We start from the raw sequence: 57,394 nt of genomic DNA, 5'->3' as shown, positions 1-57,394 counted from the left end.
TTGTGCCTCTTCTGCTATCTCAACGGAATCGCGTGGGCATGCATCGTCCGCAACTGGTGGACTCTACGCGCTTCGTCGCGCCTCCCAACCCAAGGAGCGCATGGTCGATCGAGACCGGGTGATCGAACGGTATGAAGACCTTGCTTTCGCGACGCACTCCCAATTCTTTACGGCGGTTCCCATGACCCTTGCTGCGGAAGTCCCCTGCGCCCACACCGGGTTGCATTCCCTGGCTGCCGTCGCGCGCCAGCGTGGCCTCGATGTCTCGGCCGAGCGGCTTCAGCACAGCAACGTCATCGGGAACGAGGAGTTGGACACCGCTCGCCTCCTGCGCGTCGCCAAGTCGATCGGCCTGAAGGCCGAGGCGACGACGCTGGACTGGGAGGATCTGGGCAAGCTCCAGGATGCCTTCCCCGCCATCCTGCGCCTGCGCAACGGCAACTCGATGGTGGTCGTCGGCTTCGGCAAGCAGGGCGATACCGACGTTGCCATCCTGCAGGATCCGCTTGCCGGCCAGGAGCTGATCCTGCCGGTCGACCGCATCCGCCTGAGCCAGGCCTGGGCCGGCGAGGTGGTGCTGCTGAAGCGCGACTACGGCATCTCCGACACCGAGCAGCCCTTCGGCCTGAAGTGGTTCCTGGTGGAGATCCTGCGCCACAAGCGCATCTTCCGCGACATCGGCATCGCGGCGATCCTGATGAGCCTGTTCGCGCTCGCCGTGCCGATCTTCTTCCAGCTGGTGATCGACCGCGTGCTGGTCCACCGCAGCATGGGCACGCTCAGCGTCCTGATGATCGGCATGGTCGGCGTCATCCTGTTCGAGGCGGCCTTCTCCTACCTGCGCCAGTACCTGATGCTGTATGCCACGAAGAAGATCGACGCGAAGATGAACGTCCAGGTCTTCAACAAGCTCGTCGGCCTGCCGATGCATTATTTCGAGCGGGTGTCGTCGGGCGAGATCGTCAAGAACGCCCAGCAGGCCGAGCGCATCCGCAACTTTCTGACCGGTCAGCTCTTCATGACGCTGCTGGACCTGGTCTCGCTGGTGATCTTCCTGCCGATCATGTTCATGTACAGCGTGCCGCTGACCGTCCTGGTCCTGGCATTCTCCGTGCTGATGGCGATCAACATCGGCATCATGATCCCGCTGATCAAAGGGCGGCTGAAGGATCTCTACCAGGCCGAGGTGCGCCAGCAGTCCTTCCTGATTGAGAACATCCACGGCATGCGCACGGTGAAGTCGCTGGCGCTCGATGCCCGCCAGAAGCAGGAGTGGGACCACCGCGTCGCCCGCGCCGCCGAACAGCGCTTCGATGTCGGCCGCATCATGATCATCGGCCAGACGGTGGCCATGCCGCTGAACCAGCTGATGATGGCCTCCCTGCTGGGCCTCGGCACCTATCTGGCGCTGAACGGCGAGCTGATGATGGGGGCGCTCATCGCCTTCTACATCCTGGCCGGCCGCGTCACCCAGCCGCTCTTGCAGATGGCCCAGCTGGTCCAGCAGTACCAGGAGGTGTCGATCTCGGTCCAGATGCTAGGCACGATCATGAACCACCCGCCGGAAGAGGGCCGCACCGGCCGCGGCCTGCGCACGCCGCTGCGCGGCACGGTCGAGTTCCAGGACGTCCGCTTCCGCTACGCCCCCTCCTCGCCGCCGGCGCTGGACGGCGTGTCCTTCACCGCCGCCGAAGGCATCATCCTCGGCGTGATGGGCCGCTCGGGCTCGGGCAAGACGACGCTGACCCGGCTTCTGCAGGGATTGCACCGGGCGCAGGAGGGGCTGATCCGCATCGACGGCCGGGACTTGCGCGAATACGACCTCGACCATCTGCGCGCCTCGATCGGCGTGGTGCTGCAGGACAACTTCCTGTTCACCGGCACCATCCGCGAGAACGTCTCCGCCGCCAAGCCGGGGGCGACGACCGAGGAGATCCTGAAGGTCATCCATCTGGCCGGCGCCGACGAGTTCGTCGAGCGGCTGCCCAAGGGGCTGGACACCATGCTGGAGGAAGGCTCGTCCAACCTGTCCGGCGGTCAGCGCCAGCGTCTGGCCATCGCCCGCGCGCTCCTGACCAACCCGAAGATCCTGATCATGGACGAGGCGACCTCGGCGCTCGATGCCGAGAGCGAGGCGATCGTCCAAGCCAACCTGATGAACATCGCCCGCGGCCGCACCGTGATCATCATCTCGCACCGCCTGTCGTCGCTGGTGCCGTCCGACACCATCCTGGTGATGGACCGCGGCAAGGTGGTGGACAGCGGTCGCCACGACGAGCTGCTGGAACGCTGCGCCATCTACCAGCATCTCTGGCACCAGCAGAACCGGCACATCTAGGAGCGCGCGCCCGTGTCCGCACAGAAGCCGACCGCACAGAAGCTTGCGAAAATTGAGACGGCGCGTGTTCCTGCCAACGATGCGGTGCCGCGCCCGTCGGCCAGCCCGCTCGACAAGCAGGCCAAGGCACGCGGAAAGGCGGCGATCGGGGCCTTCCAGAAGGACACGGAGGCGATCCAGAACGCCCCCGATCCGTTCCTGGCCCGCGTCACGCTGCATCTGCTGGCCTTGTTCGTCATCGGCCTGATCGCCTGGGCGTCGCTGTCCTACCTGGACAAGATCGTCGCCTCGCAGGGCAAGATCATCTCGACCGAGCCCAACGTGATGGTCCAGCCGCTGGAGATGGCGGCGATCAAGCAGGTTCTCGTCCGTGCCGGCGACGTCGTGCATCGGGGCCAAGTGCTGGCGACGCTGGACCCGACCTTCACCCAGGCCGATGTCCAGCAGCTGGAATCCCGTCTCGCCAACGCCGACGCGATGGTCGCCCGGCTGGAGGCCGAGCATGACGGCAAGCCCTTCGTCGGCGGCAGCGACCGCTACGGCTACGGCACGCTGCAGCAGGCGCTGTGGCGTGAGCGCCAGGCCCAGTACCAGTCGCAGATGCAGAATTACGAGGAGAAGCTGGCGAGGCTGCAGTCCAACGTCTCCAAATACGAGATGGACCGCGTCCATCTGAACGAGCGGCTGAAGGTGGTGCGCGAGATCGAGAACATGCGCTCGTCCTTGCTGGCCACCCAGGTCGGCAGCAAGCTGAACCTCTTGCAGGCCACCAGCGACCGCATCGACATCGAGCGCAACCTGGTCCTGAACCAGAACGAGCTGCAGGGCAACCGTCACGACCTCCAGGCCCTGTTGGCCGAGCGCGACGTCTTCATCCAGCAGTGGAATGGCAAGATCATCGAGGAGCTGACCACCCAGAGCAACGAGCGCGAGGCGTTGCGCGAGCAGCTGACCAAGGCGCGCAAGCGCCAGTCGCTGGTCCAGCTCGACTCACCCGTCGATGCCATCGTGCTGGAGGTCTCGCCCAAGGCCACTCCCGGCTCCATCGCCAAGGAGGCGGAGCCGCTCTTCACCCTGGTTCCGGTCGGCTCCCCCCTGGAGGTCGAGGCCAACATCGACGCCCGCGAGCTTTCCTTCGTCCAGATCGGCGATAAGGTGCGGGTCAAGCTGGACGCCTATCCCTACATGCAGCACGGCTCGCTCGACGGCGAAGTGACGACGATCAGCGAGGACTCCTTCTCGAACAAGGATGACGCTGGCGGGGCGCTTTACTATCGGGCGCGGATCAAGCTGCTGACGACCACGCTGGACAATGTTCCGTCCAACTTCCGCCTGATCCCCGGCATGCCGCTGACGGCCGACATCAAGGTCGGCGAACGCCGGATCATCACCTATTTCCTGCGCCCCATCCTGCGCGGGGTCGACGAAAGCCTGCGGGAGCCCTGATTGTGTTCGGCAAACTGCTGAAGCGAAGCAAATCCACCACTTCCCGCAAGCCGGACTTCCAGCAAGGTCTTGCCGCCTTCGAGGCGGAGGACTATGCCGGTGCCGTGGCCAACTGGATGCCGCTGGCCGAGCAGGGCCACGCCGAGGCGCAGTTCCGCATGGGCCAGCTCTATGCCCGCGGCCAGGGGGTGGTGCGCGATTTCGGCGACGCCGCCCATTGGTTCCGCAAGGCGGCCGAGCAGGGCCACCGGGAGGCACAGTTCTCGCTCGCCCTGTGCTACGCCAACGGCGAAGGGGCGGCGCAGGAGAATGCCTTGCCGGTGCGCTGGTACAAGACCGTCTCCAAAGCCAGCCCGCCGACGGCCGAGGCGAACCTGGCCCTGCTCTATCCCAACGGGCTCGGCATCACGCCGGACATCGCCCAGGCCCTGCATTGGTACCGGCTGGCCGCCGAAGCCAGCCATGCCGAGGCGCAGCACCATATGGGCCTGCTCCATGCTTTCGGGCAGGGGGTGCCGCAGGACCATGCCGCCGCCGCCGACTGGTACCGGCGGTCGGCCGAGCAGGACTATGCCGTCGCCCAGCATGCGCTCGCCTCCCTCTACGCCAACGGGCAGGGGGTGGAGCGCGACATCGATCAGGCGATCGCCTGGTATGGGCGCGCCGCCGCGCAGGGCTTCGTCAATTCCCAGCTCGCGCTCGCCATCATCTACGAGCACGGCAGCGGGGTGGAGGCCGACCCGGCCCGCGCGGCGGAGTTCTACCGCCAAGCGGCCGAGCAGGGCCATCCGGTGGCCCAGGTCAATCTCGGCCTGCTCTATGCCCGCGGGCACGGGGTGCCCAAGGATTACCGCGAAACCCTGAAATGGTGCCGCCTGTCGGCCGAGCAGGGCAACGTCAACGCTCAGTTCAATCTGGGGCTGATATTCTCCAACGGCCTGGCTGGACCGCCCGACCATGCCGAGGCGGCGGTCTGGTACCGCAAGGCGGCGATGCAGGGCAATGTCGGCGCCCAGGTCAATCTGGGGCTGATGCTGGTCCATGGCTGGGGCGGCCGGCCCGAGATGGTGGAGGGCGTGGACTGGCTGCGCAAGGCTGCGGCACAGGGTCACACCGGCGCCATGACCAACCTGGGTGCGCTTTACGCCAACCCTGACGGCAAGGCGTACAATCCCATCCAGGCCTATGTCTGGTATATCATGGCCGCCGCCGCCCAGCCCGGACCTGAGCGCGAGACGTTGGAGGCCAAGGCGCATGAGCTTGGCACCCAGCTGACCAGCGAGGACCGCCATAAGGCCCAGCTCATCATGGAAGAGTGGAAGAAGAACCCGAAGCTGGTGGCGACGGCCTGATCCGGGAATCGAGGCCGTCATGGCAGTCCAGGGCAAATTCGAGGGGACCGAGCGGCTTCCCGGGATCGGCTGGGTCGCCAGGGGTTGGGCTGTCGATGCGGAGGCGCCGGACGAGCCGGTGCGCCTCGTCCTCACCTTTGAGGGGGGCGTGCTGGGCGAGTTCCAGGCCGATCTGTTCCGTCCCGAGTTGGCTGCTGCGGGGGTGGGCTCCGGCCGGCATGGCTTTGCGGTGAAGCTGCCCGGCGACGTGCTGGATGGGCGTCCGCACCTGATCCGCATCCTCGTGAGAAAGGACGGAGCGGCCCTGGCGCGGGAGGTCGAGGAGATCTTCTTTCCGCCGCACCTGCACGGCCAACTCGAGAGCGTCGAGCACGCAATCTTGCGCGGCTGGGCGTTCGACGAGCAGGCGCCCGAACGGTCGTCCCTGCTCGAGATCGAAATCGATGGCACGCATGCGGCCACGGTGCGCTGCGACCAGCCGAGGCCGGAACTGGCCCAGTTTGTCGGGAGCAGCGGCCGCCATGGCTTCTCGTTTCCCCTGCCGGCCTCGCTGTTCGACAACCAGCCCCATCGGGTTGTGGTCCGCTTTGCCAACACCGACCGCCACCTCGTCGGCAGCCCGCTGGAGGTCCGACTTCCGGCGGAACTGCTGACCGCGCGGCGCCGCCGGCTCGACCGGCTGGCGACCGAGCGCGGCGTGGCGCTGGAGGAGGGGCTGGCGGCGCTGGCGGTTGAGCCGCTGAACCGGCTGAACGATCCGGCGGCCTATCGGGCTTGGCTGGAGAACCATGAGAAAGCGATCGCGGCGGCACTGGCCGCGGCCAGTGGACAGGCGCAACCGCCGACCGTCGAGGTGATCCCGCTGCCTAGCCCGGAGGTTGGCGTGGCCGACTTCGCGGCGATGGTGGCCGGCAGTGCGGCTGACGCCGTGGTGTTGCTGGAGCCCGGCGCCCGGCTGCACCCGGCTTTCCTGCCGCTGGTCCGGGCCGCCCTGTCTGAGGGTGGGGTCAGCCTGGTCTACAGCGATGAGGACAGCCAAGGCGCCGATGGCGGCCGGGCTCAGCCGCAATTCAAGCCCGGCTGGGATCCCGACCGCTATCAGGCGTTCCCGTATGTCGGCTTTGCCTGCGCGATTGTCCGTGACTGCCTGAGCCAAGCGATCGCCTTGGTGGCTGGGTCGGAGATGCCGATCGATGCCTGGGCAGAAGCCGTGGTGGATACCGCTCTGCTGTCGGCGGCGCCGGAACGGGTCAGGCAGCTGCCCTTTGTGCTGTATCACCGTGACCGCAAGTCTGCGGCGCGCCTGCCGAGGGGCGGGACGGAGCGAGCAAGACGGGTCCAGGCCCATCTCGATCGGACCGGCGCCCCGGCCGATGCCCGCATGGATGGGACGGAGCGTGTGCGGGTGCAATGGCGGCTGCCGCCCGCCCCGCCTCCGGTGACTCTCATCATCCCGACGCGCGACCGGGTCGAACTGCTCGAGGCCTGCCTGGAGAGCGTGCTCTCCAAGACGACCTACCCGCGTTACGACATCGTCGTCATCGACAATGACAGCCGGGAGCCGGCGACGCTGGCCTATCTGGAGGGCTTGGCCCGGCGACCGGGCCTCTGGGTCCGGCGCTGGCCGCAGCCGTTCAACTATGCGGCCATGCACAACGCGGTGATTGCGGAGATCGCGAGCCCCTATGTGGCGCTGCTCAACAACGACATCGAGGTGATCGCGCCGGAGTGGCTGGCGGAGATGATGGGCCATGCCGTCCGACCGGAGGTCGGGGCTGTCGGTGCCAAGCTGCTCTACCCGGACGGCATGATCCAGCATGGCGGCGTGCTCGTCGGCCAGCATGGCGCGGCCGATGCTGCCCAGCGGGCGTTTTCCCGCGACGAAGAGGGCTATTTCCACTCGGCTATGGTGGTCCAGAACGTCTCGGCGGTGACCGCCGCCTGCATGGTGTGCCGGCGCGCCGATTATCTGGAGGTCGGCGGCATGGATGCGGAGCGTTTCTCCGTTGCCTTCAACGATGTGGATCTGTCCCTGAAGCTGCGAGCACGTGGCCGGCGCATCCTCTGGACGCCGCATGCGCTGCTTTACCATCACGAATCGGCAACTCGCCAGACCAGCCGCTCGCCGGAAGCGCAGGCGCATGAGCAGCGCGAGGTGGCCCAGCTTCGCGTCAAATGGCGGACGGAAACCTTCCTCGATCCCTTCTACAGCCCTAACCTGACGCGCGGCTTGCAGACGCATGTTGACTTCAATTGGCCGCCACCCCCTGACCCTGCACTGGAGCGGGCATGATCAAAGACTCACTGATGACGGCGGAAGGGCTTGATCTTCTTGCTTCGGGGCCGTTGCGCGATGTTCGCGTTGACCTGACGACACGCTGCAACCTGCGCTGTGTCTACTGCGCGGTCTCCCAGCCCTTCTACAAGGGCGAGGATATGGAGCCAGCGATTCTGAACCGGCTCGTGACGGAGCTGCCCGGGTTTGTGGGCAACGCCGTCGTCGCCGTCAATGGCCATGGCGAGACAACGGCCATGGCGGGCTGGGTCGACTTCTGCCGGGGGCTGCTTGAGGCCGGACTGAAGCTCACCATCATCACCAACCTGGCACGGCATTACACGGCGGAGGAGATGGAGACGCTTGCCCGTTTCCACACGGTTCAGGTCAGCATCGACACCTTCAAGCCGGACCTGCTGAAGGCGCTGCGGCGCAAGGCGAGCGTGGCGATGATCAAGGAGAACATCGCCGGCATCCGCCAGGCGGCCGGGCAGATGGGCCTGCCTGAACCGGTGCTGGCGCTCAGCTGCGGCTTGTATGATCTCAACACCCCGGACATCGGGCATTTTGCCGAAGAAGCCATCGGCCTTGGCGTCAAAGGGATCACTTTCTGGAATCTCGTGAAATATCCTGATCTTCCCGATGTGAATAATGTCTCTCCTCTCGATGCCTTGAGCGTCGAGGCTTTGGCTCCGCGCCTGGAGTCCATCCGGAGCGCGCTCGACCTGCTGACGCGCGCTGGGATTGGCGTGCTCGTTGCAGGTGATTTCCTCACTCCCCTGATGCAGAGGGCCGGCCAGCATGACTGAGATTGACACCATCCGTGATCTGCCGGAGGGCATGACCCGCCTCTGCCTTGATCCTTGGCAGTATGTGGAGTTCCAGACCAATGGCGCTGTGACGCCATGCTGCAACCGGCCGGCGATTGGCACGCTCGAGATGCAGTCGCTGGAGGACATCCTCAATGGCGAGGCGGCGCGCCGCCTGCGTGCTGATCTTCTGACGGGGCACCCTGATCTGCATTGCCGGCGCTGTCACATCCGTGCACCGGCGCAGCCGAATGAGCTACGCAGTTCTGTTTCCGACCTTTTGGCTGAGGTGGTCCCCGCTTCTCGGCCAGTCGGATAAGCTTGGTTCGCCCAGGATGAAGGACGAACCCGATGACGGGGAAGCGGTATTTGGTGGAGTTCAAGGTGTGTTTCAGCGAGCAAAGTTGGGCTCTTCCAAGTTTTGTGTGGATGACCGGAGCGTGTTTCACCATTTGATGTTCGCGTCAGGCGTGACCGAGGACCCGAGCGCGCAGCAGATCGAAGCCCGCCCGGCCATACATGGTGCGCTTGATCGCCTTCAGCCGGTTGACTTGGCCCTCGACCTGCCCGCTACTCCACGGCTCGCTCAGGGCGGCGCGCACCGCGTCCTCGTCGCGGCGGATCCCGGCGGCGAATGGTGACAGCGCGCTGACCTCTGCCTCGCGCAACCAGCCATCGAACGGCTCGGGCACCTTGTCCTTCACCATCTCGCAGAAGCGGATGATGAGATTGGCGGCCGTCGCGATCGACGGCGAGCGCTCCCGCAACGCCTGGACAAAGCGGCGGTCCTCGTCGGTCAACCTGTCAGGATCGCCGGCCAGGAGCCGAACCGCGCGCCGGGGCGTCGGAGGCTCGGACTGCTTCGCCGACACCGGCTTGTTGGAGATCCCCCTCGGTTCGGCGGGTGGATCCTGTCGCCGGCGCCGGGTTCCCCAATCCCGCACGACACTGTACTGTCCGGGAAACCCGCGCTCCTGGAGTTCCCGCCACAGCGCCGCGGCGTTCCGGCAACCTGCCTGCCAGCGATCCTCCAGATAACCATGGTACGGATTGAGGATGCTGGTGCCGCGGTCGGCATGCTGCCATGTCGGGGCATGGCCGGCGCGTAGCCAACGGCGCACCGTTTTGCGCTCGACACCGAGCGACCGGGCAACCGCCCGGGTGGACAGGCCCTGATCGCGCAAGCGAACCGCTTCCGCATAGCGGGCGTCGCGGCGCTCCTGAGCCGCTTGCGCCCGCCATTCTGTGCTGCGCAGCCGCCGCTCCGGTTCGGCGGCGACCGGCTGGGGAGCTTCGCTCATCTCCCCCGGTGGCTCCGATGGCGCGCTCGCCATCCGAGCGGCGGCGCGGAGGTCACGATGATGGTGTTCCAGAACAGAGCGAAGGGCATCGCTGGCATTGCGCAGCAGATGCCACCGGTCCGCGATCTGGAGGGCGTCCGGCGCCCCACGCGCCGTCCCCTCGGCATAGGCGCCGGCGCGGTCGCGGACGACGACGGTGACGCTTGGGTGGGCTGCCAACCACGTCGCCAATGTGTCGGCGCTGCGGTCGGGCAGCAGGTCGATGACGCGCCGGCGCTCGAGGTCGCACAGGATCGTTCCGTAGCGGTGGCCCTTGCGCCAGGCCCAATCATCCACCCCCCGGAACCGTCACCGGAGCGGCCGCCATGTCGATGCCGACGCGCACCCTGTGCCCCAGCGTCGTCCGGCTGATCGGCACGCCCATGGCCCCGGCATGACGGGACCCTGGGTTGCCGCCGAGCGCCAGACCAATGGTCCGGTGCACGGCCCGCAGCCGGTCGGTGTGGCGCGCCCGAGGGCGGGCGACACCGGGCAAGGGTTCGGCAAAGGTGCGGCGCGGACACGTCGCATTGGAACAGCGGAAGCGCCGGACGCGGATCAGCAGCACGGTGGGGCGTCCGAAGCACGCCACATCACCAAGCCTGCGCCAGTAGGCGCCGTGAACGCGGCGTGAGGGTGTGCCGCAGCCAGTGCAGGATACTGACGCAGAAACTGGCTGTGCACGCACGGTGATCCGATGGAAGCTTTGATCGATGTGATCCAGGACCTGAAGATTGGGCAGAAAGCCAATCGATGACAGAAAGATGTTCAAGGGCGCGACAATGATGAAGGAGGTTTCCTTCCATATGGCGGTCCTGCCCCGCGAAAGAGATTGCGCATACCATCGGCTGTTCAGCTCCGCCCGCTCAACCTCTGCAAGGTCACACAAAACTTGGAAGAGCCCAGCGTTCGATTCCGTTGACACTCGGCGGTATCAGTCGCTTTGACGCCGGGCTGGAACGCTTCTTCCACCAGCCCAGCTTCTCATCGTTATTGAGCTGCCGCCGCTTCTCCAGACCCGTAATCACCTCGACGCGTTGGACACCTCCAGGATCAGCACGTATGCCCGATCCCATCGCCGAGCCCCATCCGTCGCCGCCTGCATCTGGCGGCAAACTTGTCAGTGGCGCTTCATCGACTCCTCCCCGATCTGCGTTCAGATCGGGAACGGTGCTCACTCACGCAACGGTCTCAAGCATTGCTCAGAGGCGTCTTCTACAATGTCAACCGCCTTGTTCTGTTTGGCATTTCCGCACGAGTCTTTCGACAGAGTAACGGCATCTAACGCAATTGTTCAATTGCATCAAAATTTTCAAAGAGGCATGGCCTCAATCCAGCTGATTTTGCTAATTCGAGATCAGATATATTACTGCTGAGAAAAAGACTTTGTTCTTTGTTGACTGGCCATTGCGATAGAATATCTTGCAATGTACCTGGTTGAGGCATTCGGCCGTGGTAAGCGACAGCATAGCCATCAACGACATTTTTGAGATGCTGGGGGCGATAGCGGAAGGCGTCGATATGCCCCCCTGTTTGTCGCAGATCTGATTCCATCCATTCATACAGGGGAATTACTTTCTGCATATCATAGTATCCTTGATCAGTCTCCGGCTGGTTAGCCATAACAAATATCAAGCAGCCATTATCATTGCATTGTTTTATTGCCTCTTTTGCGCTATTTCTCCAGCGGAAGCCGGTAGTCTGATGGGCGCAGTAATCGTCACCATGCTCGAGAATGCAACGGCTATCGAAGAACACCGCTGGCTGACGGCGCTCAGGTAGCTCCCGACGAGTGTGCACTAAATCCTCTGGAATTCCGATATCCACAAAGTATCCGTTAAAAGTGAGCCCCGCCAGTAATCCCTCAAGAGCTAACCTAGGAAATACATCACGTTCAATTGAACACGGAAAATTATTAATCAGTTTAAGAATATCTTTTTTAATATAGTAAACTCCACCATTGACGATACCTGGACCTGGAAATTTAGGTCGTTCATGGAAGTTAATAATACGAGATCCGGAGATTTTAACTAGGCCGAACCGTGTTGCGTCAGGAACTGAGCGCAGTGCCAAGCGGCCTATACATGGCTGGGGCAGTGAGCGGGTGGCGAGATCAAGTAGGTTGAAGTCGAACATCGAATCCCCATTCATCATTAGGAACTCGTCTGCCAACAGTTCGCGGGCATGATGCAGGGCTCCACCGGTGCCTAATGGTGCCTGCTCAACAACTACCCGTATGCGCGCTCCAGTCTGTGCGCCAATATTGCCCTGATTCACGAATGCATGCACGATTTCCGCTTGATAGCCGGCGAGAAGAACAATATCGTCGAACCCAAAACGTACCGCTTGGCGAATCAGATAATCGACAAACGGAATGCCGCCTACATCAAGAAGCGGCTTTGGCCGATCCTTTACTAAGCTGCCAAGACGGGTTCCTAACCCGCCGACTAAAATAACGCACTGACGAGAGACTTTCATCTCAATGAACCTCTACCAATTCGCAGAGTGTGTATTCCATCATGACTTATGTTTCCTGTAGAGGCAATATCGTGTTGGATGGGATTAAGGCACGCGACGCGTCTCCCGCCATCACCATGAGCTTGATCTTTGCCAACCCAGGCCCTTTGTCATCTAGGGTCCGGACCCATAAAGGGCCTTTTCTGGAAGGAACCGTTGTGCTTCAACGCCTTGGAAAGGGGTTCTGTGATGAGCGACGGTCAGTTTTGGTTGACGGTGGAGCAGTTTGGGCGACTTGAGCCGCACCTTCTGCGCGAGACCCATGGCAAGCCGCGGGTGGATGATCGCCATGTGATCAGTGGGATCAGCCATGTGCTGAATCGGGCGGGCGCTGGGCGGATGCTCCGCCGGTCTTGGCCCTCGCAAGACGCTCTACAACCGCTTCGTCCGCTGGGCGACCAAGGGCTGTCAGTGCTGATTGTATACTGGTCCATCCGCATTCCCGATAATACTGGCGAATTCAGGAGGTGCGCGCAAACTCAACGAGTTGGCCGAGGTGCGAGCGCCGGGTTGGCGCGATTGGAACGCCAGCCATCCAGTTGCCGATCCTGACCAAATTCATGGAAGCGGCGATGGCGACGTGCTGGAGACGGCTTTTCGCGAGGCCAACGTACCGAGCCCGGCGCAGACCGAAGCCGCGCACCCTTGGAACAGTATCGCCTCCACCCCGGCCCGCAGCGCGTGCACCGCTCGGGACCCTGGAGTCCGTTCGCGTTTGCGCGCGGCCTGAAGCGCTTCGAATTCCTGTCGGTCGCGTAGCGCCATCGCCAGACGCGACGCCGTCTGTCAGTGCCGGCTGGATACTGGTTCTCCCGCACTTTGCGTGATACGGGTGGTACCAAACGGCAAGGATGAGCACATGAGATGAACATCGGAGCAGATTCAGTTCACCGTGACCAAGCGCCTCCTTCCCGTGCTTCCCGATGGTCTCTGCATCGAGCATGTTCTGCCGGAGTCGAGCCGCATCACCATCTTCGTCCGTCCTCGGCACTCGTCAGTTCTGTGCCCGCGTTGCCACGTGCCTTCGTCACGCGTGCACAGCCGTTATGAGCGTCGGTTGGCCGATCTGCCATGGCAAGGCCGGCCGGTGATTCTTCGCCTCCAAGCGCGCCGGTTCCCGTGCCGAGAGGCCAATTGCCCGAAGCGCACCTTCACCGAGCGGCTGCCAGCGAGCGCGCAACCCTCCGCCCGCCGTTCTGAGCGCCTCATCGAAATTCAGCGCCACATTGCGCCCTCGGCGGCGAAGCCGGTGGGAGGCTCGTCCAGCGCCTCGCTATGCCGGCTTCTGCCGATACCCTCCTGAGGTTTGCCACCAACTTCATGGCAGAGATCCACATCGCCACAACCGTCGCCTAATGGTTTTGAGGCCGGCCCCTAAATTCGCCAAGCGATGGATCCTTCGGTAGTAAAATGGCAAGGGACGACATAGCCGCCGGCCCGGGAGAGCGCGCGAAGCACACTAGGACGGTGAGTGGCATCGCTGATAAACATCATGAAGCCACCACCACCTGCGCCCGAGACTTTTCCCGCATATGCACCGGCACTTACAGCAAGGTCGTAGACACTTTCGATTTCTGAATTTGAGATCACGTTGGATGTTTGCTTTTTAGCTTGCCAGCTTTCGCCTAGAACCTTACCAACACCACGAATGTTGCCATTCAGTAGATGTTCCTTAATGCGCACTGCGTCGTGTTTGAGTTTGTGCATCGCTTCCAGCGAACCTACCTTACCATCACGAATCACATTCGACTGGTCCTCAATAATTCTGGCGGAATCACGGGAAGCCCCCGTGAAATAAAGAATTAGAGAAGCTTCTAGTTCGGCCATGATAGCTGAACGAATGCGCAAAGGGTTAACGATGACTCGTTCCTCAGGAAAAAATTCCATAAAATTTATACCGCCGAAAGTTGCGGCGTACTGGTCCTGCTTGCCGCCTTTGAGCCCAATATCGTGACGCTCTATCCAATAGGCTAGCCGTGCCACCTCGTACTCGCCGAGTGGTAACATTAGACGTTCCTTCAACGCTTCAACCATGGCCACGACCATGGTTGACGATGAGCCCAGACCTGAACCAGCAGGAACGTCCGAAGCAGTGATTATGCTTAGGCTAAGTGCTTCGCCGCCGTTGAACTCGTGCATGATACGCCGGTACACGCCCCGGTGTAGCTGCAGTTTTCCTTCTAACGGTATATCTACTGAGGCGTCGAGTTCCTCTTCAATGCCGAGATCAACAGCTCGAAAGATTACCTTGCCTTCCGGTGCTGGCCCAACAGTCGCATAGGCGTACATTGAGATGGTAGCGTTGAGGACGCTACCACCGAACGTATCGCAGTAGGGGGAGACATCAGTGCCACCGCCGCCTAACCCGAGTCGTAGCGGCGCGCGTGCGCGGATCAATCCCTCCAGGGGACGACTTTGCCATGTCGGGCTCATAACTCGGTCTCGTCGGTGAAGGGGGGGGTTATCTTGCTCCAAGCGCGGGTTGCGCGGTAGTCCTGTTCGTATTGATTGTAATGTACGCGATCCCGAGGTTCTGGCTGCTGTTTTGTTGACTGTCGCATACCTGCTTCAGCCTCATCTAGCGTTGTCTTCCTGATAATAAACTCGATAGCGCTTTCCGCTACAGGGGTCTTAGTTTGGTCGTAGCGCGGAAGCAGAAATCGATTAGTTGCGTCTAACAGTTCTATTTTCTCTACCGACGCTTGGCTAGGTAGCTCCGACAGAATTTTTGTCAAGTTAATTGATCGATTGCTCCAAGATTTCCTTTTGAATATCGTAAACGTATGTTTATGATCTGCATTAAATGTGCTAGGGAAAATTCCTTGTTCATAAAGATCTTCATCTGGAACCGTGATGATTAAATAGCCACCAGGCCGAACGATGCGAAACCAGTTCTGTAGTGCTTCGGTTGGATTGACCATATGCTCTAGGCAGTGGCTAGAATGCACGAAGTCAAACACATTACTCTCTACTCCGTGCATAAACTGGGCGTCGCCATCCTCTAGATCCCAAATTCGCACACTTTCCATCAGGGGAAAGAATTCCTGATAAAGGGATAGCGGGTCAGGCTTCCCACCAATATCAACGCCATTTCCAACGAAGTAACGCCTCAAAAAACGTGAGTCATGTAGGCGGCGTTGGATAGATTTGCTGAGTTCTTTCATAACAAGCCCGCTAATTATTGATTGGAAGGCTGCTGCTTAATTGCATCTATATCCTCGTCATCATTATTTCCTATTTCTAAAAAATGCGTTCGAAGCGTCCCAAATAGATCTAGCATCTTATTGCAAACGGCCACTGGATTATGGCCCTTTGCACGTACTTTGCCCACGTCTCCGAGTAGAGATCTATCGCCACGAAATTCAACTGGCCTCCATTCATCTTCAAGCAGCAGGCTCCGAATATCATCTGCAATGCAGTCTTCAACAGAGAATGTCATCTTATCTGGATGCCTTTGCGTCACATCCCAAATTATGTTCTCAATTTTCTCTGAAGGCCACTCCTTCAAAAAGGTATTGATTATCTGTAGAAAAAGATAATCCAAAGATTCATTGGCATGATAAGTTGTCCTAATCTCAATTCCAAGCGCAGTCTTAAAAAATGTCGGCAGAATATTTTCCTTTATTTGGTCATAATGAATGAATAATCCATCAAGCGTAAAAAATTCCCTCCATATTTCTATGGCGGCTTTAGGGGAAAATCCAATGATTTCGCGAGAGAACGCGGTCTCAGACAAAGTTGGAGCGTATCTCAAATGATGCTTATAAGACGAAAGAAGAAATTCTTTCGCATTTCTCTCAACAAAAACAAATTTCCAGCTATCAAAGTACTTCTCGACGAGGTTGGTCAACATTTTCACGGAATCGGGAGAGGACTTGCAAAGTTCTTCTCCGGACATAAATACTGTGCTAGCGCCTTGCATATTTGCATAACGCACCACCTCAAAGAACACATCTTCCAAATACGAGGAGTTTCCTTCAGCTAAGTAAGAAGCCAATGCAGAATGCTGCATAGGATACCCTGAAAACAAATTTGCAGGATAATGAACTCCTTTTGAGAGGAGTTCATCCTGATTAAGGGCGCAGTATTCTTGGATTGCGGTGGATCCACATTTATGACCTCCAATATGGACAACGAATCGTTCACATCTAGAACTCATAAAGCCGGCCTTCCTAGCTTTCTCATCATCCTGAGCCATATATTACATGCTTACGTTAGAATCTTCAAGTTTCAACGCGTTGTACATTGTCGGGGGTTGAGAGGAAGGGCATGGCTTTGAGTGATTATCTGTAGCCAAAGCTGTTACTCTCTCCTCATACAGCCGCCCAATTGGAAAGTACCCAAATTTAGCGAGCAGTTCCTGCCGAGCGCGTGCTCCTATTTGTCGGCCGAGTTGCGGATCATCAAGTAGACGGGCCATGTACCTTGTGGCAGCTTCTATATCGGGATCAGCCCAATGCTGGCTTTCCCAATGGGGGTAATCGTTGAATCCGACTTCTATGAGGCTATATGGCACCAGAAAAGCGTTCTGTTCGTTGCAGAAGTCCATGTTGCCAGAGTAAGCCGTGGCGATAACCGGTTTGCCAAGCGCCATAGCCTCTGAGATTCCTCTTCCGAATCCTTCCGAGCGATGCAACGAGACGAAGCAGTCACTGAGCCACATTAGAGATTTCATTTCAAGATCTGGCAATGTACGATCAATTACTACCACTCGGTTGCGCAATGGTGCAATAGCAGCTTCAAATCTCTGTTTCATTTCAGGGCAGCGGTTGCTGTTGTTCGTCTTTATGATCAAGGCAACATCATCATAGGGGCGTGCGTCGGTTAGCGCGTGAAAGGCTTCAATAACCGCGAAAGGATTTTTGCGCTCCAGATAAGAGAGGAAATCGAAGGAAAACAGAAAAGTGTAGGCTGTCTCGCGGATGCCGAAGTATCGACGACCGAGCAGTGCTCGTCGACCGACTTCACAGGCTAGTGGCATGTGTAGCACCGGGATGTCCACCTCTTTGGCAATGGCTCCACGGATGAACTCGGATGGTGCCCAAACTTCGTCGAAACGCTCCAGCTGCCGCGCCCATTCTGAGGGATAGCGCTCCAACTCCCAGGCCGGATAGATAACATTCCGACTTCCTGACGCCATTAGGTTGCGTGTCGCCAAAACCTGCAATGCCTGAGCAATTTCATCACCATTGATGCAAAAAATATTCACACCATTACCAAGATTAGCTGTAATGGATGAACTAAACTGTACTTTGAATTCGAGGTCGAGTGTTCCTTGCGGACCATAGATGTCGACGATCATGGGGTCGCTGCCTGCTTCACGCAGGGCGCGCCATGCTGAGCGAACGTGCTCGCCCATTCCAATGGGAGCAAATGGATGGCCAACCACCCTCACGCGGTTATCGCGCTTCGAGGTCATTTTAGTCATGAACTTCGACAAAGCTATGCCCTCCAGACTCAACATTATCCAACGCGTTTCGGACTGCTTGCAAATAAGCACGACCAAATCGTTGGTCGGGTTCGAGATAGCTGCCCTCACACCATTCGTTCCAAGCGTTTATAAAGACAATCCTTTCATCTCCTATATTCTGTTCAATCGTCCTCCGATAAGTCCATTCTAGCCAAGCCTGAAAGCCGCCTGGTGTCGCATTTTCTAGGATCAAGCTCTTATCGCGATGCCGTGGCGTGTTGTCCCACCCAACGAGTACCGACCGCAACCGTTTGAATCCAGGCTCAATACGACGCATGAATGCGCCTGCAAGTTCGCGGTAGTCGTGAACGGAGCCCGTCCAAGCACTGTTGAGCTTGACTACTTGGCGTGGTGCGTCGTGTACCATACCATGGGCTGGGAACTCTACCGTTAGGTCGCAGCCATACCTTATTGGATCCTGCGGACTGGCTGACAGTTCGAAAGACTCCACCATGGCAACGCAGATTTCGCCGATACCTGCCCTGCGGCAAACATTCCGCCAAATTGCAATGAAACGCTTAGGATTTGGCAGCTCCTTGATTCGGTAAATTAATATTAGGGGACGACCATTGACCCGGATGTAGTTGGATGATCTAAAAAATCGTACGAAGTCCTCGGCGATTGCTTCGGCATGTTGCGGCTCGTAGTCCTGAGCCATCAGTACTTGGTCGTCGCGACCATCCCAACGTCGGGTCCAGTTCTCGTTCGCCCAGCACAGGCAGAATGGCAGGTCAGGTTTTCCTGTGATTAGCATTCGCTCAAGCGGATGGTCAAGCAGGCGTCGTCCGTTGAACCAATAGTAATAGTAGCAAAACCCGCTTACGCCATACTCTCGGGCGAGCGCTGCTTGCTGCTCCATTACTTCCGGAACACGAAGGTCATAATAGCCCAGTTCGCCAGGAAGCCTCGGCTGATACTGACCTTCAAAGTTAGGCGTCGCCTTACCGATGTTAGTCCATTCAGTAAAGCCTTTTCCCCACCAAGTATTATTTTCTGGTATCGGGTGATACTGAGGCAGGTAAAAAGCAATAGTGCGTATATCCGTAGTGTAGAGATTTTGGCTCCACCGCTCCAGGAAATAACGACGGTTGCGAGCTATAAGCCGATGCTTAGCATTTTGAGAGGATGAGCTGTTAGTTGTTTTACTAAGATGATGGGCAACTATTGAGCTCGGCTCGTATACGATATGCAGTCCGCGTTTCCGAAGCTTCATGCTAAGGTCGGCATCTTCGCAGTAAGCAGGTGCATAAATAGGATCGAAACCGCCAACTTCTTCGAAAATTTGCTTTCGGATCAAGACAGCGGCACCGGAGACATGCTCGACGGCACGGCGGTAGTTGTAGCGAGGGGTTTCATGGTCACGCCCGAAACCGATCAGCGTGCCTGTTCCATCTCGGTTGAGCAGGCATCCAGCTTCCTGAAGTGTTCCATCAAAAGACAAAATCTTGGGCCCAACGGCGCCAATCTTAGTTCCATTTTCAATATCCTCCATAACATTTACTAGAACTTCCAAGCAACCGGGAGAAATTTGAGCATCATTATTAAGAAAAAATAGGTACTTACCTCGAGCAATCTCAGCGGCACGGTTGCAAGCTGGACCAAAGCCAATATTTTCTCCAAATCTAATGATTCTGATTTCAGAGTTGTTGGAAATTACTTCGTACAGCGGATCAGAAGACGCGTTATCAGCGATAATGACCTCAATATCAAAGTTAGATGGCAGTGATCGGTCGATTGAAGCCAAGCATTCAGCAGTGTAGACCTGCTGATTGAGGCACGGAATAATAATGGAAACCAGAGGTTCTACTGGTCCTGTGAAATCAGGGCGGAGAAAACTCAGTCTCCCAATGATTTTTGTAAAATCTGCACCTTGCAGTGCAATGCAAAAATCCAGGGCATCGACTCGTGCCTTGGTCACTTCCAAGGACGCATCAGCAAGATGGCAAACGTATTCGTAATCCTTCCACTCTAGGCGACCATCTGCGGGTTTACTTCCATTAATACCGTCCCCCCATCTCCGTCCTTCTGCTCGGCCGGTTCGAAGGAAATGCAGTAATGGATTAATTCCAGAACTGGCAACATCGGGATTACGCTGAAGGTATCCGCTGGTCGAAAAATGGCGTGAGGGATCAATGCCAGCAATCCAACCGACAGTCAAATAGTGAGCAGCCGGGCTCATGTGACTGAAGTCTACATGAGGAAGATGTGATATATAGTAGTCATTATCAATAAATGCATCAACTACAGATAGATCATCTGCGCTAAGTCCTAAGTGATCGGTTAATTCATGAAATGTTGAGTGATCGAGCATCCCAGATGGCATGGTTGTGGCTTGATATTCCGGAAGTTCTCTCCCTTCATCTTGTCCGTATTGGAAGTAATGCAAAAAAGGGTTCATCCCAGATTCGCTAACGTCTGGATACTTCTGGAGATAAGCTTTTGTTGAAAACCAAGGAGCTGGATCAACTCCAAATGTCCACCCTATGTTCATGTAGTGTTCAAAAGGGGATTGATTTTTAATATCAGTATGCAAAAGTTGGCTTAAATAAAAATCTTCGTCAAATTCTGTAGAACACTTGTTTATAGCATTGATAATTTCATCTGAAAAATTATTCGCAGATGCGTTAAGCTTCTCTGACTTTCGTGCGGGCGTTTCCGTTGTTACCGACGGGTATGAGGCTGCCGACGTATGGTTCAGATCTGCCTTCTCTACTTCTTTGGAAACCATGGGTCCTCTCTGTTCTTTCCCTCAGCTGTGCTGATGGGTAGAATGTTAATATTTCATGACTCGAGGCTGAAGATTGCTAAAGAGATAATCGAATTTGTCTCTTATCTCCAGTATCTATATTGTGTATATTCCTCACTATAATACCATTTTATTTAGTAGTTATTTTAGCAGAAATGCTGATCATAATTGGTATATTGTGGCTATATCATTGACCTTCCTGAATTATTAGGTGCTTTTAAATTGATACTACAGGGTTTGTGAGATTTTAATAGGCGCATCGCCGCGAAATCCAGAGAAGTTTAGCCACATTTTGCGCGATATTCTTATAATGCTATCTTCCAGAAAGGTATGCCTTTACGAGAGAAAACTGAGTTATACAAAGGGTCACGGAGCTGCCCTTCCCATTCAACCCGCAACCTGCGTAGATCGCTCTCATACACATCCTGGCCAGATTGGCCAAGCAGGTAGCCGCGTGTCTTCGATTCATGGTGATAGAGGCAGGTTTTGGGATCATAGACCGCCCGCCACCCGGCCTTGCGCACCGCCATGCAGTAGGTGATGTCGTTCCAGTTGACCGGCCAACTGGCATCGAAGCCGCCAACCGCCTGGAACACCGCCCTGGGCGTGATCAGGCAGGCGCCGGTGACGGCGGCGGCAGAACGCAGCACTTGGACGCGCCCGAGATAGCCGCCCTCATGGCCGGGCATACCGATCCCTTCGTGCACCGCCCCCTGCTCAAAGCTGGTGACCACGCCGGCATGCTGGATGCTGCCGTCGCCATAGAGCAGGCGGGCGCCCACCACGCCGACATCGGGCAGGCCAAGCGTCGCCACCGCACGGGTGAGCCAACCGGGATCGGTGGCCAAGGTGTCATCGTTGAGGAAGACCAACACCTCGCCGCTGGCCTGTTCGGCGGCCAAATTGTTCATCATCGCCCAGTTGAAGGGCCCTTTGTACGGCATGACGTCGACGCCGCGCTGGGCCTGCATGGCGGCGATCAGGGCGACGCTGTCGGGGTCCTCGTTCTGGTGGTCGATCACCAGGATCTGCAGCGGCCCCGGATAGGCTTGGCGGGTGCGCAAGAGCGCGTCCAGGCAGTTGCGCAACAGGACCGGCGAATTGCGGGTCGGCACGATGACGCTGACAGCCGGATGGCTCGCTGGACGGAGCTCGATCTCACACGGCGCGACCAGCGTCTGGCCGTCCTCCTCCTCGCTGACCACCAGCCCCCGCCGCACCTCGGCCACCATCCCCCGCCGCCCGGCCCAGGCCTCCACCGCCTTGGGCTCGCCGACCAGCAGCCGCGGGAGACCGTCGGGGCTGCGCAGGTCGACCGGCTGCTCCAGGCTGTAGAGCACGGACGGGATGTGGCGGATTGCATCCGCCGGCACACAGTCACCCACGCGCAGCATCAGGTCATGCAGGCTTGACGGCGGCCTCCCATCGGCAAGCGCGCAGGCCTTCAGCAGGGCCTCCGGCCTCACCAGGACCATCGGGCCGGCATAGTCGTAGGCCAGCAGCATCACCGGGTCGAAGCCCGGCTTGAAGACCGGCAGCAACCGTGCCGGCCTGCCGCCGTGGGCGGCGAGCAAAACGTCATGGTCGCTGTAGGCGACAGAGGCCGGTTCGCGCGATTCCGGTTCCAGGGCCGCCAGGAAGGCGGCCAGTGCGTCGGGGCGCAAGCTGCCGGGGCGCCCGACCACCAGATGGGCGGTGGCGGCGCTGATGATGGGATGGCTGGCCAGCAGGCGCGGCAGGGCTGCCGGCGGTGCGACCACCGCCCGGCCTTCAGCCGTCAGCGGGCGGATCAGCGCCCGGGTCTCGTCGCCAAGCGCCTCGGCCTCCGCCAGCACGGTCAGCGTCCAGCGCTCGTGCGTTTGGCTGTCCAGCGAGGTGAGCAGCCGGCACAGCGCCATCGGCTCGAGTGCCGTTTCCAGCAGGATCACGTTGACGGTGAGGCCGGCCTCCGCGGCGGAGGCCTGTTCGTCCAGCGGGCGGTGGCAGGCGAGCAGCCCTTGCGCTTTCAAGCTGCCATAGGCCGACAGCGGCGGGCTGATGTGCCGGAGCGTGTGCGGGAGCTGTTGCTCGATGCTGGCGAGCATCTCCTTCATCGACCGGATGGCCGTCAGAATTTGGCTGAGTTCGTCGAGGGACGCCGCCAGGTTGGCCTTGAGGTAGAGGTCCGAGCCGAAGGGCGCCTTGGACTGGGCGTCGCGGATGCGCAGCATCGCCCCCCGGGCGACCAGATCGGCATGGGCGGCGGGAATGTCGAAGGCAAAACCGTGCTCGCCGCCGCTGCCGATGCGCTCGCCCAAGCCGGGAACGAAGCGCTCGCAGCGCACCGCCCCGATGAAGCGCTCGCCGAGATACAGCTCCAGCACCACGCGCTCGGAAAGATCGCTGGCATTGGCGCACCAGCCGATGATGGTGCCGGCCCCGCGGTGCGAGGCTTCGCCGATCAGGCGGCGGGTGGGGGCGAGCTCAAGCGCGGCCAGCCGGCCTTGCAGGCCGGAGTTCGCCAGCCACTCGGCCACCGCGGCCGGCAAGCCGGCGCGGAAGGCCTCGTCGCGCAGGATGGTCAGCAGCCAGAAGCGCCAGGAGCGGCTGGTGACAAGGCACTCGCGCGCGGCGGCCGACAGGGGCAGGCGCTCCAGCGCCCAGCGCCTCAAGCCCTCGTCCGGAGCCGGAGCCAGGGCGACGTGCGGCAGCACGGCGGTGCCGGTGAGGTTGGCGACGACGCCGTTGAGGAACTCGCCGCGCATCAGGTAGTGGCCGAGGAATTCGCCAAGCGTGCAGCCGGTGGCGGCCGTGATCTCCTCGACACTGGCCGGGTGGCGGCCGAGGAAGAGACGGTAGCCGTTGAACGCATCCTCAAGGCTGGTGGGCGCCACGGCGTCCCGGCCTTGCGCCGGCACCGCTGAGTTTCCAACCAGGGTCAGACCGCCATCCATCCTCGTGTTCCCCACCCCAACGGTCAGGCGCGATCCCAGAGGATGCCATACCGGAGGCTGCGGCATCCGGCTCCCCTACCTCTGTTTGAGGGTCAAGAGCCGCTTTGCCGATCCTGTTGCGAATCCTCCACCCCAGGCGGAGGTCTTAACCGAAATGTCAGGGCAATCCCCAATCGGTCTATACCCAATGCACGCAAACAAAATCAACTTTATTGTGTGGTTGTGAAAGTAATGTCACAATGCACGTGCTGATAATATAAATCTCTCAATCTTAGGTAAAGACTGCATCGCCTGCGGCTCAGGAGGGTGATGAAAGATCCGCTGTGAATGGGGGCAAGGCGCGGAGAGACGGGTTGGAGGAATGCTCTCAGCTTTTATCTCGAATTGGACAATATAGCGGGATTGGGTGTGCTGCCGCGCGGCATGCGGTCGCGGCGTTTTTTGACGGATCACACCTCGGCCATGGCTGAGACGCCGCTTTTCAACACGGCCTGAAGTCGGGCGGCATAGAGCTCCTGCAGCACCGGGCGGGCGAAGCGGCTGCGGACAGCGCCCATGCCAGCCTCTGCCCGCCGTGTGGCCTCGCCGCGGTCCTCCCACACCCGCCGCATCGCCTCGGCGGCCAAGCCGACATCGGGCTCGAACCAGCGGGCGCCGGGGGTGACGGCGAGATACTCGTCGCTGTCCAAATAGCGCTCCTGGCCACCGACCAGGAAGGCGGTCTCGTCGTTCATATAGTCGAGGTTGGCCGAGTAGCGCGACGCGATGACCGGCTTGCCCATCATCATCGCCTCCACCATGGTGTAGCCGAAGCCTTCCGCCCGGTGCAGCGAGACATAGGCGTCGCACGAGCGCATCTCGGCGAGCGAGTCGGCGTAGGACAGCTCGCGGTCGCGCACGATGATGCGGGGGTCGCCCTCGACCAGATGATCGAGCTCCAGCTTATGGGCAAGATCGGCGACGCTCCGGCTGGTCTGGCGGTAGCGGATGCGCAGGACGAGCCGTACCCCGCTCTCACGGGGGAAGGCCCTTTGGAAGGCGCGGGCCACCGCCAGCGGATTCTTGCGCGTGTACCAGCTGCGGGCATCGAAGCAGAAATAGAAGGTGAAGGGCTCAGCCTTCGGCCGCTCGCCGGCAGCGGCGTTCAACACGCGCTCGTCGACGCAGTTGGGCACGATGCGGATGGGGCCGGTGAAATGCTGGGCCAGCGCGTCGGCGCAGAAGCTCGACATCGTCCACAGCTCGTCCATCATCTCCAGCGCCAGATGGGCCGAGCGGGGCAGGGCACTGGTCTCCCACAGGAAAAAGCCGATGTTGTAGGCCCCGCTGAAGCGCTCCAGCCCATGGTTGATCATCTCTCCCGGCGCGCCCAGCAGGCCGAAATGGATCAGGTTGACCGGGTAGAGCTCCTCGCCGGCATGGCGGCCGGGCAGCGTCATCATCGGCATCGTCACGCCGAAACCGGCATCCTTGAGGATGTCGCGGGAGAACAGGGCGTTGCGGCTAATGCCGGTGCCGCCGTCGAAATAACCGAACAGGTTGACGCCCTTGGCTTGGATGGTGCGGGCCAAGTGGCGCACCACCGGTGCGCGCTGGCGCTGGCACAGGGCTGAGAGGCTCAAACTCTGGGCGCCCGGGACGCCCAGGCGGCTGTAGAAATAGCCAAGCCCGGTCATGACCTGCCCCTCGTGCCGGACCGGGGTGTCCAAGAGCGCGCGCACCTGCGGAGGCAGGAAGAGATCGTCGAGGTTCCAGCGCACCAGCCACAGCGAAACCGCCAGCAGGGCCGGCAACAGCGCCCGCTCGTCGCGCAGGTCAAAGGCCGCCGCCAGATCGGGGTCACGGGCGTGCATGCCGGCATAAAAGCGCGAGATCAGCCCATTGGGGTCGATCCCAGCCGGTGCATTCAGCTCCTCCACATGCCGGGCTGCCAGGGCCTCCTTGGGCAGGCGGGCCTTGCCGAACATCCAGTGGGTCAGCAGGCACAGCGCATCCACCCCGCTGTCGACCGTCTCGCCTGTCTGGGCCTGATAGGCCGACAACAGGCGCGAGCGGAAACGGCCGGCGGCGTCCTCTTCGCCTGAGGTGAGATAGGCAATCACATCGGCGGGCAGCGGACACCAGGCATGGTCGGCAAGATTGAAGCGGTCGGCGCAGCGCACCAGGAAGCGCGCCAGGTCGCCGGCGCTGCGCAGATGGAAATTGTGTGCTTCGCCCAGCCGGTGGAGCTGGTGGGCCAGGAAGCTGCCAACCGTCAGCTCGGCCCCCTCAAAGCCATCGGCAGGACGGAGAAGCCGGGCATCCGCCATCCGCTCACGGCTGCGCTTGGTCTGGTTTGCCGTCTCCGAAAGCGCCCCCACGCACAAGGCCTGGCGCTCCGGCGTCATGCCGGAAAGCGCGGTGTCGATCACCGCCCGGTGGAGGCTGGTGACAACGGGGGCACCCGGGATCGACATCCTGGTGCCGTGGATTTTGACATCCACGCAGCAGTCGTCGATCGAGAGAAGACCGGCGGGCAAAGGGATGTTGAAGGCAACAAAGCCGTTGCGTCCTGGCAGTCCGCTCAGCGCCTTGTGATGCTCGTTGCAGGCATGGGTGCCGAGAAAGCGGCCGTCGACATAGAGGTCGACCAGACATTCCGCGGCAGGGTTGCTCTGGTTGTGCAGCCAGCCATAGAGTTTGCCGGTGGTCACGAACTCCAGACGGCCCTGGTAGGTGGCGCCGGCCTCGGCCGTCGTCTTGAGCGGGCTGATCGCGTTCATCGCTCCCCTCCCGGAACGGCGGCCATGCCGCAGCAGGGACGGCGCAGGAGTGGATCAGACAAAGAATGGCTTGCCGTGGGAAGAGCCGCGGACAGGGGAATGGCAAAAAAAAGATTAGGCTTCGAAGTATTGCCGGGCATTTGATCAGCCATACCAACAAAGGAATATTCCTGCGAGGTATGCTAGCAAGAGCGCCGATGATCGGGTTAGCACTTTTGCCTTATGTTACATCTGTGAAATTTGCCGGAGGGGTCAATGCATACTTGGATATGCATCGCCCCGTAAGAAAGCGTGAGGGAAAGAGCGCCTCTCTTCCCAGCGCTCCGTCAGCCGGCTGGCAGAATGAAGCCCTGTGGCGAGCGGCCGGCGCTGTGCAGCGACCACATGACCTGATAGGCACGCTCCAGGTTGCGGGTGAAGCGGCGGCTGTCGAACAGCGGCGCCGTCATCCTGCCATCCTCCAGCCGCTTGCGGAAGCCGGCCCGGCGGTCGGGATCGCCGGCGAGCGCCACCGCCACATCCTCGTATTCGCCCAGCGAGCGGGTGACGGTGTCCGGCAGGCCCGCCGCGTTCAGCAGGCTCGCCGCCACCCGGGAGGCGAAGGTGCCGCCCAGGCAGGTCACCACCGGGCAGCCCGCCCACAGCGCGTCGCTGGTGGTGGTGTGGCCGGTGTAGGGCAGGGTGTCGAGCGCCAGATCGGCGACACGGTAGCGGGCGATGTGGTCGGCCAGCGGACGGGGCGGGGCGAAGACCAGCCGGGCCGGATCGACGCCCTGCGCCTGCGCCTGGGCCTTCAGGTTGCCGGCCGCCAGCGGGTTGGCCTCGAACAGCCACAGCACCGATCCCGGCACACGCTTCAGGATGCGCATCCACAGGGCGAACATGGTGGGGCTGATCTTGTAGGCGGTGTTGAAGGCGGCGAAGACGACGCCGTCCTTCGGCAGGCCGCAGTCGCCGCGCGACGGCACCTGTTCCGGCAGCGGGCGGCGGCGGTCGTTGATCTGGTAGGCGTCGGGCAGGATCGCCAGCCGCTCGGCATAGAAGGGCTGGTGCTCCGGCGGGGTGACGAAGCGGTCGCCGATCACGTAATCCATGTGCGGGCAGCCGATGGTGCCGGGATAGCCCAGGTAACTGACCTCGACCGGCGCGAGCCGGCGCGACAGCAGGTCGAGCCGGGTCTGCTTCGTGTAGCCCTTCAGGTCGATCATGATGTCGACGCCGTCGTCGGCCATGCAGCGGGCGACGGCGTCCAGCGGCACGCTGCGGATGTCGCGGAAGCGGTCGAAGGCCTTCACCAGCCGCTGGCGCATCGCGCTGCCGTCGTCGGGACCGTAGGAATAGGCCAGCACCTCGAAGCGCTCGCGGTCGTGCAGCTCGAACAGCTCGGCCGCCAGGAAGGCGGTCGCATGCTCGTGGAAGTCGGCGGAGACATAGGCGATGCGCAGCCGCCCGCCGGCGGAGGGACCCCGCGCCGGCAGGGCCGGCGCCCCGGCGCGCTTGACCACCCGGTCGAAGAACAGGCGGGCGGAGCGGTCCTGCTGGGCCGGCGTGGTATCGATCGACAGGGTGGCCAGCGGGATGACGACGCCGCCGTCCTGGTCGATGATCTCCGTCACCCGCGCGCACTGCCGGTCATAGTCGTCCCAGTCGCACAGCGTCTGCATCAGGTAGAGGTGGTAGCACAGCGCCTCGGTCTTGGCCGGGGCGAGCGTCACCGCGCGGGTGTAGGCGGTCTTCGCCCCGGCCAGCCGGCCCAGCTCGCGCAGGGTGTGGGCATAGCCCAGCATCGCCTCGGCATGGCCGGGATCGACGACCAGCGCCCGGCGCAGCGCGCGTTCCGCCTCCGCCACCCGATGGCTTTCGCGCAGGGCCACGCCGAGATTGGCGGCGGCGAGCGCGTCGACGGGACGCAGCCGGAGCGCGCGGGCGAAATCGGTCGCCGCCCCGTTGCGGTCGCCCAGCGTCAGCCGGGCGGAGCCGCGGTTGACGTAGGCCTCCGGCGTGGCGGGCGACAGCTGGACGCAGCGGTCGTGCGCCGCAAGGGACTCGCCCATGCGGCCCAGCGACTGCAGCACGGTGCCGAGATTGCCGTGGCTGTCGGGCAGATCGGGCCGGATGGCGATCGACTGGCGCAGAATGGCTTCCGCCTCCTGCGGGCGGCCCTGCATCATCACCGCCACGCCAAGAAGCTGGGCGACCTCGCCCGTTTTGGGGGCCGCCTGCAGGATGGCCCGGCACAGCCCTTCGGCCTCCGCCATCCGGCCGGCGTGGAAATGTCCCAGCGCCAGCCGCACCGCCTCGTTCAGCATCATCGCGGCATCTCCCCGGCGGCCTGTACGGCGACTTCCGCCGCCACGTCCGCCGTCACCCTGGCCATCACCTCGGCCCAATCGTTCGACGTCGCCTGACGGAACAGGCGCATGGTCGGATACCAGGGGCTGTCGAGCCGCCCGCGCATCCAGCGCCAGTCGGCGAACCATTTCAGCACCACCCAGGTCGGCCGCCCCATGGCGCCGGCCAGATGGCAGACCGAGGTGTCGCAGGTGATGACCAGATCGAGGTTCGCCATCACCGCGGCGGTGTCGAGGAAGGCGTCCGGCCCGGCATCGAAATCCGCCCCCAGCTCCGTCACGTGGACCCGGCCGCGCAGCCGCTCCAGATGGTCCAGGCCCGACACCTTCTGCAGGCTGTAGAGCCGGACGCCGGGCAGTTTCCCCATCGCCTCGAAACACTCCAGCGGGATCGACTTGCCGGTCTCGTTGCCGTGCCAGTTGATGCCGACGCGCAAGCCCGGCCGCCGGCCGTCCTCCAGCCGGTCCAGCCGCTCCGCCCAGCGCGCCGCCAGTTCCGGCTCGGCCCGCAGGTAGGGCACGCCGCCCGGCACGGTGTCCGGCGTGGTGCCCAGCCGGTGCATCAGGCTCATCAGCGAGATGTGGTAGTCGTAGGCCGGCAGCGGCTCGCCGAAGGCGAACAGCCCGTCCAGGTCGGGCGCGGTCGACAGCACGCGCTTCAGCGCCGGCTGGCATTCGTAGAGCACCCGCGCGCCCATGCGCTTCAGCACGCCGGCATAGCGGATGTACTGGAAGGAATCGCCCAGCCCCTGCTCGAAATGCACCAGCAGCGTCTTGCCCGCCAAGGGCTGGCCCTGCCACAGGACGCCGGGCATGTTGCGCTTGCGCCAGACCCCCTGCTCCAGCCGGCCTTCATAGGCGACGGTGCCGTTGGGATAGTCGCCGGCCATCAGCAGGCAGGTGCCGAGATTCTTGCGGTATTCCGGCTTGCCGACCTCGATGGCGAGCGCGCGGCGGTACTGCCGCGCCGCGTCATGCGGATTGCCGAGGCTGAGGCTGACCGCACCCAGATTGTTGTAGTTGGTGCCGATGTGGGGTTCGGCCAGGATCGCCAGCCGATAGGCGGCGCGCGCCCGTTCCCCGTCGCCGACGAACATGAACAGGTTGCCCAGCGTCAGCAGCGCGCCCGGATAATCGGGTTGAAGCTTCACCAGCGCCTGGAAGGCGACCAGCGCATGGTCGAGGTTGCGCTGGTCGAGCAGGATGCCGCCCAGCGCATTCAGCACGTCCGGATAGGCGGGGCGCAGGCGCAGCGCCTGGCGCAGCGGCTCCATCGCCTCGTCCGGCCGGCCGGCGGCGCGCAGGCACAGGCCGAGGTTGCCGTGCAGGTTGGCGATGTCGGGATGCTCATCGGCCAGCCGGAGGAAGATCTCGGCCGCCTCGTCGAAGCGCCCCTCTTTGAACAGGACGGCGCCGCGGTTGAAGGCCTCGATGAAGGCCGGTGAGAACTCGGAAATGGCAACCCCCAACGCTTGGCCCCCAACGCTTGGCCTCAACGCTCAATCGCGCAAATGACCGGCGGCGCGGATCGAATGTCGCACGGACCCGCGGCTTCTTAACCCAAGACCCTGGCCGTCAGCAATAAAGGGCTGCGGGTCTATCTCCTTGACCTCTGGGGATATAATGCCTATATTAGGACGGTGATCTTTTCTGCTCTCACGTTCCGCGCCTTTAACGTCTTGTTCCCCGACGAGGACGCCGCGCGGGCGTGGTTCGAGCGCGCCCGCTGGCTCAAGACGATCCGCCGCTGGGAATGCACCGCCTGCCACCGCCAACTCTCTGTCACGGCGGGCACCCCGATGCACCGCACCCATCTGCCGCTGCTCACCTGGGCGCAGGCTATCTACCTGATCGTCGCCTCGTCGAAAGGCATCTCCGCCGTGAAACTGTCGGAGATGCTGGGCGTCTCCTACGAGACGGCGTGGCACCTCGGGCATCGTATCCGCGCCATGATGGCCGAGCAGAACACATTGCTCTCTGGCATCGACGAGACCTACGCCGGAGCCCCGCCGCGCAAGCGCGTCAAGCCGGAGCGCGAGGATGACGGCCACGATCCGCCATCGCCCAACCCGAAAGGACGCGGCAACAAGCGTCCGCTGCTGCTGATTGCCGCCGAGCGCGGCGGCGACGTGGTGGCGAAGGTCATCCCAACCCACGACACGGCCGCCGTCGCCGAGGCTCTGGACAGCGTGCAGCCGGCCTACAAGCATCTGTGCGCGGAGCGCACCCACCTGAATCACAGCCAGCGGGAGTACGTCCGCACCGACACGGCGACCGGACATCGTATTCACGTCAACCGCATCGAATCCTTCAGCGGATTCCTGGGGCGTGCCGTAGTCGGCGTGTTCCATTTCGTCTCGCCCAAGCACCTCGGGCGCTACGCGGGCGAGGCGGCGTTCCGCTGGAACCGCAAGGCCGACGCCTGCCTGGAGCACATGGCGCTGTTGGTCCGTAACGGCGTCGGGCGCACGCTGCCATACGGCTTCCTCAAGGAGGCCGCCTGATGGCCCGCACGAAGCCCGAGCATCCGCCCGTTCATCGCACTGACCTGCTGCCGTCCAATCTGACGGTCGCCAAAGAGACGGCGGTGTTGGCGCTGCTGCAGGCCTACCGCCGGGGTGCCGTGCTGCTGAGCCGCGAACAGTGGCGGCTGTTGTTCGAGACTGGTCGGTTCGACAAGACCTTTGATGAGGACAAGGTCACCTTCGCCGCAATCATCGGCGCGGCAAACCGCGTCCAGATGGCGCGCTGGCAGGTCGTCGGGCAACTCCAGGGCTGGATCAGCAACCGTGCCAACGAGTTCCGCGACGCGGTGAATCACAGCAGCCTGCCGCCCGATACCAAACACATGCTCCATACCATCAACGTTCTGGGCGCGTGGTTCCGGCGCGGCGATGTGGTGATGAAGGAGACAGGCGAGGTCATCCCCGACGCTGTCCGGCGGCTGGCGCGTACCATCATGCGCCACTGCATGGCGCGGCATCGCAAGCCTAGCCTGTCGCGCATCTCCATGCGCCTCGACCACCGCGCGGGCAACATCGCCCAGCCCGTAAAAGCGACGCAGGGCGGCGCGGTCGGTTGGTGGGTGAATCTCTCCACGCTGGAGAAGGGCCGTAAGATCGCCGTCCCGCTGCTCACCTACGCCTACCACGACGCACGTCCCGGCCGCGTCACCAACGGCATCCAAGTCAACGAGCGGGATGGCCGCCTGACCTTCGGCGTCGTCATCGACACGGGCGCGGTCTGCGCCACGAGCCGTGCCGACTACAATGGTCACGGCGTTCTGGCGCTGGACTTCGGGCTGTCCACGCTGTTCGCCACGTCGGACGGCCAGTTGCTCGGCCAAGGCTGGCTGAAGCGGCTGAAGCGGTACGACGCACTTATTTCCATGATCGCCGCCAGCCAGCAGCGCGCCGGGCGCAAGCCGCGCGACAGCCGTCGCTACCGGGCGCTGGTGGAGGACGTGCGCGGTTTCCTGCGCACGGAAGTCGGGCGCGTTCTGAACCGGCTCGTCGAGCAGGGCAAGCCTCGGGAACTGGTGCTGGAGCGGTTGGACTTCCGCCACTCCGACCTGTCGAAGCGGCTGAACGCGATCCTGCGCAACTGCGGGCGCAAGGTCATCCAGGACAAACTCCGCGACCTGGAGGAATGGTTCGGAATCACCTTCACCGAGGTGAACGCCGCGTACACGTCGCAGACCTGTTCGTGCTGCGGCTATGTGGACAAACGGAATCGCCGCAACCAAAAGACCTTCGTGTGTCTCTGGTGCGGCCATGAGTTGCATGCCGACCTCAATGCGGCAGCCAACATCGAAGCGCGCCGTGCGCGCTCCATCGGTTGGCTGTTCCAGGGGAAGGCTGCGATCCTTGTTGACCTCGTGCGCGAGTTCAATGAGCGACGGGTGCGGGCCTTCGGCCCGTGCCGATCCGGGAGCCGGGGTGCCCCCGCCGACCCACGATCAGCCAACCCCTACTTCGGTGGGACGTTGTTGGCCGTGGTGAGGTCAGCCGAACGCCGCGAGGCGTCCGTGAAATCGTCTGAGGCTCAAGCCCTTGTGGCTGCCTGAGTCAAGGCGATCGTACCCAAGGGCTGCCTTCTTCGGCTTCTCCGTCGCCCGAAATGCCGGCCGAAACCAGCGCAGAGACGAAGAAGAAGGCTAGAATGGCAGAGCAACCATAGAGGGAAAATGTTTTCAACAGAAAGCGCGAAGACAATGATAAATTTTTTGGAATAATTGTCTTTTTGAGGACTGGGCTGGGCGTGTCGAGCCGCCGCCTGCGCCAGCCCCCCAGCCTTGCTCCGCCGCTACTGGAGGAGGGCTGTGGTCGCCCAGCCATTTCGCCTCGTCCCGCGGCGGTGCTCCGCTCGGCATCATCCGCCAGTCCATTGAGCAGCAGCGCACGCCAAGCCAAACCTCATGTCGTCGGGCACGCGCCTTCGCGCCCAATCTCCAGCCGGAATGCCGGAGCTTGCGGCGCTGAACTCGGGGTCAACCCCGGCCCCGCGGACGGAATCGGGTGGGCTCGGGGCCACCCAGCCTGTGCGTGTCACCGGACGGGCTGGGAAAGCGGGACGCAGGGTCACGCTCACCGTCCTGTGTGTTCCGCAGGATGGTGGCGAGCCCCCGTCGCCCTCTGCGATCACAGCTCTCGTCGGCCACCGGTGCGTTGGCGCCGGTATCGGCTGCGTGTGATTCTACGCCGTGCTGGCGCGCCTCGTGGGCGGTCGGGGGATCGGCGTGCCGCAACCGGATGCGGGCGACGCGGGGTGTGGCCTCGGCTTCCACGCCGAGGCGCCGCAGTTCAAGCGCGAACCGCTCGCGCCAGTGCTGGAGGTCGGCGGGACCGGGCGCCAGCCGCCGGCCGTCGACGCCGACGGCGCGGACCGCGAGGTGGACGTGCGGGTGCCCGGTGTCGTCGTGGCGGACCATGACCCAATCGTGGGAGCCGGCGAAGGTGTCGTGCGCCCACCGCCGCGCTGCGGCCTCCACCCGATCGGGCGGGGTGCCTGGCGGCATGGACAGCGTGAGGGCGACGCTCTGCGCGGCATTCGCCGCATCCCGGCCCCGGCCGTCCGCGGCGTTGGCCAGCAGCCAGTCGTCGTGGAGGGCGAGCAGCCGCGCGCGTTCGGTGATGCGCTCGCCGTCGTGGGTCTCGGCGGGCAGGGTGCCGGTGCGGGTGATGTAGTCGAACTGGGCGAGCAGATGGCCGGCACCGCCCCGGGCGCGACCGGTCAGCTTCACCACCGCCTCCGGCGTCTTGGCCGCGGCACCGCCAGGCCGGGCCTTGGCACCGGAGGGCAGCGGCGGCGCGGCGCGATCCCGCCCGAGCCGGATGTCGCGGCCGTGCCGGGTTGGCGGAAGCCGCCAGGCATCGTCGTCGCTCATGGTGAGTGCCCGCGAAGAGTGGCTGCGGCCGGCGCGGCCGGACGGTGCATCACCTGTCGTTCCGCCGGAGCCTTGTCCAGCCGGCCCCTCCAATGATCCCATGGCATTCTCCGAATGCACCTCCTGTGCCTCCTACGGCTTTGGAGCCAGGATCCGGGGCTCCGCTCATTGACGCCCCCTGTGGCGGGATATACGCAGGAGACGATCCATGACGGTCCGCGCGACCTTGTTCCTGTCCAACCGCAGTCAGGCCGTCCGGCTTCCGAAAGACGTGTCGTTCCCCGCGCATGTCCCGTGAAGTCGTCATCCTGCGCGAAGGACCGCGCCGGGTCATCGTGCCGGCCGACAGCGTCTGGGACGATTTTTTCGACTCCCCCGGCAGCACCTTTCCGGACCGCGACCAGCCCGCGCCGCAAGAGCGCGAGGTGTGGTGATGCTGCGCTACATGCTGGATACCAACGTCTGCATCCGCGTCCCTGCGCGACCGCCCGCCCGAGTGCCCGCGCCCGGTTCAACGCGGAAGCGGACGGCCCCGTGCATCTCGGCGGTGACCTTGGCCGAACTGCTGCACGGTGCTGCCAAATCCGACCGCGCGGCCGAGAAGCGCCACGAGGTCGAGCGGCTGACCGCCCGTTTCGACGTGCTGCCCTTCGACGGCGAAGCCGCCGGGCACTTTGGCGACATCCGGCCGGCTTGGAGCGCCAGGGCCGCGCGATCGGGCCCTACGACCTGATGATCGCCGCCCACGCCCGCAGCCGCGGCCTTGGCCTTAGGTGACCGGCAATCTCGGCGAATTCAGCCGCGTGCCCGGCCTTGCGCTCGCGAGGACTGGCTGGACGATGGGCGCGGGCCCTGACCACACCCTGCGCCTGGCGCGGGTGTTCTACGCCTCCTGGGGACGACGTCCGGCGCCGACAAGCGATGCCGCTCAGGCCGCGTCCGGTTTCGCCGCGGGAGCGTCCAGCGCTGCGAGTTCCTCGATCATCTGCGCGCGGCCCCCGGTGTTGAGCGCCCGGTGGTCAAGAGCTTCGGTTCGCCTTTCCTCGGTCCGCTCGACAAGCTTCAGCACGATGCCCTCATGGATCGAGCGCGCCGAGGTCAGGCGGCGCATGAACCGAAGAACAGCGGGCCGTCGGTCGGCTGTATCCGGAGTGCGGCGGCGTCCAGAGTGCGCGGCCATCCCCTCCGAGGGGGAGCTTCGGGAGCGACGGCGTGCGTGCGACGGGGCCGGCAGTCAGGACACATTGGCCAATCGGGCATCCGGACCGGTAGAGGCCGGATCGTCAACCGTCCATCCCCGCCCCCTGGAGGAGCTCTGGCCATGCCCGACACCGCCCCGATCCCGCTCATTCCGGACGTCGATGACGATCACATGCTGCGACGCCTGGGCACGGAGCACCGCCTCCTGCTCGACGCCTACCGCACCCTGTGCCGCACCCAGCCCATCGCGGACGAGCCGCTGGACCGCCTGACCGAGGCGTTGACCGACCTGGAGAAGCGCGTCGCCGGCTTGCCCGCGCGCAGTGCCGCGGGCCTGCTGGTGCGGCTGCATGTGCTGTGGGCCGCCCTCGACCACACCGACGCCAGCCTGTTCCGCCCGCCCGACCCTGGGGCCGGCATCGTCCACCGCCTCGTCTGGGGCGCCCTTGACGACGCCCGCCGCCTTGCCGGCCAGCGGTGACGGCCGGGAAGGTGCAGCCGTCGGCTTGCGGCTGCCCGGCTTGTAGACTACAAGTCACACGCCTGCGGCGTTGGCGTGCATGACGGCGCGCTTGCGCAGCCGGAGCGCGATGGCGGTGGAGGTGTGTGGCGTGACGGCGATCACCGGACGCTCGCAGCGGAACCGCCCGCCGCCACGGCTCCGCTGCAACCCGAACCCCTGCCGATTTGCCAAGGAGGTGACCATGCCGCCCAGGGTCCGAGATCCAGGGGCCGGTGCGCCGTCCCGCCGCGCTATCCTTGCCGCGGCGGCCCAGCTGCTGACCGCGGCGCTGGCCCGGGAGGAACCGGCCGATCCGCTGGTTGTGCTGTGGCGCGACTGGCGCGAGGCCCACTCTACCCTGCTGCGGCAGTCGCGCCGCGCGCAGCGGCTGGAGCGCGGCCTGGTTGAACGGACCGGCTTTCCGCGGGTGCCGGTGCCGCAAGACGGGGATGCCCCGCCGGTCTACGCGGCGGCGCCGTCGGACATCGACCGGCTGCTCGGGAGCGATGCCGCCACGCAGGCGCTGCGCGCCCGGCTCAAGCGCGACCTCGCCGCCGCCCAGGCCGCCTGGACCGCGGCGGCCGACGCCTGCGGCTTGGCTGCCGCCCGGGCTGCCGAGGACGCCGCCGACCGGCGCGTCCTGGCGCTGCTGAATGCCGCCGCCACCATGCCCGCCCGCTCGCTGGCCGGCGTCATCGCCCGGCTGGCGATTGCCACCGAATGGAGCGCCCACGAACCGGAGGCCGACGGCCAGCCCTGGACCGTCATCCGCGCCGCCCTTGCCGATCTGGTGGCGGTGGCCGGCGCGGCCCGGCCGCCGTCCGGAAGGGCGGCGGCGGAGCAGGGCGGACCGCATGGACCGTGACACCTTCGCCCGGCGCGCCGGCGAGATCCTCGCGTCGCTTGCCGATGAGACCGACCATGCGGTGCGGCGCGCCGTCTGGCTGAGGGTGTTGGAGCTGGCGGACCGCCACGGCTTCACCCCATCGCTCCGGGGGGCGACGGGCGGCAGGCCGTCGCGCCGGACCGTCCGCTCCACCTCCGACGGCTGACCGATGCCGGCCCGGTCAGGCGCCGGGCAGGGACGGACGGTCGGGTGGTCCGTCCAGCAGCACACCCGGAGAGACCTGCAGCGCGTCCGCCAGTTCCTTCAGGACGGTGGCGGTGGGGTTGCGGGTGCCGCGCTCGATGCCGCTGATGTAGGTGCGGTGCAGCCCCGAGCGGAAAGCCAATTCCTCCTGCGACCAGCCATGGCCGCTGCGCAGGCTTTGAACGGTGCGGCCGATCTGTTTGCGGATGTCCATACCGTGAGCATGGCCCGCTTGCAGCCGATCGGTCTACAGACTATCAGTCACAATCCTGGCGACGGTCTGAAAGCGAGGAGGGCGGATGGCAGGGAGCCGATGTCACGGCACGGACGGGAGGGTGCCGTTCCGTCCGGATCACGCGATGGCGCCGGAGCGCCCGCCGTCCCGCCGCGCCGCCGTGGCCGCGGCGGCGCGCCTGCTGCGGTCGGTGTCCCGGCCGCCCGAGGCCGCCGATCCGCTCGTCCGGCTTTGGCGGGAGTGGAGAAGCGCACGGTCGGCTCTGCGCAAGGCCGGCGGTCAGGCGCGGCGGCTGGAGCGGACCCTGGCGGACCGGGTGGGGCCGGGCGCCGTGAGGGGGGTCGACGATCTGCTTGGCCGGGTGCCGGAAGCCGACCCGCGGCGCCGTGAGGAGCTTGCCGCCGCTCTTGCCCGCTGGGCGGGAGAAGCGCGGGCCTGCGGACTGACCCGTGCCCGCGCCGAGGAGGAGGCCGTCGCACACCGCATGGAGCGGCTGCGCCGCGCCGCCGTCCGGGGCTCCGCCGCGTCGCTCGCGGGCGTTGTCGCCCGGCTGGCGATTGCCGGGGACGCGGCTTCGAGCGGTCCGGACGCCGGCGGTCTGGCCTGGACGGTGCTGACCGGCACGCTCGCCGACTTGACCGCGCTGGCGGAGGGCGGTGCCTGACGGGGCACGGCGGGGAAGAGTCCTGGTCTAAGGAGCGGCCAAGTCCAGCAGCGCCGGCTTGGGCACCCGCCAGCGCTGGAGCCTCGACCGCCGGGACGCTGCCAGCCGGCTTTGGGCTGATCGCGCCAGGGGAGAGGAAGGCAGTCAGGACCAAGGTGGATTGGGACGGCCTGCACGGATGCAAGGCACACCGGAGGTTCCCGACCATGCACAGACACCCGACCGAAGGCGGCCAGCCGCCGCCCGCCCTCATCCCCCACACTGCCGAGACCGGCACCGCATTCCGCTTTCCTGTCCTGCTGCCGATACCCGCTTGGCCCATCCCCGTCTGAGCCTGCCCCCATCCCCTGCGCGCCGGCGGGTCCGCCCTGCCGCGCGCCCACCTTCGAGGGTCACGTTCCATGAAGACCATCGCCATCCCCCTCGGCCGGCTGCGGCTGGCCGAAACCAACATGCGCACCTCCCACCGCAGCGCCGGCCTGGAGGAGCTGAAGGCCTCGCTGCTGGTGCATGGCCAATTGCAGCCGATCGTCGTCACCCCTGCCGCGGACGGCGTCAACTTCGCGGTCATCGCCGGAGCGCGGCGCACGCTGGCCGCCCGCGCGCTGGTCGCCGAGGGCAAATGGCCCGACACCGCCCGGCTCGCCGCGGTGCGCCGCCGCGCCGGCGAGGCCGAGGCGCGCGAGCTCAGCCTGGCGGAGAACCTGCAACGCGTCGCGCCTTGCGCCGCCGACGAGGCGCTGGCCTTTGCCCGGCTGGTCGGCGACGGCGCCGACCCGGCCGCACTCGCCGCGCGTTTCGGCCGGCCGGTGCGCTATGTCCGCCAGCGGCTGGCGCTGGCCGCCCTCAGCCCCGCCGTGCTGAAGGCCTTGCGCGCGGGCCGCGTGCCGCTGGCCGTCGCCGAGGCGCTGACCCTGTCTGCCTCCCACACCCGCCAGGAGGAGCTGCTGGAGCGCGTGCTGGACTGCCCGCCGGTGGACGCCGCCCGCTATGTGCGCGAGGCGCTGCGCCGGGTGCTGCTGCCGGCCGGCCATGCGCTGCCCGGCGTGCTGGACGCCTACGCCGCGGCCGGCGGCACGCTGACCCGCGACCTGTTCGACGGCGCCGACGGCGGCCTGGTCGACGACCCGGCGCTGTTCCTCGCCTGCCAGCGGGCGGCGCTCGACGCCGAGGCCGAGCAGCGGCAGGACGGCTGGGCCTTCGTCGAGGTGCAGGACGGCCCGCAGGCCTGGAGCTGGCGCGGCGTCTTCAGCCATGCCGTGCCGAGCCTGACGCCGGAGCAGCAGGCGCTCCTCGCCGGCCTCGAGAGGGAGCTGGAGCGTCCGGATCTCAGCGAAGCGGAGCGCGCCCTCCTGGAGGAGCGGGTGGACGCCATCGAGCCGGAGTACGACCGCAGCGCCTGCGGCGTGGTGGCGGTGCTGGCGCCGGACGGAGCGGTGCAGTGGGTGGAGGGCTTGCGCCGCCGCGAACCCGAACCGCCCCCGGCGGACGAGGACGATCTGCCGCCCTGGGAGGACCCGCCGGCCGGCGGTGCGGCGGAGGACACGCCCGAGGAGCCGAAGCTGTCGGCCGCGGTGCGCGAGGAGCTGGGCGCGGTGCGCACGGCGAGCCTGCAGGCGGCGGTGCTTGAGGCCCCCGCCATGGCGCTGCGGCTGGCCTGCTTCACCCTGCTGGCCCCCGGGGCCGGGCCGTGCGGCCTGTTCGGGGCAGCACACCGCTTTCCCACTGGCGCGCGCGAGCACCACGCCAGCCAAGCCTGGCGGCGGGTGGAGGAGGCGTGGGCGGTCTGGGCCGGCCGGCTTGGACTGGAGGTGGGCGGTTCCGCCGATCCTTCGGCGCTGTGGGTGGCCCTCGGCGACCCGGCGGTCGACCTGTCCGGCCTGTTCGCCGTCCTGGTGGCGGTGCGCTGCCATCTCGGCCACGGCGAGGCCGGCATCGGCCTGGAGGCGGCGCGCGAACTCGGCGCCTCGGTGGCGGCCGACTGGCGCCCCGGTCCGGCCGCCCTGGAGCGCCTGCCCAAGGCGCTGATCGAGGAGGCCGCCCGGGCCATCGCACCGGGCTTCGCCGAGGCCGTCGGCCGGCTGCGCAAGCCGGAGATGGCCGAGCGGGTCGGGCGCTGCCTGGAGCATCGCGGCGATCCTGCCGACTGGCCCGACCTCACCGGCGGTGCGGTGTCGGCCCAGCGCGGCACCCTGGAGGGGGCCCGCGCGGCGGCGGCGTCCTGGCTGCCGCCCGGAACCGCCCTTCCCGCCGATGCCGCCGGCGAGGCCCCCGGCGCCGGTCCGCTCGCCATCGCCGCGGAGTGAGGCAAAGCCAGTCAGGACGCGAGGCCAAGGGGTGCCCGGGTCATCCGGGCATCCCGGTCTCCCCTATGATCTCCCCCATGATAAGGAGGGCTTCAGCCATGGGCCATATCGACCAGATGGAGCGCTACGGTTTCGTTCCCGCCAACCACAGGGCTCCGGCCTTTTTTCCGGTCGAGCTGGTGCCGATGAGCGCCGCCGGACGGACGATCGAGGGCTGGCGCGCCCTGGTGCGCCCCGACACCGGAGCGGTGCTGCATTGCTGGCAGGACGGCTACAAGCTGGTGCCGCACGACGCCGCCACCGCCGCCTTCGACGCCGCCCTGCGCGCCGGCGGGCTCGACACCACCGGCATGCTGGTCTCGACCGACCTCACCCACGACGGCCGCCGGCTGTTCCGCCAGTATGTGCTGCCCGCCCACAGCGTCGAGGTCCGGCCGGGCGACGTCACCGCGCTGCGCATCGTCGGCTTCAACAGCTACGACGGCAGCCTGGCGGTGTCCTGGCGCGGCGGCGGCTACCGCTTCGTCTGCGCCAACACCACGGTGATCGGCCGCGACGTCGCCGCCACCAAAGCCCGCCATTCCGCCGGGCTCGACATGGAGGCGCTCGCCCGCGGCATGGTGGCGGCCTGCACGCTCTATGTGGCCGAGACCGCGCGCTGGATCCGTTGGGCGGCGGTGCCTGTGGACACCGACCGGGCGGTGCGGGTGCTGCGCGCCCTGCCCGGAGCCAGCGACGCCCTGGTCGGCCAGCTGACCACCGCCTGGGTCGGCGGCCGCGAGGACGACACGCTGTGGGCGCTGTTCAACACGCTCACCCACTGGGCGACCCACGATCCCACGCGCGGGGGCAACCGCATGGCGACGGTGCACGCCCGCCAGGAGCGGGTGGCGCGGCTGATCGACAGCAAGCCGTGGGCGGAGCTGGAGGGCAGGGCGGCCTGAGAACCGCCACGCAGTCGGCCCGCGGCAGCCCGCGCCTGTCATCCTCCGCCCGTGAGGACCAATCTGGCGCCGTGCTCGGGGCCGTCAAGGACGCGCTGGCGCGCGCCGCTCCCGCGGTGCCCGTCGGGCCTCCTTGACCGCCCCTTGCGCGCGCCGCCCTGCGGGACCCAGGTCGGGACGGGGGGATGGTCCTTTCCAGTCGAACAAAGGGATGTCAGGCAAAGAGAAGAAAAAATGAAATCGGATTCTTTCCCGCATCATTAATTGAGAAGTTGCGCGTTTCATTAATAGAATTCAGTGAATTAATTGGAAGATACAAATAGAGATAGGAGACTAGATCCTCTGCGCCATTGTTTTGTTTGGCGCATCTGGCACAATAAGTCTTGTGAGGGCGACAGAAAGAACAGCGGCCGGGTTCTTCTCCGTCTCCACCATTTGGCGCATGGGGCTCCACCCAATCCTTTGGATTGGCTGGAGGGGAAATGCGCCGCGCTGCCCGGTACGCTCACTCATCGGCGCCGGCCTGGCCCTCGATATAGCGCTTCAGCATCTCAAACGGCGCACCGCTAACGGACATCACGCAGTACGAGCGTGACCAGAGCGCGGAACTCAGGCTGTAGACGCAGTTGTGCAAGGCTTCCATCGGCACAACCAACCTTGTTGTTTTTCTGGGAACCAAGCAGAGGATCAGCATGAAAATGCCAGTGCGCAAGGTCACTTACCGCCTCTATCCATCGCGGAGCCAATCCGCGGCCTTGAGCGCCGCCTTGCGTCTGCACCAACAGCTGTACAACGCTGCCCTGGAGCAGCGGATCGACGCCTACCGCCGCCGCCGCGTGTCGCTGACCTACGCCGACCAGTGCCATGACCTGACCGCCCTGCGTCAGGAGTGTCCGGAGTTCGCGACGCTTAACTGCTCCTCGCAACAGGTCACGCTGCGCCGGCTCGACAAGGCCTTCAAGGCGTTCTTCGAGCGGGTGAAAACCAAGGGTGCGGCGGCGGGCTTTCCGCGTTTCAAGAGTTTGGCCCGCTTCCCCGGCTTTGGCTTCAAGTCGCACGGCGACGGCTGGCGCTTTACGCCCGGGGCAGAGTGGCGCCATGGCAAGCTGCGCCTCCAGGGCGTCGGCACGATCAAGGCGCGCGGACAAGCCCGCCAGGGCGGCATCATCAAGGCGAGCGAACTGCTGCACCGTGACGGTGCCTGGCATTTGTCGCTGACCCTGGAGTGCCCCGACATCACCCGGGCATCCGGGACTGAGGTGGTCGCTTTCGACTGGGGTACGGAGACCTTCGCCACGCTGGCCGTCGGCGAAGAGGACGCGCCCACCATGGAGACAGTCGAGAACCCGCGATGGTACCGCCACGAGCAGCAGCGCATCACCGACCTTCAGCAGGCGGTCAGTCGCAAGCGCCGGGGCTCGAACCGGCGTCGCAAGGCCGTACGCCGACTGGCGACGGCGCGCGCCCGCACCGCACGGCGCCGTCTCGACTGGCAGCACAAGCTGTCGTCCGACCTCGTCAAGCGGTCCGCCCTGATCGCGACGGAACACCTGTCGATCGCCGCCATGACCCGATCCGCCGCCGGAACCGTGGAGGCCCCCGGCAAGCGGGTTGCTCAGAAAGCGGGGCTGAACCGGGAGATCCTCGACACGGCTCCCTCTCAATTCTTGTCGCTGGTGCGGTACAAAGTGCAGGAAACTGGCACCGCACTCCTGATCGAAGCGCCGACGCGCCGACTGAAGCCGTCACAGACCTGTCCATGCTGCGGCACAGTCCGAAAGAAGGCCCTCAGCGAGCGTGCGCACACGTGCGACGTGTGCGGGACGACCTTGCCCCGTGACTTCGCGTCGGCATGGGTTGTCTTGAGGTACGCTCATGGCGTTCTCAAGGCGAACGGGTCGGAACGGCCCGATGCGGAGTAGTGACCGCGAAACCAGCTCCATTCGCAGAATGGGGGCGGTAGTTCATGCCCGGCCATCCCTTCAAACCATCAAAGCCACAAAGGGACGACATCCATGCATAGCACCGACGCCACCCGTCCGGCCATGGCGCATCCGCATACAGCCCCCGTCAGCCCCGACCCGGTGCAGGCCTACCGCGCCGCCCGCGCCCGGGCGCGCGAGGAAGAGCAGCGCACCCGCCTTCCCGCCGTCGCCCAGGCCATGCGCCCGGTCCTGCCCGCCTCCGACGAGGACTGGAGCGAAGACGAGGTGCGGCTTCAGGCCGAGGAGGCCGTGCAGGCCATCGCCCAGCCCTTCCTCGACCATGGCGCCGTGTTCGGCCAGGACCTCGACGGCCAGCTCGACCCCGACCGCGCCCTACTGCCGGCCGCCGGCATCCTCGGCGCGCTCTGCCACGCCCTCTACCGCCAGTTGGAACTGGCCGACCAGCGCATCGACCGCCTCGCCCTGTCCTTGCGCCAGCAGCTCGACAAGGAGGGGCTGCAGCCCGCCTCCGAGATCGGCAGCCTGCGCCTGGAGCGCCTGCAGCATCAGCTGGCCCAGTCCGAGGCGATGCGCGACCTCGCCCGCGCCGCCGCCATCGGCGCCGCCACCGCCTATGCCCGCGTCACCGGCGACGTCTATGCCCACCGCTCCTCCTTCAACCAGACGGTTCCCCAGGTCACCGCTGCCCGCGTCGTCGCCTGCGACTGGCAGGAGGCCCGCGCCGCCCGCCGTGCCGCCGACGAGCGACGGGTGGTGGAGGGATTCCATCTGCTGGTCATGGGCGGCGAGACCGCCGACGAAGCGGCCCTGACCGCCGCCCTCGACCGCGCGCTGGCCCAGCACCCCGACACGCTGGTGCTGCGCACCGGCAACCGCCGCGGCGTGCAGACGCTGGCGGCACAGTGGGCGCTGGAGCACGGCGTGCCCTGCGTCGTCCATGCCCCGCGCTGGCAGGCGGGCGGCAAGGCTGCCGGCTTCGAGCGCAACGACGCTATGGTGCGCGCCGCCCTGACCGGCGAGGGGCGCATGGTGCTGGTCGCCGACCGCGAGGACGCCGGGTCGCGCCACCTCGCCGCCGCCGGCCTGCGCCAGGGATTGCGCGTCTGGTGCCTCGCCGAGCGCCGCCTGCTGGAGCCCGACGACGTCGCCTATCGGCCGGCCCCCACCCAGCAGTGAAGCGCACCGGCAACCCCCGCTCAAACCTTGGGCGGGGGTTGCCACCGGCATGGGACATGTTTGAGAATCGCACCACGACAGAAAATTTGCCCGGCGGCGCGGAGCGCCGCCGGGCAGCCGCATCCGCGGCCATCTCCTTCCAAAAGGGCTTGGGCACCGGCTCGTCGGGCGGCTCCTCCGGCCGGCGACCAAGGCAAGTCCCGTCGGGACGGGCGAACGGGGACAAAGCCGGTTCTGCCGAACGGCGGGGTCTCCCCGTCTGGTTGTCTTTGCACCGGAACGCCATGGGATCGCCTCCGTCGTTGAAGGATGGTGGTGTCCTGGCCCCGGAACCAGGCTCTCGGCGGAAGCTGTTCAAGCTGACGGTCCACCAAGCCCATGGCAGGCCAACGCCCCGGGAGGGGGGATGATCCGGGCCGGCGGTACAGCATCGGCACCCAGCCGGAGGACAATGCCTCTCTCAAAAAGCCCCCAATCTCGAGGCATGCACACCTAAAATGACGTTTGCGCCGGGCGCGATACATTGGTAATGGATCAATTGGCGCGCTTTGCACAACTCATCGAGGTGGCGCTGGCGTGGCGCAGGGCCCTTCCGACAAGTGCCCGTGCCCATGAGTCTGGCGTCTGCCGCTGCGACTTCGGGACCTTCACCAATGCCTCGACACTCCAGAGCCAAGAGCGTTCCCTCCCCGTTGGTCTCGCGATGCCTTGCGGAAACCGGCCCGCTCAAGCCACGCAACGTCGTGGTCGACGGGCACCGGACGAGCATGCGCCTTGAACAGGGGATGTGGGACGCTCTCACCGAAATCTGCGCGCGCGAGGGGATGTCCGTCCATTCACTGTGCACGGTCATCAAGAACAAGATCGACGCCGACCAGGCGGAGACGCCACCGTCCGGGGAGATCACCCTGACCTCGGCGATCCGCGCCTTCGCCCTGCGCTATTTCCGCGAGGCCGAAGCCATCGCCATACCGGAGAACGGCATACGCCAGGGCAAGGATCATCTGGAGTCCAGTGATCCCTGCACCGGTTGACCGGACTACGGGACATCCACCGAATCATTGGACCGCTAGGCAGCCACCAAGCCGGACGGCCGCTCCGAGGAGCGTTCGATTTCCAAAATCAGGCGCGCAGTGTTGTCGGCCGCTTCGTCGTGCGAGAAGTCCGCCGCTGCGCGGAAATAGCGCAGCAGAATGACCCGAAGCACCGCCGTCAAGGTGGCGTCCCCCCGGCGCTTGTCGATCAGCGTGCACAGCGCGTTGATCGTCAGCCCCTCGCGTCGGCAGACCTCCTCCAGCGATTGCCAGAAATAGGGTTCCAGGCTGAGGCTGGTCCGACGTCCGTTCACCTTCACGTTCCGGCAAATTCGTGTTTCAGCCATTCAAGCGGCCCTGTGCTGCCGTGGTCAGAAGGGCCATGCCCATGCCCTGCAAGCGCGTCCTGCGCTTGTTCACCGGCAGGGCTGCCAGGCCGAGCAGGGCCGGCACCATGCCCCCATCCCCGCCGGTCGCCCCCAACGCCTCCGCCATGGCGTCCGAGCGCCCAGCGTCCGGACTGTCGGCCGCCGCCAGCAAGCGCTCCGCCGCGACCAAAGGCGACAGCGTGCGCCGCTCGTTCGCCCGATCCCGCATGGCGTCGACGCGCAGCATGTCGTCATGGTGCTGGAACTGGCCATGCCGGTCCATCAGCAGCACCACCTCCACCATGTAATCGGCGAAGGTCGCTACGTCCTGCGCCACCCGATGGCGCGGCTGCTTCAGCGCGGCGGCCACCGCCCGCCGGAGCCAAGCGCTGGCCCAGGGAGCAGTGACCACCGCGCCGGCGTCGATGGTCGATCGCCGGTCACACGGGAACATGCGGGTCAGGAGAAGGGCATCTTCGGCCCCGTCGAGCGCCGGCCGCTTGAAAGCTTCTGCGAGCAATTGGTTGAGCCATGGCGACGAAAAAGGTGCTACCCGCTTGGCTGTCATCCAACTCTCCACGATGCCGGCACAGATTTACAACCGCACTCGGACGATATCAGCAATCTGTCGGATCGCAACAGAAACGCGCCCATCAAGTGATGGATTACACATGAATCCAAGAAAGAGAGCCGCTCAAGCATATCAATGTATGTAAGATTTCCACCAAAATCCGTTCATATTCGAACCAATGACGCGACTTCCCCTTGAGTAAGGTATGATGCAAAGGTTATGATACTCTCCGGTATGCAGGAGGGGATATGGTGGGCCTGTTGCAAGAACTTATTGGTCACGCAGCACGCTCCAGGTCAGCTCTGGCGGTCTACAACGGCCAGGATGGAATCATATCGGTGAACCAGCGCCATCGAAGCCTGTATCCGTTCATCGATTTCTCGAAGCCCACAGACTACCCGAACATCGCCATAGAGTGCGTGAAGCACCGGAAGCTGGATGAAAGCTCGATCTACAAGGCGCCGGATCGCTGGATTGCCGCCCACGCGCGCTTTCGTCACCTCAACCGCTTTTCACAAACCCTCACCCGGCACAGCGACGGACGGATCGTTCAAGTGACCTACGAGCGATTGGAGGGCACCAACGGCTGCTGGTACCAGATGCGCCGGGACGTCACCGCCGAAGTCCTGCGCTGCATCCGCGACGGCCTCGATCCGCTGGCGCACGTCAATGCCGGTGAAGCCGTCACCCCGCCTGTACAAACTGCCTTCATGGTTCGGCTGTTGGACAGGATTTCCCATCCGGCGGCGCTGCTGACGAGGCGAGCACAAGTCGTCGACGGCAATATCGCCTTTGCGAAGCTCCTGGCGCGGGGCGACGGGCTGGTGCTGAACGGCGGCAGGCTCGACCTCCGGACATCGCCCGAATCGCGGCAGGCTTTCGCAAAGTCGATCGCCGGATTCCACCGCCGCCGGAAGCGCACTCCCTTGACTTTGCGCACCGGCAAGCCGGACCAGCGGCCATTCTACCTTCTGACCTTGTCCGAACCACCGACGGAACAGCTCGGATGGGACACATCGGCCTCCGATATCCTGCTGCTGACCGTCAGCGAACCGGATGCCTTGCTGCAGATCGAATCCCGCATCATCGCCGACCTCCTCCAGATCACCGAGACGGAGGCACGGGTGGCACAGGCGCTGGCCGCCGGCCGAACGACACGGGAGATCGCGGCCGAGCACGAGATGAGCGAGGGGGCCATCGACGGTCAGATGGCGTCCATCCTGAACAAGACGGAATTCCGAGATCTTGCCGCCGTCACGCGGCAAGTGACGACCTTGTCCTACGTCTTCGGACCGCGGATATAGGATCGAACAACAACTGCCAGAGAAATCAAGGACATCAGCATGAGTGACATCGGCGCAAGCGTGATGGACGAGCAGGTTGCCGCTCTCGACCTCTCCTTCATCAACAAACGCCTGGAACGAGCCGGCCGCACGCCCGAGGAGGCCGAGCGGTCCGTCGAAGAATATCGCCGTTTCATTGCCGTGCTGGCTGCGGAGCCGAACAAGATCCTGGTGCCCACGAAGGTCGCGGACCCCGCTTGGCACGAGCACATCCTGTTCATGGAAAAATACGAGCAGGACATGATGGGGCTGGTTGGTGGCCGGGTGTACCATTATCCGGAAGTGTTTGATTGCCCTGTGTGGTATGAGGGGATCGAAAATACAAGGAGCGAATTCAAGGAACGATTTAATACGGATCTTTCCACGAAAGACTTCGCTGTATGCTATATCTCAGTCAAGCTTAACTAATAAAATACGCGTGTTGATGGAAAATTTTATTCTATTGGCAGGTGCAAAGGCCTGCCAATAGAAATTTAAATTTATTATTCAAAAGAATTAATGATAATTTGACGATATTGTTATCACATCCACAGTCTTGCATGGAGAAAGCTATGTATAGCTCTGTAGAACAGCTTTTCAGCAAGGCTGGAATGGAATCATCTGCTTTAGTCGTTTACGATAAATTTGATAATGTCTCTGGCGTAAATCGTCATCACTCCGAAATATATCCATTTATTAATTTTTCTAATTCCATTAGCTATTCTGAAATTATCTGGACGTGTATAAAGAATAACAAACTGGCCGAAGGAACGATTTGTAGAGATCCGGAGCGTTGGATTCATTATACGAAAACATTCCGGCATTTTAACCAATTTTCACAATCACTCACTCGCCATGCAGATGGACGCATTATCCAGGTCACATACGAACGCCTGAACGACACCGACGGCTGGTGGTACCAGATGCGTCGAGACGTCACCGACAGCTTCCTTGATCATGTCCGCAACGGCCTCGACGCGATGCTGCCGTTCGGATTGGCTGATACCGTCGCACCACCGCTCCAATCCACCTTCGTCGTCCGGCTCCTCGATGCGCTGCCCTATCCGGCGGCCCTTCTCACCCCGCGGTGCCAGGTGATCGACGGAAACCAGTCCTTCGTCTCCATCGTCTCGCGCGGGGATGGAATAGCCGTGGTCGGCGGGCGGCTCTGCGTTCCGTCCACTCCGGAAGAGCAGGACGTGCTGAGCAAGCGCGCCGCCGGATTCTTCCGCAGGCGGTCGCGCACGCCGGTCACGCTGCGGGTGTCGCGCCTGGACCAGCCTGCCCCCTATTTCGCCACGCTCTCCGAACCGCCCGCCCAGCGCATCGGCTGGGACAGCCCGACGACCGGCCTTCTCCTGCTGACCATCGTCGATCCGGACGCGCTGCCGGCGGTCTCCCCCCGCACCGTCTCCGACCTCTTGCAGATCACCGGATCGGAGGCCGAGGTCGCCCTGGCGCTGTGCACCGGCCGAAGCGTCGAGGAGATCGCGGAGGAGAGGGGCGTGGAACGCCGCACCGTCTACAATCAGGTGTCCTCGATCCTGAGCAAGACGGGCTTGCGCAACCAAGCGGCCATCGTCCGTCAGGTGACCACGCTCTGCTGGCATTTCGGCTCGCGCGCATGACCGGACGCGGGAATGCCGGCCGCAGTGACAGCGCAAGCGCGAGCATATGGATAAAGTCACGCGTCTGTGTCTACATACGGAGGTGAGCGGTCCCCAACCGGCTTTGCGCCGGTAAGGCCCGAGGTGGAGCGGACTCCGCCGGTCTGTCCAGCCCGCCGCACCGTTCCCATGACCTTGCCCCCCCCCGTGAAATCCCCCGTCATGCTCCCGACCGCACCGCTGCGTCCACTCGCCCTCGCCCTCGCCACCGGCTTTGCCGTACCGCTCGCCGTTTCGGCACCCGCGGCGACCCTGCGGACCAGCCTGTCCGACGACCTCGCGACCATCGACCCCTTCGTCTTTCCCGGCATGGCGTCCGCCGGCGTGCTGCGGCAGGTCTATGAGGGCTTCACTGCCACCGATGCCGACGGCCGCATCCGTCCGGCGCTGGCGACCGGCTGGGAGACGCCGGACGGCGGCCGCAGCTGGCGGATCACCCTGCGACACGGGGTGCGCTTCCACTCCGGCCGCGAGTTCACCGCCGCCGACGTGCTGTGGACCTGGGAGCGGCACCTGACCCGCAAGCCGCAGCCCGGATACAGCGCCTTCCACCTGCGCGGCATCGACGGGGCGGCGGCGCTGAGCCGTGGCGAGGCCGCATCACTGGCCGGCGTCACCATCGCCGATCCATACACGCTGGTCGTCCGGCTCACCGGCGCCGACGCCCTGTTCCCGCTCTACCCGTTCCTGTTCGTCGACCGCGGCATGGAGGCCGAGCATGGCGCCGCATGGCGGGAGCATGGCTCGGGCGGCACCGGGCCGTTCCGTCTGGTGTCCTGGCAGCGCGGCGAGCGGGTCCAGCTTGCGGCGCACGGCGACCACTGGGGCGGGGCGCCCAGGGTCGACGGGGTCCAGCTGTCGATCCTGCCCGATCCGAACACGCTGCTGGCGCGCTACGACGACGGGACGCTGGACGTGGCGCCGCTGCCGGAGAACGTCGTGCGCACCGCGGTCCGCCAGCCCCGTTATGCCGGGCAGGTCCAGGCCTTCCCGCGCGCCCAGGTCCGCTATCTCGCCGTGAACCAGCAGCTTTATCCGCCCTTCCGCGACTGGCGCGTGCGCGAGGCGCTGCGCCTTGCCCTCGACCGTGCCGCCACGGTCGAGGGGCTGCATGCCGGACGCGCCGTGCTGACCGACGGGTTCGCCACGCCCGGCCTCGGCGGCTACCGTCCCGCCCGCACGGGTGCCGCTCCCGCCGACCCGGCGCGGGCGAAGGCTCTGCTGGCCGAGGCGGGGTTCGCCGGCGGGCACGGTCTGCCGCCGCTGCAGATCGCCGGCACCCCCAACGTGCGCGAGGAAGCGACCTTCTTCGCCGCCCAGCTCGGCGCAGTGCTGGGCATTCCGGTCGGCGTCCGCATCCAGGACCGCGCCAGCTTTGTCGCGGCGATCAACGCGGGCGGCGAGGCGCTGTTCTTCAACGGCTGGACGGCGGATTACCCGGACCCCCTGGACCAGCTCGCCAGCCAATGGCACAGCGCCAGCCCGACCAACCGGTCGCGCTGGCGCGACCCGTCCTTCGACCGGCTGATCGAACAAGCACGCGGCCTGCCCGACCCGGCGGCCCGCCACGACCTCTATCGCGAGGCCGAACGCCTGCTGGACAGTGAAGCCGTGGCGGTCCCGCTGCCGGTGCCCAACCATGTCGTGCTGGTCCGTCCCGGCGTGACCGGCGTGGCGATCTGGCCCGACGGCACCCCCGATTTCCGCAACGCCCGGCTGCCGTGATTGGACGCTTGCCCCGACCGCGCTTGCCCTGGCGGTGGCTGGCCGGACGCCTGCCGGGGCTGCTGGCACTGGCCGGCGCCGCGGTGCTGGCCAGCTTCCTGGCCTCCCATGTACTGCCGGGAGATCCGGTGCTGCTGATGGTGGACGGGCAGGCCGCCGATCCCGAGCTGGTCCGCCGCCTGCGCGAGGGCGCCGGGCTGGACCTGCCACTCGTCCGGCAATTCGCCGCCTATCTCCTTGCCCTGCTGCACGGCGACCTCGGCCAGTCGCTGCGCTACGGCGGCGTGCCGGTGGCGACGCTGCTCGGCGAGGCGCTGCCGGTTACGTTCGGCCTGCTCGCCGGCAGCGCGGCGCTGGCCGTTCCGCTCGGGCTCGCCGCCGGTCTCGCGGCGGCCGACGGACGCAGAGCCTGGACCGTCCCGCTCCTCGCCATCGGTTCGGCGCTGGCGTTGTCCATCCCGCCGCTGGTGCTGGCGACATGGCTGATGCTGGCGGTGTCCGGCAGCGCGCCTGTGGCGGTGGTGGCGCTGGCCCTGCCGGCCGCCGCGGTGGTCGCCCGGCTGACGCAGGTCCAGGTCAGGGAGGTGCTGGCGCGCGACTTCATCCGCACCGCCGAGGCCAAGGGGCTCGGGCGGGGTGTGGTGCTGCTGCGCCATGCCCTCCCGAACGCGCTGGTGCCGTTGACCGCGGCGGCCGGCTCGGTGGTCGGAACCCTTCTCACCGCCACCGCGGCGGTCGAGAGCGTGTTCGCCTTGCCGGGCATCGGCCGCCTGGCCGTCCAGGCGGTGCTGGCCCGCGACCATGCGCTCGCCGGGGCCGCCGTCCTGGTCTTCGTCCTGGCCCAGATCGCCGTCAGCCTGATGGTGGAACTGGCGATCGGCCTGATGGATCCGCGGCTGCAGGGCGGAACGGAGCCGCCATGAGCGTGCCGGCACGGATGGGGCGCTCATGGGCGGGCCGGGCCGGAGTGCTGTTGGCGGCCTCCCTGGCGGTGCTGCCGGCACTGGCCGCCGCACTGCTGCCGCTCGATCTCTCTGCCATGGATTTGGGCCGGAGCTGGGCCGGGCCGTCCGCCGCTCACCCGCTGGGCTGCGACGGTCTCGGCCGTGACGTGGCGGCACGCCTGATCGCCGGCACCGGAACCTCGCTGGCCATCGCAGGAACGGCGCTCGCCCTCGCCGTCGGGCTGGGCGCCCTGCTGGGCGGGGCGGCAGGATGGATCGGCGGCAGGGTGGAGGCGGCCGTGCTGCGCGTCGCCGATCTGCTGCACGGATTTCCCGAGCTGTCGCTCGCCATCGTCGTCTCCGCGCTGCTGGGACCGGGCACCGCCGCGATGGTGCTGACGCTTGCCGCGGCCGCGCTGCCGCCCCAGCTTCGCTGGTGCCGGGCTCTGGCGCTGTCGCATCGGACGGCCGAACATGTCGCCGCCGTGCAGGCCCTTGGTGCCGGGCCGATACATATGCTGCGCCATCACCTGCTGCCGGCCTTTGCCGCCCCGGTCGCCGCCCGTGCCGCACTGACCGCGGGTCCGGCCATCGTCACCGAAGCGACGCTGAGCGGGCTTGGCCTTGGTGTCCAGGAACCGGACCTGTCGCTCGGAACCCTGATCCGCGATGGCTTGGCCGATCTGCACGGCGGCCCGCATCTGATCGTCTCGACGACCCTCGCCGTCGCCGCCGTCGCGGTCACCCTCAGCCTGTTGGCCGACGCTCTGCGCCAGGCCCTCGATCCACGGACCATGGCCGTCAAACGGTAGCGCCGAGCCCCTGTCCCGGGGATGCAGGGTTCAAACCGCACCGGACCCAACCGCCCTGGGCCCGGGGGCGGGTTTGGAGTGCCAGAGCAAGCCTCCGGCGGCGCGGCTGAGGCGGGAGAGCGCTTCCGTGGACAGCGGGAGGGGGCGCCACCTCATTCTGTCGTGTGTCGGAGGCCTCAGGATTTCTGGAGCTTGAAAAGCCGCAACTGACCGCGCCGGGTTCTCCGGTGCTACTCGTCGGCGCGGGGCGCGCCTCCTCCCCGAGCCAGCACCGGGGCAGCCGCGTCGCTGCCGGCCGCCAACGTCATGCCCGGTCCTGTCTCGGCCCTGCGGGTGACGCCCCGGGCTAGCGGATGAGGTCAATGGAGCTTTCCGGCGGCAGCGCGGGTGCCCGACCGGCGCTACCGGCTGCGGTGTGGCGGGTCCGGTTCGGTGCGGCGCATCCGCCGGACTTCCGGTTCTGAGCCGGGTTTGGGTGGTGTGGGCGTCCCGTGGTGCCGATCGTGCTGCCGCTGGCGCGCAGGGCTGGGCACCGGCGCCGGTCGTCCTCGTGGCGGCGGCGTTCGCCGCCGGTTTTTCTCACTGAGGTGGTGCGAACGAGGAGAGCCGGAGCGGTTCGGGCGGCGGGCTTCTTCGCGGCGGCCGCCACTGGCGCCGCCTCCAGCGCCGGACCCGCCGCGGGAACGGGGCGGACAGGGGGCGAGCCCGCGCCGGTTGCCTCCCGGATGCTGCTGGTCGGGCGGGCGGCTTCGCCCAGGCGGTCCACGTGTCCCACGGGCTCACCTCTTTCGTGCTGGAGATGGGATGGCGGTGCTCGGCGGTCCGTCGGCAGCGCCCCGGCCGCGGCCGGGGCTTTCGACGGTCGGCACGGCGTCGACGATGGCCGCCACCACAGCCTTGGCATCATCCATCCCATAGGCACCGAGGTCGACCTCGGTGCCGAGGATGGCTTCGATCAGCCCGTCCGCCTGGTGCGGCCGCTGTTCCAGTTCGGAGGGCGTCCCTTTGGAGAGCGTCCATGAGGCAGAACGATCGACCGGGGGCGGGGAACGGCCGTCCGTGCCGGACGCCCCGGTTTCATCGGTGCCGGTCTGGTCGGCAGCCTCCTTGGTCTGCCGGTTCCCCTTCGGCCGCGCCGCCCGCCGCTGGACCGGCCGCGGCGGCAGTGGGGCGCCGGCTTCAGCTTCGGCGGCGATGGGTTCGAACCCCTTGCCCTGGTCGAGGCGCACCGGAACGTCGATCGCCGGCACCTCTGGGGCCGGGCGGAGCAGACGGGTGAAGGTGGGATCCTCGAAGTGGCGGATGCGCCGCGCCCGGATCGGCTCCATTCCGGGACGCAGCAGGATGGCGTCGCGCGGCTTCAGCCGGGCGATCTCCTGCGGCAGCAGCAGCGCCCGGCGCTGGTCCGTCTCCGTCCGGGTCAGCCGGTCGCGGCGGAACAGCCGCCAGAAGCGCGGGCCGCTGCGCGAGGTGCCCTCCACCGTGTCGTAGCCGAGCCGCGCGCTCAGCTCCTCGCACAGCGTCAAATCCTTGGTGCCGAACACCACCTCCAGCCCGCAATTGTCGAGGATGGCCGCCGCCTTGTCGGGGCCGTAGAGGTCGCGGTCGCGCAGCTGCGCCTTGCTTTGCAGGATCAGCATGAGGCGCATGTTGTAGCCGGCGACATAGGCGAAGGCATCGGCCAGCATCGGCATCGGCCCCAGCAGCGCGAACTCATCCAGGAGCAGCAGCAGCTGGTGGCGCGCCGCCGGGTCGTGCTGGGGCAGCGTGCGCACAGTGAGGTCGATCAGCTGCTGGAAGAACAGCGCCAGCAAGGGGCGCAGCCGGGCGATGTTGTCGGGCGTGACGCCGATGTAGACGGCGTGCAGCGAGGTGCGCAGCGCCCGCAGGTCAAAGTCGCTCTCGGCGGTGGCGGCGTCGATGCGCGGGTTGAACCACAAGGACAGCCGGGCGGTGATCGTCTTGCGGATCGAGTTCACCAGGTCGGGCGAGCCCTTCAGGTAATCCTCCAGCGCCTTCACCGTCGCCTCGGTGTAGGGCCGGCCCCGCCGGCGCCGGACCTCGATGCGCTCGATCATCGAGCGCGCGCCGTCGACGCTGGACAAGAGCCGCAGCACCTCGCCGAAGGTCAAGGGGAGCTCGGGGCTTTCCGCCAGGAAGCCGGCCGCCCCGGTGAAGGCCGAGCGCGCGGCGTCGGTCCAGAACTGCTGGTCGCCGCCGGCATGAGGGAAGACCATCTGGGCAATGCGCTGGATGTCCTCGAAGGCGTCGATGGTGCCACGGCGGACATAGCTGAAGGGGTTGTAGCGCGCGGTGCGCCCGTCCGGGGCGAGCGGGTCGAACAGCACCACCCGCTGTCCGGCCGCCGTGCGGATCCCGGCCGTCGCCGCCCAGGTCTCCTTCTTCACGTCGAGGCAGACCAGCGAGGCCTCGTAGAGCAGGGCGTTGGGGATGACCAGCCCCACCCCCTTGCCTGAGCGCGTCGGTGCATAGCAGACGACATGCTCGGGTCCGCCGAAGCGCAGGAACCGGCCCCGGCGGTCGCGCCCGACGAACAGCCCGCCGCCGCGCGCGTAAAAGCCGGCCCGGGCCAGCGCCCGCCGTCCGGCCCAGCGCGTCTCGCCATGCAGCGGCCGGCGGCTGCGCGGCCAGCCGCCGCGCGCCAGCCGGCCGAGCAGGAGCAGCACCGGCACCGCGCTGGCGACCGCCGCCGCCAGCCGCAGCCAGGGACCGGCCACCGGATGGTGCAGGCCGTAGTGGCTCAGGTAGAGCCAGTATTGGGCGAAGGGCAGCGTGTCGGCGGTGAGCAGGCCGGTGCCGGCGAGGAAGACGAGCGAGGCCAGCACCGACCACAGCCCGGCCAGCGCCAGCAGCGCCACCAGGGCGGCCAGTGCCTTGGCGGCCGGGGGCCAATCGCCGAAGCCGTCCATCGCCGCTCCCGTCAGTCGGCCGCGCGCAATGCCGGCGCCGTCCCGGCGGACCGGCCGGCGGGCGGATCGAAGAAGACCTCCTCGATGGCGAAGCCGTCGGCGCCGCGCCGGCATTGGGCGACGACGTCGATGTGCCGGCGCAGCAGGGCCTGCACGTCGGCATCGGCGAGGTGGCGGCCGGCCTCGTTCTGCTTGACCATCAGGCGCAGCGCGTCGAAGGCCCCGGCGGCGCTGCCGGCATGGCAGGTGGTGATGCCGCCGGGGTGGCCGGCGGCCAGTGCCCGCAGGAAGGTGAAGGCGGCGCCGTCGCGCAGCTCCTGCATCAGGATGCGGTCGGGGCGCATGCGCAAGGCCGCCTCGATCAGCGCCTCCGGCCCGACCGGCGCCAGGCCCTGGCCGCCCTTGCTGTAGAAGAGTGCCACGCGGTTGCGCTGGGGCAGGCCGATGAATTCGGCAGTGTCCTCGATGGTGATGAGCCGCTCCTTCGGCGGAATGGCGCCGATCAGCGCCTTGGCGACGGTCGTCTTGCCCGAGCCGGTGTCGCCGGTGACCACCACCGTCTTCTTCGCCTGGACCGCCAGCGGGAAGAAACGCTGCCAGTCGCCGGCTTGGTGCAAGGCCATCAGTTCGGCGTCGAAGGCGTGGAGGCGCGGAGCGGCCGGAGCGGTGCGGGCGAACAGCCCGCCGGCGGCCAGCGAGGCGATGGTCGGGACGAAGCCTGAGGGCCGGCGGATGGTCAGGCTGAGCAGGCCGGCCTCCACCGCCGGCGGACGGGCGATCTGCACCCGCTCGCCGTCCGGCAGCACCGAGGCGCACAGCGGCTGCCGCGGCCCGACATCCTGCTGCGACAGGGCGGCGCACAGGGTGGCGATGGCGTCGAGCCGCTCGAAGCCGAGATCCGGCAGCGCGTGCCAGGACCAGGCGCCCGCCCGCTCCACCCCGGCCTCGCCCGGCCGGTTGACCACCAGCTCGGTGACGCCCGTGTCGGCGAGCAGGGCGGTGAGTGGCTCCAGCAGCAGGCGCAAGGTGGTCTCGCCGGGGCGCGTCGTGCCAAGGCGTAGGGCAGGGCGCGTCATGGCGGGCCCCCGGCCGGCTGGAGGTGGTAGACGGTGGAGAAGTCGAGGTCGCGGGCGACAAAGACGCTGACCGTCTCGCCTTGGTTCTTGCGCAGGGTGGGGGGCAGGTCGATGCTGCCGCGCAGGCTCTCGGCGATCACCGACTGGGTCTGGCCGGTGTTGATGGTGGTGGTGCCCTCCTTCGACGCCGCGGCCACGCCGGCCTGGATGGCGCCGTCGACGAAGGACAGCAGCAGCGCCCCGCCGAAGCGCTGCCAGAAATGGCGGTCGACCTCGCCGTCGAAGCCTGAGCGCCCGAGCGGGTCGGTGCCCGGGCTGTCGAGCGCGATCACCACGCCCTGCGGCGTCTCGGCGCGCGTCCAGAGGACGAACATCCGCTCCACCCCCTGGCGGACGCCGCCGCGGAACTCGCCGACCACCTTGGTGCCGCGGTCGAGCAGGGTCAGGCCGGTCTTGCCCAGCACGTCCTGCGGCACGACGCAGGTGACGAAGCCGGGCAGGGTGGAGTCCATGGCGGTCTGCAGGGTGCAGGGGATGACGGTGCCGGTGGTGAGCAGATAGGGCTGGTTCCTGAGCAGGCCGGCGGCGACGCCGGTCAGCCGGGTCGGCTGCAGGCGCGCGGCCAGCGCGCCCGCGGCCGGTTGCCCGCTGCCGGGCAGGTCGGAAACACCGGCCAGCGGCACCGCACCGTCCGGGCCGCCGGGGCCGGCCGCTGCGGCGGTGCCGGCGCCGGTTGTGGTCGCGGTGTAGACGAGCAGGCGCGGCGGCTGCCGCGGCGCCTGCTGGGCCGGGGTCGCCGCCGGCGTCTCGGGCAGCGGCGGTGGCGGCAGCGGCGGTACGGTCAGTGCCGCCGGCTGCACCGGGAGCGGCGGCGGCGGGGGCTCGTAGCGGATGGCCGGGCGCGCCAAGGGCGGCGGGCCGTCCTGCGGTTTCAGGTTGGGCTTCTCGGCGGTCAGCAGGATGGCGCCGCAGGCCAGTGCCGTTCCGGCGAGCAGCGCGCCGATGCCAGCCTTGCGGCCAACTCTGACGCCGAGGCCGGGGCCGCGGCCGGCGACGGCGGAGACGTGGCGCTCGCCGGCGAGCGCGCCGCCGGGCGGCGGGGAGGCGGAATCGTCGCTCATGGGCCGGCGCTCCTGACGCTGCGGCTGAGGCCGGGC

General features: G+C 65.3%; 47 protein-coding genes and 3 pseudogenes (1 of these 50 running past the window's edge). 28 read left to right on the top strand and 22 right to left on the bottom strand.

Features of this window, described 5'->3' with window-relative positions; genetic code table 11:
* Positions 1-181 precede the first annotated feature (181 nt).
* From FZ983_RS20500 to FZ983_RS20475, 6 genes are read left to right on the top strand one after another with little or no spacing between them, the layout of a single operon-like run.
* Positions 182-2,338 (top strand): peptidase domain-containing ABC transporter, encoded by a 2,157-nt coding sequence (locus FZ983_RS20500; RefSeq protein ID WP_149225347.1) that lies wholly within the window; start codon positions 182-184, stop codon positions 2,336-2,338.
* A gap of 12 nt (positions 2,339-2,350) precedes the next feature.
* Complete coding sequence (locus FZ983_RS20495; RefSeq protein ID WP_149225346.1) at positions 2,351-3,784, top strand: HlyD family type I secretion periplasmic adaptor subunit; 1,434 nt, start codon at positions 2,351-2,353, stop codon at positions 3,782-3,784.
* 2 nt (positions 3,785-3,786) lie between these two features.
* Complete coding sequence (locus FZ983_RS20490; protein ID WP_149225345.1) at positions 3,787-5,136, top strand: SEL1-like repeat protein; 1,350 nt, start codon at positions 3,787-3,789, stop codon at positions 5,134-5,136.
* Positions 5,137-5,155: 19 nt separating this feature from the next.
* Positions 5,156-7,429 (top strand): glycosyltransferase family 2 protein, encoded by a 2,274-nt coding sequence (locus FZ983_RS20485; protein WP_149225344.1) that lies wholly within the window; start codon positions 5,156-5,158, stop codon positions 7,427-7,429.
* On the top strand, positions 7,426-8,220 hold the full coding sequence (locus tag FZ983_RS20480; RefSeq protein ID WP_149225343.1) for a radical SAM protein: 795 nt from the start codon (positions 7,426-7,428) through the stop codon (positions 8,218-8,220). The genes FZ983_RS20485 and FZ983_RS20480 overlap by 4 nt, the downstream gene beginning before the upstream one ends.
* Positions 8,213-8,539, top strand: coding sequence for an SPASM domain-containing protein (locus tag FZ983_RS20475; RefSeq protein WP_149225342.1), 327 nt, complete (start codon positions 8,213-8,215; stop codon positions 8,537-8,539). Before FZ983_RS20480 ends, FZ983_RS20475 begins: the two co-directional genes overlap by 8 nt.
* A gap of 145 nt (positions 8,540-8,684) precedes the next feature.
* Here FZ983_RS20475 and FZ983_RS20470 read toward each other — a convergent pair.
* Positions 8,685-10,344: pseudogene (locus tag FZ983_RS20470) on the bottom strand (ISL3 family transposase).
* Positions 10,345-10,841: 497 nt separating this feature from the next.
* On the bottom strand, positions 10,842-12,038 hold the full coding sequence (locus tag FZ983_RS20465; RefSeq protein WP_149225341.1) for a sugar phosphate nucleotidyltransferase: 1,197 nt from the start codon (positions 12,036-12,038) through the stop codon (positions 10,842-10,844).
* Positions 12,039-12,266: 228 nt separating this feature from the next.
* On the opposite strand from FZ983_RS20465, the pseudogene FZ983_RS20460 reads away from it, so the two are divergent.
* Positions 12,267-12,582: pseudogene (locus tag FZ983_RS20460) on the top strand (transposase); the annotation flags it as partial.
* 387 nt (positions 12,583-12,969) lie between these two features.
* Positions 12,970-13,380: a transposase family protein gene (locus tag FZ983_RS20455; RefSeq protein ID WP_188092431.1), complete on the top strand. Its 411-nt coding sequence runs from the start codon at positions 12,970-12,972 to the stop codon at positions 13,378-13,380.
* A gap of 71 nt (positions 13,381-13,451) precedes the next feature.
* Here the strand turns inward: FZ983_RS20455 and FZ983_RS20450 are convergent, their stop codons facing one another.
* The 9 genes from FZ983_RS20450 to FZ983_RS20410 all read right to left on the bottom strand — a co-directional run bounded on the left by FZ983_RS20450 (position 13,452) and on the right by FZ983_RS20410 (position 29,808).
* On the bottom strand, positions 13,452-14,474 hold the full coding sequence (locus tag FZ983_RS20450; protein ID WP_247883879.1) for a GHMP kinase: 1,023 nt from the start codon (positions 14,472-14,474) through the stop codon (positions 13,452-13,454).
* A 32-nt stretch (positions 14,475-14,506) separates the two neighbouring features.
* Positions 14,507-15,241, bottom strand: coding sequence for a methyltransferase domain-containing protein (locus FZ983_RS20445; RefSeq protein ID WP_149225339.1), 735 nt, complete (start codon positions 15,239-15,241; stop codon positions 14,507-14,509).
* 14 nt (positions 15,242-15,255) lie between these two features.
* The gene (locus FZ983_RS20440; RefSeq protein ID WP_149225338.1) at positions 15,256-16,275 is read right to left on the bottom strand and encodes a hypothetical protein; all 1,020 of its coding nucleotides are present in this window, start codon (positions 16,273-16,275) and stop codon (positions 15,256-15,258) included.
* A 3-nt stretch (positions 16,276-16,278) separates the two neighbouring features.
* Entirely contained in the window at positions 16,279-17,517 is a 1,239-nt protein-coding gene (locus FZ983_RS20435) for a glycosyltransferase family 4 protein (protein ID WP_188092430.1), read from the bottom strand.
* Positions 17,498-20,275, bottom strand: a complete 2,778-nt coding sequence (locus tag FZ983_RS20430; protein ID WP_149225336.1) for a glycoside hydrolase family 99-like domain-containing protein — start codon at positions 20,273-20,275, stop codon at positions 17,498-17,500. Before FZ983_RS20430 ends, FZ983_RS20435 begins: the two co-directional genes overlap by 20 nt.
* A gap of 323 nt (positions 20,276-20,598) precedes the next feature.
* Complete coding sequence (locus tag FZ983_RS20425; RefSeq protein WP_149225335.1) at positions 20,599-23,226, bottom strand: glycosyltransferase; 2,628 nt, start codon at positions 23,224-23,226, stop codon at positions 20,599-20,601.
* A gap of 449 nt (positions 23,227-23,675) precedes the next feature.
* Positions 23,676-25,988, bottom strand: coding sequence for a glycosyltransferase family 4 protein (locus tag FZ983_RS20420; protein WP_149225334.1), 2,313 nt, complete (start codon positions 25,986-25,988; stop codon positions 23,676-23,678).
* A 326-nt stretch (positions 25,989-26,314) separates the two neighbouring features.
* Positions 26,315-28,300 carry a tetratricopeptide repeat protein gene (locus FZ983_RS20415; protein WP_149225333.1) on the bottom strand — a complete coding sequence of 662 codons (1,986 nt, stop codon included), beginning with the start codon at positions 28,298-28,300 and terminating at the stop codon, positions 26,315-26,317.
* Positions 28,297-29,808: a tetratricopeptide repeat protein gene (locus FZ983_RS20410; protein ID WP_247883878.1), complete on the bottom strand. Its 1,512-nt coding sequence runs from the start codon at positions 29,806-29,808 to the stop codon at positions 28,297-28,299. The genes FZ983_RS20415 and FZ983_RS20410 overlap by 4 nt, the downstream gene beginning before the upstream one ends.
* A gap of 171 nt (positions 29,809-29,979) precedes the next feature.
* On the opposite strand from FZ983_RS20410, the gene FZ983_RS20405 reads away from it, so the two are divergent.
* The 3 genes and pseudogenes from FZ983_RS20405 to FZ983_RS34825 form a co-directional block, all read left to right on the top strand.
* Positions 29,980-30,843, top strand: a complete 864-nt coding sequence (locus FZ983_RS20405) for an IS1595 family transposase (protein ID WP_149225331.1) — start codon at positions 29,980-29,982, stop codon at positions 30,841-30,843.
* Complete coding sequence (locus FZ983_RS20400; RefSeq protein ID WP_149225330.1) at positions 30,843-32,405, top strand: zinc ribbon domain-containing protein; 1,563 nt, start codon at positions 30,843-30,845, stop codon at positions 32,403-32,405. The genes FZ983_RS20405 and FZ983_RS20400 overlap by 1 nt, the downstream gene beginning before the upstream one ends.
* 222 nt (positions 32,406-32,627) lie before the next feature.
* A pseudogene (locus FZ983_RS34825) lies at positions 32,628-32,745 on the top strand (IS200/IS605 family transposase); the annotation flags it as partial.
* A gap of 83 nt (positions 32,746-32,828) precedes the next feature.
* Here FZ983_RS34825 and FZ983_RS20395 read toward each other — a convergent pair.
* Positions 32,829-33,725 carry a relaxase/mobilization nuclease domain-containing protein gene (locus FZ983_RS20395; RefSeq protein ID WP_188092429.1) on the bottom strand — a complete coding sequence of 299 codons (897 nt, stop codon included), beginning with the start codon at positions 33,723-33,725 and terminating at the stop codon, positions 32,829-32,831.
* A 287-nt stretch (positions 33,726-34,012) separates the two neighbouring features.
* On the opposite strand from FZ983_RS20395, the gene FZ983_RS20390 reads away from it, so the two are divergent.
* Together FZ983_RS20390 and FZ983_RS20385 are read left to right on the top strand one after the other, a co-directional pair.
* Entirely contained in the window at positions 34,013-34,159 is a 147-nt protein-coding gene (locus tag FZ983_RS20390; RefSeq protein ID WP_282187013.1) for a hypothetical protein, read from the top strand.
* Positions 34,159-34,458, top strand: coding sequence for a type II toxin-antitoxin system VapC family toxin (locus FZ983_RS20385; protein WP_247883877.1), 300 nt, complete (start codon positions 34,159-34,161; stop codon positions 34,456-34,458). The genes FZ983_RS20390 and FZ983_RS20385 overlap by 1 nt, the downstream gene beginning before the upstream one ends.
* A 195-nt stretch (positions 34,459-34,653) precedes the next feature.
* On the opposite strand, the gene FZ983_RS20380 is transcribed toward FZ983_RS20385, so the two are convergent.
* Positions 34,654-34,836 (bottom strand): hypothetical protein, encoded by a 183-nt coding sequence (locus tag FZ983_RS20380; RefSeq protein WP_149225328.1) that lies wholly within the window; start codon positions 34,834-34,836, stop codon positions 34,654-34,656.
* Between the two features lie 210 nt (positions 34,837-35,046).
* On the opposite strand from FZ983_RS20380, the gene FZ983_RS20375 reads away from it, so the two are divergent.
* Positions 35,047-35,406: a hypothetical protein gene (locus tag FZ983_RS20375; RefSeq protein WP_149225327.1), complete on the top strand. Its 360-nt coding sequence runs from the start codon at positions 35,047-35,049 to the stop codon at positions 35,404-35,406.
* Positions 35,407-35,460: 54 nt separating this feature from the next.
* Here the strand turns inward: FZ983_RS20375 and FZ983_RS35110 are convergent, their stop codons facing one another.
* Positions 35,461-35,595, bottom strand: a complete 135-nt coding sequence (locus FZ983_RS35110) for a hypothetical protein (protein WP_282187012.1) — start codon at positions 35,593-35,595, stop codon at positions 35,461-35,463.
* A gap of 34 nt (positions 35,596-35,629) precedes the next feature.
* On the opposite strand from FZ983_RS35110, the gene FZ983_RS34210 reads away from it, so the two are divergent.
* Together FZ983_RS34210 and FZ983_RS20360 are read left to right on the top strand one after the other, a co-directional pair.
* On the top strand, positions 35,630-36,292 hold the full coding sequence (locus FZ983_RS34210) for a hypothetical protein (protein WP_188092428.1): 663 nt from the start codon (positions 35,630-35,632) through the stop codon (positions 36,290-36,292).
* Positions 36,282-36,479, top strand: a complete 198-nt coding sequence (locus FZ983_RS20360; RefSeq protein WP_149225324.1) for a hypothetical protein — start codon at positions 36,282-36,284, stop codon at positions 36,477-36,479. Before FZ983_RS34210 ends, FZ983_RS20360 begins: the two co-directional genes overlap by 11 nt.
* A 15-nt stretch (positions 36,480-36,494) precedes the next feature.
* Here FZ983_RS20360 and FZ983_RS20355 read toward each other — a convergent pair whose 3' ends face one another.
* A complete protein-coding gene (locus tag FZ983_RS20355; protein ID WP_149225323.1) occupies positions 36,495-36,731 on the bottom strand; it encodes a helix-turn-helix transcriptional regulator in 237 nt (78 codons plus the stop codon).
* 121 nt (positions 36,732-36,852) lie between these two features.
* Here FZ983_RS20355 and FZ983_RS20350 point away from each other — a divergent pair, with 121 nt between their 5' ends.
* From FZ983_RS20350 to FZ983_RS20340, 3 genes are all read left to right on the top strand, one after another.
* On the top strand, positions 36,853-37,416 hold the full coding sequence (locus tag FZ983_RS20350; RefSeq protein ID WP_149225322.1) for a hypothetical protein: 564 nt from the start codon (positions 36,853-36,855) through the stop codon (positions 37,414-37,416).
* 401 nt (positions 37,417-37,817) lie between these two features.
* Positions 37,818-39,722 carry a ParB/RepB/Spo0J family partition protein gene (locus tag FZ983_RS20345; protein ID WP_149225321.1) on the top strand — a complete coding sequence of 635 codons (1,905 nt, stop codon included), beginning with the start codon at positions 37,818-37,820 and terminating at the stop codon, positions 39,720-39,722.
* Positions 39,723-39,820: 98 nt separating this feature from the next.
* Positions 39,821-40,666, top strand: coding sequence for a DUF932 domain-containing protein (locus tag FZ983_RS20340; RefSeq protein ID WP_188092427.1), 846 nt, complete (start codon positions 39,821-39,823; stop codon positions 40,664-40,666).
* Positions 40,667-41,171: 505 nt separating this feature from the next.
* On the opposite strand, the gene FZ983_RS34510 is transcribed toward FZ983_RS20340, so the two are convergent.
* Entirely contained in the window at positions 41,172-41,384 is a 213-nt protein-coding gene (locus tag FZ983_RS34510) for a transposase (protein ID WP_211102964.1), read from the bottom strand.
* A 37-nt stretch (positions 41,385-41,421) separates the two neighbouring features.
* Between FZ983_RS34510 and FZ983_RS20330 the strand changes: the two genes are divergently transcribed.
* The 3 genes from FZ983_RS20330 to FZ983_RS34205 all read left to right on the top strand — a co-directional run bounded on the left by FZ983_RS20330 (position 41,422) and on the right by FZ983_RS34205 (position 44,822).
* The gene (locus tag FZ983_RS20330) at positions 41,422-42,588 is read left to right on the top strand and encodes a transposase (RefSeq protein WP_247883876.1); all 1,167 of its coding nucleotides are present in this window, start codon (positions 41,422-41,424) and stop codon (positions 42,586-42,588) included.
* Positions 42,589-42,681: 93 nt separating this feature from the next.
* Positions 42,682-43,788, top strand: a complete 1,107-nt coding sequence (locus FZ983_RS20325; RefSeq protein WP_149225318.1) for a DUF2493 domain-containing protein — start codon at positions 42,682-42,684, stop codon at positions 43,786-43,788.
* A gap of 611 nt (positions 43,789-44,399) precedes the next feature.
* Positions 44,400-44,822: a ribbon-helix-helix domain-containing protein gene (locus FZ983_RS34205; protein WP_149225317.1), complete on the top strand. Its 423-nt coding sequence runs from the start codon at positions 44,400-44,402 to the stop codon at positions 44,820-44,822.
* 35 nt (positions 44,823-44,857) lie between these two features.
* Here FZ983_RS34205 and FZ983_RS20315 read toward each other — a convergent pair whose 3' ends face one another.
* A complete protein-coding gene (locus FZ983_RS20315; protein WP_149225316.1) occupies positions 44,858-45,169 on the bottom strand; it encodes a ribbon-helix-helix domain-containing protein in 312 nt (103 codons plus the stop codon).
* Positions 45,162-45,710, bottom strand: a complete 549-nt coding sequence (locus FZ983_RS20310; protein WP_149225315.1) for a hypothetical protein — start codon at positions 45,708-45,710, stop codon at positions 45,162-45,164. The genes FZ983_RS20315 and FZ983_RS20310 overlap by 8 nt, the downstream gene beginning before the upstream one ends.
* 299 nt (positions 45,711-46,009) lie before the next feature.
* On the opposite strand from FZ983_RS20310, the gene FZ983_RS20305 reads away from it, so the two are divergent.
* From FZ983_RS20305 to FZ983_RS20280, 6 genes are all read left to right on the top strand, one after another.
* The gene (locus FZ983_RS20305) at positions 46,010-47,065 is read left to right on the top strand and encodes a LuxR C-terminal-related transcriptional regulator (protein ID WP_149225314.1); all 1,056 of its coding nucleotides are present in this window, start codon (positions 46,010-46,012) and stop codon (positions 47,063-47,065) included.
* Positions 47,066-47,104: 39 nt separating this feature from the next.
* Positions 47,105-47,512 (top strand): hypothetical protein, encoded by a 408-nt coding sequence (locus tag FZ983_RS20300; RefSeq protein WP_149225313.1) that lies wholly within the window; start codon positions 47,105-47,107, stop codon positions 47,510-47,512.
* Positions 47,513-48,006: 494 nt separating this feature from the next.
* A complete protein-coding gene (locus FZ983_RS20295) occupies positions 48,007-48,711 on the top strand; it encodes a helix-turn-helix transcriptional regulator (RefSeq protein WP_247883874.1) in 705 nt (234 codons plus the stop codon).
* 201 nt (positions 48,712-48,912) lie between these two features.
* Complete coding sequence (locus FZ983_RS20290; RefSeq protein ID WP_247883873.1) at positions 48,913-50,475, top strand: ABC transporter substrate-binding protein; 1,563 nt, start codon at positions 48,913-48,915, stop codon at positions 50,473-50,475.
* A gap of 8 nt (positions 50,476-50,483) precedes the next feature.
* Positions 50,484-51,398, top strand: coding sequence for an ABC transporter permease (locus tag FZ983_RS20285; RefSeq protein WP_247883872.1), 915 nt, complete (start codon positions 50,484-50,486; stop codon positions 51,396-51,398).
* A complete protein-coding gene (locus tag FZ983_RS20280; protein WP_247883871.1) occupies positions 51,395-52,231 on the top strand; it encodes an ABC transporter permease in 837 nt (278 codons plus the stop codon). Before FZ983_RS20285 ends, FZ983_RS20280 begins: the two co-directional genes overlap by 4 nt.
* 779 nt (positions 52,232-53,010) lie before the next feature.
* Here FZ983_RS20280 and FZ983_RS20275 read toward each other — a convergent pair.
* The 4 genes in view from FZ983_RS20275 to FZ983_RS20260 are tightly spaced (at most 11 nt apart) and all read right to left on the bottom strand, a layout consistent with a single transcriptional unit that may run on beyond the window.
* Positions 53,011-55,161, bottom strand: coding sequence for a type IV secretory system conjugative DNA transfer family protein (locus tag FZ983_RS20275; RefSeq protein ID WP_149225309.1), 2,151 nt, complete (start codon positions 55,159-55,161; stop codon positions 53,011-53,013).
* 11 nt (positions 55,162-55,172) lie between these two features.
* Positions 55,173-56,237 (bottom strand): P-type DNA transfer ATPase VirB11, encoded by a 1,065-nt coding sequence (gene virB11 / locus FZ983_RS20270; RefSeq protein WP_149225308.1) that lies wholly within the window; start codon positions 56,235-56,237, stop codon positions 55,173-55,175.
* Positions 56,234-57,358 carry a type IV secretion system protein VirB10 gene (virB10, locus tag FZ983_RS20265; RefSeq protein ID WP_149225307.1) on the bottom strand — a complete coding sequence of 375 codons (1,125 nt, stop codon included), beginning with the start codon at positions 57,356-57,358 and terminating at the stop codon, positions 56,234-56,236. Before virB10 ends, virB11 begins: the two co-directional genes overlap by 4 nt.
* A protein-coding gene (locus tag FZ983_RS20260) for a TrbG/VirB9 family P-type conjugative transfer protein (RefSeq protein ID WP_149225306.1) crosses the window boundary here: on the bottom strand, positions 57,355-57,394 show its 3' end. The gene runs 872 nt beyond the window's last position; 40 of the gene's 912 nt are visible here — the last part of the coding sequence; its start codon lies beyond the right edge, outside the window; it ends in the stop codon at positions 57,355-57,357. The genes virB10 and FZ983_RS20260 overlap by 4 nt, the downstream gene beginning before the upstream one ends.

Source organism: Azospirillum sp. B21 (assembly GCF_008364825.1).
Taxonomy (GTDB): Bacteria; Pseudomonadota; Alphaproteobacteria; order Azospirillales; family Azospirillaceae; genus Azospirillum.
Note: the sequence above shows the minus strand (reverse complement) of the source record. Positions and strands in the feature narration are given on the sequence as shown.

Coding starts and splice junctions, on each gene's coding strand:
- FZ983_RS20500 (WP_149225347.1), top strand. CDS start 182: ATGACCCTTGCTGCGGAAGTCCCCTGCGCCCACACCGGGTTGCATTCC.
- FZ983_RS20485 (WP_149225344.1), top strand. CDS start 5,156: ATGGCAGTCCAGGGCAAATTCGAGGGGACCGAGCGGCTTCCCGGGATC.
- FZ983_RS20480 (WP_149225343.1), top strand. CDS start 7,426: ATGATCAAAGACTCACTGATGACGGCGGAAGGGCTTGATCTTCTTGCT.
- FZ983_RS20475 (WP_149225342.1), top strand. CDS start 8,213: ATGACTGAGATTGACACCATCCGTGATCTGCCGGAGGGCATGACCCGC.
- FZ983_RS20465 (WP_149225341.1), bottom strand. CDS start 12,038: ATGAAAGTCTCTCGTCAGTGCGTTATTTTAGTCGGCGGGTTAGGAACC.
- FZ983_RS20445 (WP_149225339.1), bottom strand. CDS start 15,241: ATGAAAGAACTCAGCAAATCTATCCAACGCCGCCTACATGACTCACGT.
- FZ983_RS20440 (WP_149225338.1), bottom strand. CDS start 16,275: ATGGCTCAGGATGATGAGAAAGCTAGGAAGGCCGGCTTTATGAGTTCT.
- FZ983_RS20430 (WP_149225336.1), bottom strand. CDS start 20,275: ATGGTTTCCAAAGAAGTAGAGAAGGCAGATCTGAACCATACGTCGGCA.
- FZ983_RS20425 (WP_149225335.1), bottom strand. CDS start 23,226: ATGGATGGCGGTCTGACCCTGGTTGGAAACTCAGCGGTGCCGGCGCAA.
- FZ983_RS20420 (WP_149225334.1), bottom strand. CDS start 25,988: ATGAACGCGATCAGCCCGCTCAAGACGACGGCCGAGGCCGGCGCCACC.
- FZ983_RS20415 (WP_149225333.1), bottom strand. CDS start 28,300: ATGATGCTGAACGAGGCGGTGCGGCTGGCGCTGGGACATTTCCACGCC.
- FZ983_RS20400 (WP_149225330.1), top strand. CDS start 30,843: ATGGCCCGCACGAAGCCCGAGCATCCGCCCGTTCATCGCACTGACCTG.
- FZ983_RS20395 (WP_188092429.1), bottom strand. CDS start 33,725: ATGAGCGACGACGATGCCTGGCGGCTTCCGCCAACCCGGCACGGCCGC.
- FZ983_RS20390 (WP_282187013.1), top strand. CDS start 34,013: ATGTCCCGTGAAGTCGTCATCCTGCGCGAAGGACCGCGCCGGGTCATC.
- FZ983_RS20385 (WP_247883877.1), top strand. CDS start 34,159: ATGCTGCGCTACATGCTGGATACCAACGTCTGCATCCGCGTCCCTGCG.
- FZ983_RS20380 (WP_149225328.1), bottom strand. CDS start 34,836: ATGCGCCGCCTGACCTCGGCGCGCTCGATCCATGAGGGCATCGTGCTG.
- FZ983_RS20375 (WP_149225327.1), top strand. CDS start 35,047: ATGCCCGACACCGCCCCGATCCCGCTCATTCCGGACGTCGATGACGAT.
- FZ983_RS34210 (WP_188092428.1), top strand. CDS start 35,630: ATGCCGCCCAGGGTCCGAGATCCAGGGGCCGGTGCGCCGTCCCGCCGC.
- FZ983_RS20360 (WP_149225324.1), top strand. CDS start 36,282: ATGGACCGTGACACCTTCGCCCGGCGCGCCGGCGAGATCCTCGCGTCG.
- FZ983_RS20355 (WP_149225323.1), bottom strand. CDS start 36,731: ATGGACATCCGCAAACAGATCGGCCGCACCGTTCAAAGCCTGCGCAGC.
- FZ983_RS20345 (WP_149225321.1), top strand. CDS start 37,818: ATGAAGACCATCGCCATCCCCCTCGGCCGGCTGCGGCTGGCCGAAACC.
- FZ983_RS20340 (WP_188092427.1), top strand. CDS start 39,821: ATGGGCCATATCGACCAGATGGAGCGCTACGGTTTCGTTCCCGCCAAC.
- FZ983_RS20325 (WP_149225318.1), top strand. CDS start 42,682: ATGCATAGCACCGACGCCACCCGTCCGGCCATGGCGCATCCGCATACA.
- FZ983_RS34205 (WP_149225317.1), top strand. CDS start 44,400: ATGAGTCTGGCGTCTGCCGCTGCGACTTCGGGACCTTCACCAATGCCT.
- FZ983_RS20315 (WP_149225316.1), bottom strand. CDS start 45,169: ATGGCTGAAACACGAATTTGCCGGAACGTGAAGGTGAACGGACGTCGG.
- FZ983_RS20305 (WP_149225314.1), top strand. CDS start 46,010: ATGGTGGGCCTGTTGCAAGAACTTATTGGTCACGCAGCACGCTCCAGG.
- FZ983_RS20300 (WP_149225313.1), top strand. CDS start 47,105: ATGAGTGACATCGGCGCAAGCGTGATGGACGAGCAGGTTGCCGCTCTC.
- FZ983_RS20295 (WP_247883874.1), top strand. CDS start 48,007: ATGCGTCGAGACGTCACCGACAGCTTCCTTGATCATGTCCGCAACGGC.
- FZ983_RS20290 (WP_247883873.1), top strand. CDS start 48,913: ATGCTCCCGACCGCACCGCTGCGTCCACTCGCCCTCGCCCTCGCCACC.
- FZ983_RS20280 (WP_247883871.1), top strand. CDS start 51,395: ATGAGCGTGCCGGCACGGATGGGGCGCTCATGGGCGGGCCGGGCCGGA.
- FZ983_RS20275 (WP_149225309.1), bottom strand. CDS start 55,161: ATGGACGGCTTCGGCGATTGGCCCCCGGCCGCCAAGGCACTGGCCGCC.
- virB11 (WP_149225308.1), bottom strand. CDS start 56,237: ATGACGCGCCCTGCCCTACGCCTTGGCACGACGCGCCCCGGCGAGACC.
- virB10 (WP_149225307.1), bottom strand. CDS start 57,358: ATGAGCGACGATTCCGCCTCCCCGCCGCCCGGCGGCGCGCTCGCCGGC.